The organism is Paenibacillus sp. FSL R10-2788 (genome assembly GCF_038003885.1).
In the GTDB taxonomy this organism is placed as follows: domain Bacteria; phylum Bacillota; class Bacilli; order Paenibacillales; family Paenibacillaceae; genus Paenibacillus_AQ; species Paenibacillus_AQ odorifer.
The window spans coordinates 1-57,671 of the sequence record NZ_JBBOQA010000001.1 but is presented as its reverse complement, the minus strand read 5'-3'; the positions used below and the strand labels follow the sequence as shown (position 1 = coordinate 57,671).

General features: G+C 45.7%; 47 protein-coding genes, 6 rRNA genes and 1 riboswitch (1 of these 54 running past the window's edge). Of the genes, 4 read left to right on the top strand and 49 right to left on the bottom strand.

Annotated features, from left to right (window positions below; all coding sequences use genetic code 11):
* The 4 genes from NSQ50_RS00265 to pth form a co-directional block, all read right to left on the bottom strand.
* Window positions 1-309, bottom strand: partial view of a peptidylprolyl isomerase gene (locus NSQ50_RS00265; protein WP_036678785.1) — the beginning only. 732 nt of this gene lie to the left of the window's left edge; the window shows 309 of its 1,041 coding nt (coding positions 1-309); it begins with the start codon at window positions 307-309; its stop codon lies off the left edge, out of view.
* A complete protein-coding gene (gene mfd, locus NSQ50_RS00260; RefSeq protein WP_038568019.1) occupies window positions 296-3,820 on the bottom strand; it encodes a transcription-repair coupling factor in 3,525 nt (1,174 codons plus the stop codon). The genes NSQ50_RS00265 and mfd overlap by 14 nt, the downstream gene beginning before the upstream one ends.
* 131 nt (window positions 3,821-3,951) lie before the next feature.
* Complete coding sequence (locus tag NSQ50_RS00255; protein ID WP_036678789.1) at window positions 3,952-4,182, bottom strand: anti-sigma-F factor Fin family protein; 231 nt, start codon at window positions 4,180-4,182, stop codon at window positions 3,952-3,954.
* A gap of 84 nt (window positions 4,183-4,266) precedes the next feature.
* Window positions 4,267-4,827: an aminoacyl-tRNA hydrolase gene (pth, locus tag NSQ50_RS00250; protein WP_036678864.1), complete on the bottom strand. Its 561-nt coding sequence runs from the start codon at window positions 4,825-4,827 to the stop codon at window positions 4,267-4,269.
* A gap of 125 nt (window positions 4,828-4,952) precedes the next feature.
* Between pth and NSQ50_RS00245 the strand changes: the two genes are divergently transcribed.
* Window positions 4,953-5,153 (top strand): hypothetical protein, encoded by a 201-nt coding sequence (locus tag NSQ50_RS00245; RefSeq protein WP_036678792.1) that lies wholly within the window; start codon window positions 4,953-4,955, stop codon window positions 5,151-5,153.
* Window positions 5,154-5,241: 88 nt separating this feature from the next.
* On the opposite strand, the gene NSQ50_RS00240 is transcribed toward NSQ50_RS00245, so the two are convergent.
* The 13 genes from NSQ50_RS00240 to NSQ50_RS00180 all read right to left on the bottom strand — a co-directional run bounded on the left by NSQ50_RS00240 (window position 5,242) and on the right by NSQ50_RS00180 (window position 17,884).
* Window positions 5,242-6,195 (bottom strand): ribose-phosphate diphosphokinase, encoded by a 954-nt coding sequence (locus NSQ50_RS00240; protein WP_036678796.1) that lies wholly within the window; start codon window positions 6,193-6,195, stop codon window positions 5,242-5,244.
* A gap of 87 nt (window positions 6,196-6,282) precedes the next feature.
* Complete coding sequence (gene glmU / locus NSQ50_RS00235) at window positions 6,283-7,683, bottom strand: bifunctional UDP-N-acetylglucosamine diphosphorylase/glucosamine-1-phosphate N-acetyltransferase GlmU (RefSeq protein ID WP_036678799.1); 1,401 nt, start codon at window positions 7,681-7,683, stop codon at window positions 6,283-6,285.
* Window positions 7,684-7,955: 272 nt separating this feature from the next.
* On the bottom strand, window positions 7,956-8,243 hold the full coding sequence (spoVG, locus tag NSQ50_RS00230; protein WP_020425826.1) for a septation regulator SpoVG: 288 nt from the start codon (window positions 8,241-8,243) through the stop codon (window positions 7,956-7,958).
* A 209-nt stretch (window positions 8,244-8,452) separates the two neighbouring features.
* Window positions 8,453-9,280, bottom strand: coding sequence for a pur operon repressor (purR, locus tag NSQ50_RS00225; protein WP_036678807.1), 828 nt, complete (start codon window positions 9,278-9,280; stop codon window positions 8,453-8,455).
* A gap of 75 nt (window positions 9,281-9,355) precedes the next feature.
* Entirely contained in the window at window positions 9,356-10,210 is an 855-nt protein-coding gene (ispE, locus tag NSQ50_RS00220) for a 4-(cytidine 5'-diphospho)-2-C-methyl-D-erythritol kinase (protein WP_036678809.1), read from the bottom strand.
* Between the two features lie 140 nt (window positions 10,211-10,350).
* Window positions 10,351-10,527 carry a small, acid-soluble spore protein, alpha/beta type gene (locus tag NSQ50_RS00215; protein ID WP_036678812.1) on the bottom strand — a complete coding sequence of 59 codons (177 nt, stop codon included), beginning with the start codon at window positions 10,525-10,527 and terminating at the stop codon, window positions 10,351-10,353.
* 143 nt (window positions 10,528-10,670) lie between these two features.
* Entirely contained in the window at window positions 10,671-10,946 is a 276-nt protein-coding gene (veg, locus tag NSQ50_RS00210; protein ID WP_019914493.1) for a biofilm formation stimulator Veg, read from the bottom strand.
* A 276-nt stretch (window positions 10,947-11,222) separates the two neighbouring features.
* On the bottom strand, window positions 11,223-12,125 hold the full coding sequence (gene yabG / locus NSQ50_RS00205) for a sporulation peptidase YabG (RefSeq protein ID WP_036678813.1): 903 nt from the start codon (window positions 12,123-12,125) through the stop codon (window positions 11,223-11,225).
* A gap of 164 nt (window positions 12,126-12,289) precedes the next feature.
* Complete coding sequence (rsmA, locus tag NSQ50_RS00200; RefSeq protein ID WP_036678815.1) at window positions 12,290-13,174, bottom strand: 16S rRNA (adenine(1518)-N(6)/adenine(1519)-N(6))-dimethyltransferase RsmA; 885 nt, start codon at window positions 13,172-13,174, stop codon at window positions 12,290-12,292.
* A complete protein-coding gene (gene rnmV, locus NSQ50_RS00195; protein WP_036678817.1) occupies window positions 13,171-13,722 on the bottom strand; it encodes a ribonuclease M5 in 552 nt (183 codons plus the stop codon). Before rnmV ends, rsmA begins: the two co-directional genes overlap by 4 nt.
* A gap of 176 nt (window positions 13,723-13,898) precedes the next feature.
* Complete coding sequence (locus NSQ50_RS00190) at window positions 13,899-15,065, bottom strand: 3D domain-containing protein (RefSeq protein WP_036678820.1); 1,167 nt, start codon at window positions 15,063-15,065, stop codon at window positions 13,899-13,901.
* 285 nt (window positions 15,066-15,350) lie between these two features.
* Window positions 15,351-15,580, bottom strand: a riboswitch (cyclic di-AMP (ydaO/yuaA leader).
* Window positions 15,581-15,778: 198 nt separating this feature from the next.
* Entirely contained in the window at window positions 15,779-16,549 is a 771-nt protein-coding gene (locus tag NSQ50_RS00185; RefSeq protein ID WP_036678823.1) for a TatD family hydrolase, read from the bottom strand.
* 51 nt (window positions 16,550-16,600) lie between these two features.
* Window positions 16,601-17,884: an HD domain-containing protein gene (locus tag NSQ50_RS00180; RefSeq protein ID WP_076225105.1), complete on the bottom strand. Its 1,284-nt coding sequence runs from the start codon at window positions 17,882-17,884 to the stop codon at window positions 16,601-16,603.
* 295 nt (window positions 17,885-18,179) lie between these two features.
* On the opposite strand from NSQ50_RS00180, the gene NSQ50_RS00175 reads away from it, so the two are divergent.
* The gene (locus tag NSQ50_RS00175) at window positions 18,180-18,434 is read left to right on the top strand and encodes an AbrB/MazE/SpoVT family DNA-binding domain-containing protein (RefSeq protein ID WP_036678829.1); all 255 of its coding nucleotides are present in this window, start codon (window positions 18,180-18,182) and stop codon (window positions 18,432-18,434) included.
* A 423-nt stretch (window positions 18,435-18,857) separates the two neighbouring features.
* Here NSQ50_RS00175 and rsmI read toward each other — a convergent pair whose 3' ends face one another.
* The 10 genes from rsmI to NSQ50_RS00125 form a co-directional block, all read right to left on the bottom strand.
* A complete protein-coding gene (gene rsmI / locus NSQ50_RS00170; RefSeq protein ID WP_076225106.1) occupies window positions 18,858-19,769 on the bottom strand; it encodes a 16S rRNA (cytidine(1402)-2'-O)-methyltransferase in 912 nt (303 codons plus the stop codon).
* Window positions 19,766-20,539, bottom strand: a complete 774-nt coding sequence (locus NSQ50_RS00165) for a tRNA1(Val) (adenine(37)-N6)-methyltransferase (RefSeq protein ID WP_076225107.1) — start codon at window positions 20,537-20,539, stop codon at window positions 19,766-19,768. The genes rsmI and NSQ50_RS00165 overlap by 4 nt, the downstream gene beginning before the upstream one ends.
* A 109-nt stretch (window positions 20,540-20,648) precedes the next feature.
* The gene (yabA, locus tag NSQ50_RS00160; RefSeq protein ID WP_036678835.1) at window positions 20,649-21,014 is read right to left on the bottom strand and encodes a DNA replication initiation control protein YabA; all 366 of its coding nucleotides are present in this window, start codon (window positions 21,012-21,014) and stop codon (window positions 20,649-20,651) included.
* 30 nt (window positions 21,015-21,044) lie between these two features.
* Window positions 21,045-21,845 (bottom strand): PSP1 domain-containing protein, encoded by an 801-nt coding sequence (locus NSQ50_RS00155; RefSeq protein ID WP_036678838.1) that lies wholly within the window; start codon window positions 21,843-21,845, stop codon window positions 21,045-21,047.
* Window positions 21,846-21,984: 139 nt separating this feature from the next.
* Window positions 21,985-22,959 (bottom strand): DNA polymerase III subunit delta', encoded by a 975-nt coding sequence (gene holB, locus NSQ50_RS00150; protein WP_036678839.1) that lies wholly within the window; start codon window positions 22,957-22,959, stop codon window positions 21,985-21,987.
* A gap of 17 nt (window positions 22,960-22,976) precedes the next feature.
* On the bottom strand, window positions 22,977-23,420 hold the full coding sequence (locus NSQ50_RS00145) for a YaaR family protein (RefSeq protein WP_036678842.1): 444 nt from the start codon (window positions 23,418-23,420) through the stop codon (window positions 22,977-22,979).
* 51 nt (window positions 23,421-23,471) lie between these two features.
* The gene (locus NSQ50_RS00140; protein ID WP_036678844.1) at window positions 23,472-23,801 is read right to left on the bottom strand and encodes a cyclic-di-AMP receptor; all 330 of its coding nucleotides are present in this window, start codon (window positions 23,799-23,801) and stop codon (window positions 23,472-23,474) included.
* Between the two features lie 126 nt (window positions 23,802-23,927).
* Entirely contained in the window at window positions 23,928-24,569 is a 642-nt protein-coding gene (gene tmk / locus NSQ50_RS00135; protein ID WP_076099910.1) for a dTMP kinase, read from the bottom strand.
* The gene (locus tag NSQ50_RS00130; protein ID WP_076225108.1) at window positions 24,570-26,108 is read right to left on the bottom strand and encodes an aminotransferase class I/II-fold pyridoxal phosphate-dependent enzyme; all 1,539 of its coding nucleotides are present in this window, start codon (window positions 26,106-26,108) and stop codon (window positions 24,570-24,572) included.
* 208 nt (window positions 26,109-26,316) lie between these two features.
* Window positions 26,317-26,502, bottom strand: a complete 186-nt coding sequence (locus tag NSQ50_RS00125; RefSeq protein ID WP_036678851.1) for a sigma factor G inhibitor Gin — start codon at window positions 26,500-26,502, stop codon at window positions 26,317-26,319.
* A 209-nt stretch (window positions 26,503-26,711) separates the two neighbouring features.
* Between NSQ50_RS00125 and NSQ50_RS00120 the strand changes: the two genes are divergently transcribed.
* Window positions 26,712-27,236, top strand: a complete 525-nt coding sequence (locus NSQ50_RS00120; RefSeq protein WP_076105826.1) for a hypothetical protein — start codon at window positions 26,712-26,714, stop codon at window positions 27,234-27,236.
* A gap of 60 nt (window positions 27,237-27,296) precedes the next feature.
* Here the strand turns inward: NSQ50_RS00120 and NSQ50_RS00115 are convergent, their stop codons facing one another.
* The 16 genes from NSQ50_RS00115 to gyrA all read right to left on the bottom strand — a co-directional run bounded on the left by NSQ50_RS00115 (window position 27,297) and on the right by gyrA (window position 50,030).
* The gene (locus NSQ50_RS00115) at window positions 27,297-27,710 is read right to left on the bottom strand and encodes a hypothetical protein (RefSeq protein ID WP_076225109.1); all 414 of its coding nucleotides are present in this window, start codon (window positions 27,708-27,710) and stop codon (window positions 27,297-27,299) included.
* Between the two features lie 259 nt (window positions 27,711-27,969).
* Window positions 27,970-28,086 (bottom strand): 5S ribosomal RNA (gene rrf, locus NSQ50_RS00110).
* Between the two features lie 128 nt (window positions 28,087-28,214).
* A 23S ribosomal RNA gene (locus tag NSQ50_RS00105) occupies window positions 28,215-31,140 on the bottom strand.
* Between the two features lie 262 nt (window positions 31,141-31,402).
* Window positions 31,403-32,960: ribosomal RNA gene (locus tag NSQ50_RS00100) — 16S ribosomal RNA — on the bottom strand.
* Together the 16S, 23S and 5S rRNA genes form the textbook arrangement of a ribosomal RNA operon.
* A 425-nt stretch (window positions 32,961-33,385) precedes the next feature.
* Window positions 33,386-34,534, bottom strand: coding sequence for an amidohydrolase family protein (locus tag NSQ50_RS00095; RefSeq protein ID WP_340949234.1), 1,149 nt, complete (start codon window positions 34,532-34,534; stop codon window positions 33,386-33,388).
* Between the two features lie 2 nt (window positions 34,535-34,536).
* Window positions 34,537-35,595, bottom strand: coding sequence for a pyridoxal-phosphate-dependent aminotransferase family protein (locus NSQ50_RS00090; protein WP_076225288.1), 1,059 nt, complete (start codon window positions 35,593-35,595; stop codon window positions 34,537-34,539).
* Between the two features lie 21 nt (window positions 35,596-35,616).
* Complete coding sequence (locus NSQ50_RS00085) at window positions 35,617-36,366, bottom strand: ABC transporter ATP-binding protein (protein ID WP_036682553.1); 750 nt, start codon at window positions 36,364-36,366, stop codon at window positions 35,617-35,619.
* Entirely contained in the window at window positions 36,357-37,121 is a 765-nt protein-coding gene (locus NSQ50_RS00080) for an ABC transporter ATP-binding protein (protein ID WP_036682551.1), read from the bottom strand. The genes NSQ50_RS00085 and NSQ50_RS00080 overlap by 10 nt, the downstream gene beginning before the upstream one ends.
* Window positions 37,121-37,987: an ABC transporter permease gene (locus NSQ50_RS00075; protein WP_094903843.1), complete on the bottom strand. Its 867-nt coding sequence runs from the start codon at window positions 37,985-37,987 to the stop codon at window positions 37,121-37,123. The genes NSQ50_RS00080 and NSQ50_RS00075 overlap by 1 nt, the downstream gene beginning before the upstream one ends.
* On the bottom strand, window positions 37,984-38,973 hold the full coding sequence (locus tag NSQ50_RS00070; RefSeq protein WP_063829812.1) for an ABC transporter permease: 990 nt from the start codon (window positions 38,971-38,973) through the stop codon (window positions 37,984-37,986). The genes NSQ50_RS00075 and NSQ50_RS00070 overlap by 4 nt, the downstream gene beginning before the upstream one ends.
* Entirely contained in the window at window positions 38,970-40,586 is a 1,617-nt protein-coding gene (locus NSQ50_RS00065; protein ID WP_036682548.1) for an ABC transporter substrate-binding protein, read from the bottom strand. Before NSQ50_RS00065 ends, NSQ50_RS00070 begins: the two co-directional genes overlap by 4 nt.
* A 155-nt stretch (window positions 40,587-40,741) precedes the next feature.
* Window positions 40,742-40,858 (bottom strand): 5S ribosomal RNA (rrf, locus tag NSQ50_RS00060).
* A gap of 128 nt (window positions 40,859-40,986) precedes the next feature.
* Window positions 40,987-43,912 (bottom strand): 23S ribosomal RNA (locus NSQ50_RS00055).
* A gap of 261 nt (window positions 43,913-44,173) precedes the next feature.
* Window positions 44,174-45,731, bottom strand: a 16S ribosomal RNA gene (locus NSQ50_RS00050).
* Between the two features lie 380 nt (window positions 45,732-46,111).
* On the bottom strand, window positions 46,112-47,209 hold the full coding sequence (locus NSQ50_RS00045) for an HD-GYP domain-containing protein (RefSeq protein ID WP_038567989.1): 1,098 nt from the start codon (window positions 47,207-47,209) through the stop codon (window positions 46,112-46,114).
* Window positions 47,210-47,465: 256 nt separating this feature from the next.
* The gene (gene gyrA / locus NSQ50_RS00040; RefSeq protein ID WP_036677722.1) at window positions 47,466-50,030 is read right to left on the bottom strand and encodes a DNA gyrase subunit A; all 2,565 of its coding nucleotides are present in this window, start codon (window positions 50,028-50,030) and stop codon (window positions 47,466-47,468) included.
* A gap of 356 nt (window positions 50,031-50,386) precedes the next feature.
* On the opposite strand from gyrA, the gene NSQ50_RS00035 reads away from it, so the two are divergent.
* Window positions 50,387-51,262, top strand: a complete 876-nt coding sequence (locus NSQ50_RS00035) for a YheC/YheD family protein (RefSeq protein ID WP_052096700.1) — start codon at window positions 50,387-50,389, stop codon at window positions 51,260-51,262.
* An 80-nt stretch (window positions 51,263-51,342) separates the two neighbouring features.
* On the opposite strand, the gene gyrB is transcribed toward NSQ50_RS00035, so the two are convergent.
* The 6 genes from gyrB to dnaA form a co-directional block, all read right to left on the bottom strand.
* Entirely contained in the window at window positions 51,343-53,253 is a 1,911-nt protein-coding gene (gene gyrB, locus NSQ50_RS00030) for a DNA topoisomerase (ATP-hydrolyzing) subunit B (protein ID WP_036677726.1), read from the bottom strand.
* Between the two features lie 47 nt (window positions 53,254-53,300).
* The gene (remB, locus tag NSQ50_RS00025; RefSeq protein ID WP_036677731.1) at window positions 53,301-53,549 is read right to left on the bottom strand and encodes an extracellular matrix regulator RemB; all 249 of its coding nucleotides are present in this window, start codon (window positions 53,547-53,549) and stop codon (window positions 53,301-53,303) included.
* 17 nt (window positions 53,550-53,566) lie between these two features.
* Complete coding sequence (gene recF, locus NSQ50_RS00020) at window positions 53,567-54,685, bottom strand: DNA replication/repair protein RecF (protein ID WP_036677733.1); 1,119 nt, start codon at window positions 54,683-54,685, stop codon at window positions 53,567-53,569.
* 23 nt (window positions 54,686-54,708) lie between these two features.
* On the bottom strand, window positions 54,709-54,936 hold the full coding sequence (gene yaaA / locus NSQ50_RS00015) for a S4 domain-containing protein YaaA (protein ID WP_036677736.1): 228 nt from the start codon (window positions 54,934-54,936) through the stop codon (window positions 54,709-54,711).
* Window positions 54,937-54,984: 48 nt separating this feature from the next.
* The gene (dnaN, locus tag NSQ50_RS00010) at window positions 54,985-56,127 is read right to left on the bottom strand and encodes a DNA polymerase III subunit beta (RefSeq protein WP_036677739.1); all 1,143 of its coding nucleotides are present in this window, start codon (window positions 56,125-56,127) and stop codon (window positions 54,985-54,987) included.
* 197 nt (window positions 56,128-56,324) lie between these two features.
* A complete protein-coding gene (gene dnaA / locus NSQ50_RS00005; RefSeq protein ID WP_036677741.1) occupies window positions 56,325-57,671 on the bottom strand; it encodes a chromosomal replication initiator protein DnaA in 1,347 nt (448 codons plus the stop codon).

Genomic DNA, 57,671 nt, shown 5'->3' with positions numbered 1-57,671 from the left:
TTCTTTCTCCGCTTGCTTTTTCGCTTCATCCGTTGCTTGGGAAGCCAAATATTCAAAGCCCACTTCTTGCTTCAGAATGGACTCCTTAAACGCATCAATCTCTAAATATTGCGCTTGTTGTGGAGATAGGAATTTCATGATTTTTTGATCCATTGCAAATTCCTTTTGTGTAATCGTTCCACCTTTATAAGTGGCTACAGCTTGATTATCATCAGCACTATTTCCACATGCTGCTAGCATAGAAAAGGAAACTGCCGCTGCCAATGAAACGAGCAGCACTTTCCATGATTTTGTTTTATTTAACGACATTGTGTAGTTCTCCCTTCGATTTAAAAGACTGTTTAGCTTCCTTAAGAAACTGTTCAAGCAAGTCAAGCAGCTGTTTATCACTTAAATCTTTCGATTTGACCCGGATACTGGCTTTCGCATCCCTATCAAATTGTACACGTCTTTCGAAGCTATTTCCAACTTTGGCGAGTTTCGCTGTGTCTAAAGCGCCGAGACTTCCCTCATAGAAATTCAAGGTAACATCATCTCCGCGTCTAATCATGGAATCAATGCCATACATTTTTCCATACACTTTCAAACGAGCAACCGATAGTAGATTCACCACGGCTTCAGGTAACTCACCGAACCGATCCAAGAGCTCATCTTCAAGCTCGGAAGCATCATCGAAGGAGGTTACTGCCGCAACTTTTTTATAAATTTCAATTTTTTGGATACTGTCGTAAATATACTCTGACGGCAGATACGCGTCAATCGACAAATCAATGACTGTATTGCCTTCTTTCAGGGATGTATCTTCCTCCCCAAGCACAGTAACCTTACGCTTACGAATTTCCTCCGCCAGCATTTGTGAGTACAGATCAAACCCCACGGATGCGATAAAGCCATGCTGCTCTGCACCCAGCAAGTTGCCTGCACCGCGAATAGACAGATCTCGCATCGCTATTTTGAAACCAGAGCCCAGCTCCGTAAATTCCTTAATAGACTGCAGACGTTTCTCTGCAACCTCTGTCAGAACCTTGTCCCGTTGATACGTGAAATAAGCGTAAGCGATCCGATTGGACCGGCCTACACGTCCACGCAGCTGATAGAGCTGAGACAAGCCCATTTTATCCGCATCATGCACAATAAGTGTATTAACGTTCGGAATATCTACGCCCGTCTCAATAATACTTGTGCTGACGAGCACATCGTATTCTCCGTCAAGGAAATCGAGAATGGTCTTCTCCAGCTCAGATTCCGACATTTGACCATGTCCGATGCCAACTCTAGCCTCAGGAACAAGCATAGAGATTTGAGCAGCCATTTCTTGAATGCCCTGCACACGATTATAGAGATAATAGACTTGACCACCGCGGGCTAATTCCCGCTCTACAGCTTCCCGCGTAAGGGTCTGGCTATGCTCCACTACATACGTCTGTACAGGGAATCTGTTCTCTGGCGGGGTCTCAATGACAGACAAATCCCGCACTCCGAGCATCGACATATGTAGCGTACGAGGAATTGGAGTTGCAGTCAGCGTAAGAACGTCTACATTCGTTTTCAGTTTTTTCAGCTTTTCTTTATGAGTTACGCCGAAACGCTGTTCTTCATCCACAATTAATAGCCCCAGATCCTTGAATACAAGGTCCTGAGATAACAGACGATGTGTACCGATAACTACGTCGACAGTTCCTGCCCTAACGCCTTTAATCGTCTCGTTCTGCTCTTTACGGCTGCGGAAACGACTTAAGACCTGAATATTAAGCGGGTAATTAGCGAAACGTTCGCGGAAGGTCTCATAATGCTGTTGAGCCAAAATCGTTGTCGGGACTAGCACCGCCACCTGTTTACCTTCAATCGCTGATTTAAAAGCCGCCCGAATAGCCACTTCAGTCTTACCATATCCAACATCACCGCAAAGCAATCGGTCCATTGGCCGGTTTTGTTCCATATCCTTCTTAATCTCTTCGATAGCCCGAAGCTGATCTCGGGTCTCTTCGTAAGGGAACATTTCTTCAAATTCATGCTGTTCCTGTGTATCCTTTTCAAAACCATATCCTGCGGCACTTTGGCGCTCAGCATATAGTTTTATCAAATCATCAGCAATATTCTGAACGGAGGAACGAACCTTATTGGTGACTCGTGTCCATTCATTGCCGCCTAGCTTATATACTTTCGGCTCTTTATCTTCGGAACCGACATATTTCTGAATCAGGTCAATCTGCTCAATCGGAACTGAGAGCTTATCGCCGCCAGCATACAGAATATGCATGTAATCACGGTGAATACCGCTGACCTCAAGCGTGCCGATTCCCATATATTTTCCGATACCATGGTTCTGGTGAACGACATAATCACCGATTTTCAGCTCTGTGTAACTCTTGATCCGTTCAGCATTATCTATTCCTTTGGAAATCTTCCGTGCCTTCCGCTGCTTCTGAGAGAACATTTCCCCCTCAGTTATAACTGCTAGATGAATAGAGGGCAGCTCAAAACCAGAACCCAGATTTCCTTGTACAATCATCGGCTCGTTAATGCCGTAATCATAAAGAACTCTGCGCACTCGTTCAATCCGTTCCTCACTGCTCGCAAGCATCATTACCTTAACACCGGACTTCTGCCAACGCTCCATCTCCGATTTCAGCACATTCATCTGGCCATGGAAATCCTGCATTCCACGACTGATAAATCCAAGAATGTTCTGAGGCTGAATATGCGGAACCTGACGTAAAAAGATTGACATAAACAGACTTTGGAACGGGCGCTGATACATAACAACATCCGTATCGACAGAGAGATCTAGATCCGGTAAAGATTTGCCGTTTTGCAGCAAATGCAGGTTCCATTCCGATTCATCCCGTTCAAGCTGTCTCGCCGTTTCGAGCAGTCTTGTCGGCTCATCTAGAATAAGAATGGTATCCTGGGCCATGTAATCAAATAAATGAGAGCGTTCAGGATATAAAAGACTGATATATTTATAGATCTCCGGGAAATAAGTACCTTCCCGCAGCATTTCCAGCTCACGGCCAATTTCTTCCCGCAACCTGAGCTTCGCCTGGCGATCCGCCATCTTCTCCAACTGTCGCTCCATCATAGCTGAGGCTTCAGCAGAAGCAGATTCCTGGCGCAATCTACTAGCTATAATCTCTTTAGCCGGTGTAATCTTCACACTACGTACCTTATCAATAGAACGCTGATCCACTGGATCAAAAGTTCTTATGGAATCAACCTCATCGTCAAATAACTCAACCCGATAAGCCAAAGGAGATGTCATTGGATAAAAATCAATTATTCCACCCCGTACGCTCAGTTCACCACGATTTTCAACCCGCTCTACTCTTTCATAGCCCATTTCAATCATGGACATCAAAAATTCATCCAGAGCAAGCGTTCCATCTTGGGAAACGGTGACTTGTGCCTCTGCCATAACCTCTGGGGCTGGCAGCAATCTACGCACTCCTGAGTAAGGAACTACAACAATACCACGGAAGCCCTGAGCACATTTGGTCAGCACATCTATACGCTGAGCCAGTGTCTCTGGGCTTGATACAGCCGCTTCTGCAGCCACTAGTTCATTGGCGGGATAGAGCAGAACCCGGTCAGGAGAAAGCGCTTCCTGCAAATCATCGGCCATCTTCTGGGCCGAAAACATATTATGAGTCACTACAAGTAAGGGACGAGTTGTCTCTTCATGTAATGCTGCAAGCATAATCTGTCTAGCAGAACCTGTAAGCCCCGAAATGAGCTGCTCTTTCATACCTGCAGCAACACCATGGGTGATAGACTGGAAATCGGGATCCTTGGAAAAAGCTTCTATAAGACCTTGTAACAACAGGCGCACCTCTCTTACTAAACAGGCTAACGGTGGCGTAGCCACCGTCACCTATTATGATTGGAATCGAAAAGAAGCCTCAGCTGTAACGCCAAGGCTTGCGGATGACGATAGAGACAGGCGCTTCCACCTTACTGAAGCGGACTTGTCAGCAGGCTAAGCTCCGGATTGTTCTCTAAAGCCTCCTTGCAATAGTCGCAAGTAACCTTTACCGTGATTTCACCTTCTGAATTATACGCTATTATATCTCTGCGCTCCGCAGGGGTCAAGGAATGAAGGCCCAACTGCATTTCTGTAACATCACTTCTATTAATACTGCCTAGAGATGTCTTACAGTGCCTACAAACATAGTTTATTGCCATCTATATGCCTCCTGAAGGTACTATATACCTTCAGTATGTCCGGGCAGCTTCATCTTTAGCCTTAAAAACAACAGGGTTTACAGATTAACCATTGAACTTAGCCATCGTCTGCTCGAATGAATGCTGTAAGCTGTATTCCAGTGCATCACAAGTATTAAGGATCATTTGCTTAAGCGGATCGCTTTCCTTCTTAGGAAAAGTAGAAAGTACATAATCGACAATAGCAAAACCTGGCTCAGGACGAGAAATACCCATTCGTACCCGATTGAAATTCTGTGTTCCTACATGCTGGATGATGGATTTAATTCCATTATGTCCACCAGCGCTTCCTTGATAACGCAAACGGATTTTTCCGATTTCTGTATCCAAATCATCATAAACGACGATCATATCTTCAAGTTGAACTTTGTAATAATCCATATAAGCGCGAACGGCCTCACCGGACAAGTTCATAAAGGTCATGGGCTTAATCAATACGGTTTTGACGCCACCAATGACCCCTTCACCGATGACGGATTTACATTTGCTCTGGTTGAAGGCAATTCCGTTCTGGGCGGCAAGCTCATCCAAAGCCATAAAGCCAACATTATGCCTTGTTTTCGCGTACTGTGTTCCGGGATTTCCCAATCCGACAATCCATTTCATTATCGAACCTTTCCTTTCCATTCGGGCTCTCCGGCAAGAGGAGTCCGTTTTTGGTACAATAGATCTAATCTACATATCTCTGTGCAACCAGAGCGAAATTATACTCCGAAGACAGGTGATAACCCATGCCGCACAAAGGCGAATTATTGACACATCAACGCCATTTTCAGTACCACATCCAATATGCTGTACCCGTGGAAATATATAAGGGCGACGTGCATATTGATATCGGTGTATTAACAGCGGTAGACGAAGCTTTCGTGGAGCTACAAGGGACACTCTATAACCGCAGTTTATTCACCTTTGTCTCCCGCCCCGGATATTGAATCCAGTAGTTCTACCTGTAGCACGCCGATAAGGGTTACATCTCCGAGAACGGAGGTGTAACCCTTTTGTACTATTCATTCGTTATATTTATTCAATCTCGAACAATTTACTAATCGACAACTCTTCATGAACGCGGATAATTGCCTCACCCATAAGTGGAGCCACGGACAACACCTTGAGCTTAGAGGTTGGATTCGCGCTGCGAATTGGAATGGTATCCGTCACGATAATTTCTTTGATTGGAGAATTCTCCAGACGCTCGTGTGCAGGACCAGACAATACTGGGTGTGTACAGCATGCGTATACTTCCTTCACGCCGCCTTCCATCAAAGCATTAGCACCAAGTACGATAGTTCCAGCGGTATCGATGATATCATCAATCAGGATGGCTGTTTTGCCTTCGATATTACCGATGATGTTCATAACTTCGCTGACGTTAGGTTCTGGACGACGCTTGTCTATAATAGCCAGCGGAGCGTTTAGGAAATCAGCAAGCTTTCTTGCACGTACTACACCGCCATGATCCGGCGATACGACAACTGGGTTCTCGATTTGTTTGGAACGGAAATACTGAGCCAGAATCGGTACACCAAGCAAATGATCCACTGGAATATCGAAGAATCCTTGAATCTGCATGGCATGAAGATCCATCGTAATTACACGGTGAGCGCCAGCCTTTTCAATTAGATTGGCTACCAGCTTAGCGGTAATGGGGTCACGGGAACGGGCTTTACGATCTTGACGGGCATATCCGTAGTAAGGGATAACCACGTTGATGCTTTTTGCAGAGGCACGTTTAAGCGCATCTACCATAACCAAAAGCTCCATCAGGTTATCATTTACAGGGCCACAAGTGGATTGAACAATATAAACATGACATCCCCGAACGCTTTCTGACAGCTTGACCTGAATTTCTCCATCGCTGAAACTTGTGGTGTGTGATTCACCCATCGGAATCCCGATGTAATCAGCAATTTGACTAGCTAGCTTAGGATTGGAGTTACAGGTGAAAATCTTTAACTTGGAATCACAATAAGTCATAAAATATAAACCCTCCGTGACGGAATTTAGCTTTCCAAAGGCGCCGGCGCGGAAATATAAGTCCGTCCGGCGCTTCTTAGCAACGCTTTACGATGGACTCGAGTGGTCTTTCTTCGCTTTAGCACGGGAACGGATCTTCTCTGCATATCCCGGTTTGTTCTCTTGTCTTACTCTAGCTACAGCCAGATCGTTCTCGGAAACGGAACGTGTAATTGTCGAACCTGCTACAACAAAAGCCCCTTTGCCCACAGTGACTGGAGCAATAAGATTAACATTACTGCCAATAAAGGCATCGTCTGCGATTGTTGTCTTGAATTTATTATACCCGTCGTAGTTAACGGTAATCGCACCGCACCCGACGTTTACATTCTTACCTACAGATGCGTCGCCGACATAACTAAGATGTGACACTTTTGAACCGTCACCAATAGTAGCATTCTTGATCTCGACGAAATCTCCAACCTTAACTTCTTCTCCAAGCACAGAGCCTGGACGCAAATAGGCAAAAGGCCCAACGGTTGTCCGTGCGCCGACTTGAGCTTGATTCAATACGGACTGCTTAATCGTCGCATCATCCATAATCTGACAGTCTTCGATTTCACTAGCCGGTCCGATCACACAATTGTCCCCGATTACAGTCTTCCCTTTCAGGATGGTTCCTGGATAAAGCGTTGTATCTGATCCGATAACTACATCTGCTCCGATATAAGTGGAGGCTGGATCAATGATGGTTACACCACCGAGCATGTGTTTACGATTAATACGTTGACGCATAAAGGCTTCCGCTTCAGACAAAGCTAAACGATCATTAACGCCGATAGACTCAGCTGCGTCATGGGTCTGATATCCTAGTACGGTATCCCCTTGTGAACGAAGAATCCCAATCACATCAGTCAAATAATACTCCTGCTGGTTATTACTGTTCGTTACCTTTTCGAGTGCAGCAAATAATTTAGCATTATCAAAACAATAAGTGCCTGTATTGATTTCCTGAACCGCATCTTCTTCAGTAGTGCAATCCTTCTGCTCTACAATCTTCAGAACGCCGCCATCTTCACCACGAATAATTCTTCCGTAGCCTGTAGGCTTTTCCATAACTGCTGTCAATACGGTTGCAGCCGCATTACGCTGTTCATGAAGCGCCATGAGTCCTTCCAGGGTCTCCGTGGTTACGAGTGGTGTGTCTCCACAAATAACTATAGTTGTTCCTTCTTCGCCAGCAAGTAAATCCTTTGCTTGTTTGACAGCATGGCCAGTGCCGAGCTGAGTTTCCTGCAGCACGTATTCCGCTCCATCACCTACATAGGCCTTAACTTTCTCTGCGCCATGCCCAACAACAACAACGGTGCGCTGGCATCCGGTCGCTTTTACTGTATCAAGCACGTGCCCTACCATCGGCTTACCGCAAACGGGGTGCAGCACCTTATATAATTTAGATTTCATTCGCTTGCCTTGACCTGCGGCAAGTACTACAGCCATTCTTTTCAAGAATGCCAACCTCCTACTCTTGAACTCACTACTGAATATATCTCATTCCGGGCAAAAAGAAAAGAGAACCATGAAGTCATGGTTCTCTTTTCTATAAACCCCAAGTTAGAAAAGCATTTATCGCTGCCTTTCGAAGATGTCGTCAAATCCTTCACCAGCAATAGCTTTTCTTGCAAGATCAGGCTGCTAATTCATGAAGTGTATGTCGGTGTGATCTTATCAAAAACGGCGGATCCTACGCCACCCAAAAGGTAGCAGTCTTCCGAGGAAGCCTAAGCTCCCTCTTCAATAACTTCTTCTTCTTCCGTAGCGGCGCGATCGTACTCGGCCAGAACCGCGGATTGAATCTTCTCGCGTGTTCCCGAAGAGATCGGGTGCGCGATATCGCGGAATTCGCCGTCCGGTGTACGCTTGCTGGGCATTGCAACAAACATCCCATTATTGCCATCGATGACGCGAATGTCATGAACAACAAACTCGTTATCGATGGTAATGGATGCGATTGCTTTCATTCTCCCCTCAGAGTTAACGCGGCGGAGTCTGACATCCGTAATTTGCATGTGTGTGTTCACCACCTTTTTCCATCAGAGACTTGGTGTATAATTCCACACAGCAAAGCGAATTCCTTCTTTTTCATTCCATAAAATACCTAAAAAAGAAATATATTTTTTGGGATATGTTGTTTTCGACATACATCGAGTAGTTTTCTTAATATTCCTTACGTTTTCGACAATTTCCACGCTTTTTGAAAATGTAAGAGAATGGCTAATCAAGAGGAAAAGTAGTTGCCCGGATGCGCCGAAATTCTCCGCTCTTTGGAGTCTACTTCACTTAGTTTTACCAAGGACACGTAATCGTGCAACAGACGCTCTTCCGTCTCTACAGCGCCTGATTCCACTAAAACGCCTACCCCAGCAACCTCGGCATTAAATTCACCGAGCAGATCGACCATACCACGTACAGTCCCTCCCGCCTTCATGAAGTCATCTACGATAAGTACTCGCGATTTCTCCTTGAGTGCCCGTCTGGAGAGAGACATTGTGTGTATGCTTTTATGAGATCCTGATACGTAATTAATACTTACTGCTGATCCCTCTGTAACCTGATGGTCACGTCGCACAAGCACTACCGGCAAGCCTAGCTGTGCTGCTGTTGCATAGGCTAGTGGAATGCCTTTCGTTTCAACGGTCATCACCACATCGATTTCCGATCCGTAAAAGGCCGTTGCGATGATCTTACCCGCCTGTTCCATCAAAGACGGCAACCCAAGTAGATCCGACATATACAAATAACCGCCAGGCAATATCCGGTCAGTCTGCTCTAGCTGCACACATAAGCGCTGCACAAAGGTTAGCGCCATATCTTTAGGCATAACTGGGATATAACGAACTCCACCCGCTGCACCAGCTAAAGTCTGCAGCTCTCCGATGCCTTCACCTTCAAATACTTCTTTTATGATTGCCAAATCTTCACTGATGGAGGACTTAGCCGCTCCATAGCGATCGGCAAATATAGACAGCGGCAGTAGTTCATGCGGCCGCTCAAGTAAAAACTGAGTCATGTCTACCAAACGTTGGCTTCTTTTTAATTTCTTCACGGAATGCTCCTCGCCAAAACCGAATATTTTAGAAAAATATATCACTTTTGTACGGGTTTATACAAGAGAAGCAGACTAATTCAGTGATCTCACAGCGTAGACTTCCTTGCAGAACCCTCGCAGTCCGTTGTAAATCCTTGCTACTTTAGACTGCTTGGACACTAAACCGAATACGGTAGGTCCGCTGCCTGACATCAACACCCCATCTGCTCCGAGCTTTATCATCGCTTCCTTGAGCTGCTGAACCTCTGGATGCAGCCTTAGGGTAACATCTTCAAGCACGTTGCCTAGATGGTTGCATACGCCCCCAAAGTCTCCTGCTTCAATCGCTTGCTGCATCTTTCGAGCAGAAGGATGCACAGCTATATTATTGCTCCGAACGCGTCCATACACTTCTGCAGTCGATACATTGATCGGTGGTTTCGCCAACACAACCCAACATTGTGGCGGGTTGTTGATTGGCGTAAGCTTTTCGCCTCGTCCTGTAGCTAAGGCTGTGCCGCCTGTGACGCAGAAAGGCACATCTGAACCCAGCTCAGCGCCAAGCTCCTGTAGCTCCTGCGCAGGAATACCGAGACGCCACAGACGGTTTAGACCGCGTAGCGTAGCTGCGGCATCACTGCTGCCGCCAGCTAGGCCAGCCGCAACCGGAATTCTTTTATCCAGATGGATATGTACCCCACTCTTCACGTTATAACGGTCTTTAATAAGCCTTGCCGCCTGGAAAGCTAAATTTTTCTCGTCCAGGGGAATATAACCAGCCTGACTTGATATTATAATAGTATCCCTTGGCAGCTCAGACAGCTCTAAGCGGTCTGCTAAATCTACCATGGTCATAATCATTTCCACCTCATGAAAACCGTCAGCACGTTTGTGCAGCACATCCAGCATCAAATTAATTTTAGCTGGTGCCTTTTCATACATTTTCAAGGCGTTCACCCACCTTCAGCTTTTCCCGTAAAAACAACTTAACATATTATATGAGAAACTTCTAATGAAGTCCAATAATAAAAGGGTGTCGCCTTTTAGACGCACCCTTTTTCAGTAATATTCACTTTATAGCCTAAAATTTAAGATTTCCGCGCGGCCTGTTCAGCAAGCTGTATCGCTTTTTTCACCATGTTGCCAGCGTCTTGAGTTGTAATTCCACCCCAGCCCTCACGTTCTACGGTTTCATAAAAACCCAGCTCCTTGGCTAACTCTGTCTTCAGTTCCTCCGACATCATGCCTCGTTTTCTGCGGCTCATTACGGAATTCCTCCCTTATGAAAATAAATGATTAACCCGTTGCCCAATTAGTATGCTTGCTTAGAACACGGATCATGCACCAAATATTTGTCCCAAAAAACGCAAACAAAAAACAGCCTCCAAAGGAGACTGTTCGTGAAACATTAAGCTTTAATATACATAATCCGCATCTGCCCATCGTCTTCACAAACTGTGATTTCCACAGATTCAGTAAGTATATCGGCATAGCTATAGGAGACTCGCTTAAAAGTTTGCTGCTCCTGATCCAGTTTGACAATAAATACAGAAGGGTACGTTTCTTCCAGGACACCTGTGCGTTCAACGGTTTTACGACGACCTCCGTTTGCACGCAATGTGATCTTATGACCGACGTGAGCTTCAAGACTGCGTTTGATTTCCAACAGCGCGTTATTAGCCATTACCTGACGACCACCTCTTTTCTTGTCCATTATACAACTTTTTCAGGACAATGTCAAAGCAAATAAATAATTAATTATAGTTGATGCATATTTCGTTGTCAACGGAATTTTTTTGCGAGAAATCAGCGCCGGACTAATATCCTTGTTATCTGTAATATAGGCATCACAAAGAAAAAAAGAAAGGGTTAAGCTCAGCGCTCACCCTTTCTTTCGGATATTCTATTCAGCCCATTCAAATTACCTATATTCCTGAAACCATAGACCTATCTCTGCCGCTTAAATGGCTGATGGTGTCACTTTTAGCGCCGACAGATTCTGCAGCCGCGGCATTCCGATACGGAAGCTGCCACGGGTCTCAACACCACCAATACCCTGATTACCGCTGATGGTATTATTCAGAACATCACTAAGATTTACAGTATCCCTGATGGAAGTAAAGGATGATTTTGCTGCTACATAAACGGGATCCAGAGCATGGATCAAAATTCGACCAGGTGAACTGGCAAAATTAGCCCCAGCTCCAAGTAATGCCTCGAAATGAGATTGGCAAGCACCGGCAACAATAGTCAACGCATCAAAATTCCGCTCATACTCCCTAGCTACCCTAATAGCAGCTATAAAGTTTTGCGAATTTTTGTAGCTATTCAGACTATATAGATCGTAAGTATGCTGTTGCTTCAGTACCCCATCATGACCAGTGATCACTACAATGTCTGGGCGTACACGGGGCAACAGCCGGTATAACGTATCAGCCATTGCAGATTCATGAACATGATGCCCTTCAGCGGGAATCCGCAGCTGCTCGTATAAGCTAAGGCTCTTATTCAAATATGCCGGATCGCCATCCAGATGCAGTACTTTACCCGGCACTTCAAAATAAGGAGCTTCCTTGGACGGTGGAGCCCATGTCCCCTCTGTTAGGGTTCCCCCGCTCCGCTGACTTTGCTCCTGACGGTCCTTCCGCAGCTGTGTCAGTGATTCCTTCGCTTTGATTTGTGCTTGCTGTCCCCGTTCCGTTATTCGGGTAGGAGGCACTTGAACCAGGTCATCCAGGGGAGAATCCGCCAACAGGCGGAAATCTGTGCCTTTAATGACGGCTCTATCCTGCACGATATTATCTACACGAAATGTTAAATCACCGCCATAAGATTTGCGAACGACCAAGTCTCCTAAATTCATTACAACCACCACCTCTACCCCATCGTATGGGCAAAGGCCTCAGTTGGTTCATAACTCGCCATATTTTTAAATATAAGAATGTATAATGCTCCACCAGAATAACATCCTTATATTTCTACGAGAAACGGTTGTCGTCCTTTAAGACAACAACCGTTTCTTATTGCTTATTCAATTCCAGCGGCTAGCAAAACACCGCTTAAGCGGGCGTATTCTTCAAGACTGAGTGTTTCTCCGCGACGGGTCGGTTCAATACCCGCTTCTGCGAGTAAAGCCTCCAGCTGCTCACGTCCTTGTTCAGGGAAGTAACGAGCCTTCAGATTGTTAGCAATCGTCTTGCGGCGCTGTGTGAAAGAAGCGTGAACCACTTCAAAGAAATGCTTCTCACTCTCCACCTTTACCGGAGGATGCTCTCTAACCTTCAGACGGATAACAGCAGACTCCACATTAGGTTGAGGGATGAATACCGTACGCGGCACGATACAGACGAGCTCAGGCTCGCTGTAGTACTGCACGGCAATGCTAAGACTTCCGTATTCCTTTCCACCTGGAGATGCAGCCATACGCTCCGCAACCTCCTTCTGAATCATTACAACGATGTTATCAAGGGGAAGCTTCTCTTCAAGCAGCTTCATCAGAATCGGAGTAGTCACATAATAAGGCAGGTTAGCAACCACACTGACCTTGTTCACAGTGGTGAAATCTTCCTTGAACATTTCCTGCAAGTTCACATTGAGGACATCATCGTTACGAACCTTAACATGGGGATAAGGGGAAAGTACGTCTTTTAATATTGGAATCAGTCTACGGTCTATCTCTACGGCAGTTACAGCACCGGCTGTTAGTGCCAGACGCTCCGTCAGCGCTCCAATTCCCGGCCCGATCTCCAGCGCCCCAGAATCGCTATCTAGTCCAGCAGCGTCTACAATCTTGTCCAAAATATTTTGATCAATCAAAAAATTCTGTCCCAGGCTTTTCTTGAACTTGAATCCATAACGTTGAATAATCTCTTTGGTCCGTTTTGGAGTCGAAATTTCCTCTCTACCACTCATGAAGTAATGCCTCCCTGATCAATTTGGGCGAGAGCCCCGGCAAATTCCTCCCGCGTAATCCCAAACATCGCCAGCCGCTTGTACAGCTGTTTGCCGTTACAATATCCGATTCCAAGCAAATTACCAAGCGCCATACGTCTTTCAGCAGCCCGAGGGTGTACAAGCATTCCAGCGGCCATAAGGTCATCAATACCAATCAAAGCAGGTGCTCCTTCAAAAGAGGTATGTACATTACGCAGCGCATGACGAATCGCCTCTGGCGATGCATTCTCTACACCGATATCCCCTTTTCGAGTTGCGTCCTTCTCCGGAATAAAAGCATGCTTGCAGCCCGGCACCTTCGCTGAAACGATTTTACGAATTCGCTCCCCGGCATGGTCCGGGTCCGTAAGAATAATAACCCCTCTGCGTTCCATAGCTAGCGCAATCTTCGCAATTACAGTCCGGTTTACAGCAGAGCCGCCTGTCTCAATCGTATCTGCTTCCACAGCACGCTTAATGGCTACGGTATCGCTTTTGCCTTCAACGACGATTAATTCCTTAATCATATTTCTTGACTCCTTCCAAAAAAAGCAAAAAGAAGAGGATTCGCTCCTCTTCTTTTGGTTAAAGAATGTATAAGTGATGAGCGGTTGCTCTGCGATCAACGAAATGATCATCCAGCGTTCCTTAACGGTTATCATCACTATAGCTTATCAAAGGATTTTTTGCAAAAGCTTCAGTTCTAGTTAAGCTCTGGTTTCACAGGTCCAATCACATATACGGTACGTGATTTACGGCCGAAATTACGAGCATGGCTCAGGGAATCATAATAGACATCCACTTTATTGCCTTTAATGGCACCGCCCGTATCCTCTGCACGGCGGAATCCAAGCCCATCGATATAAACCCACCAGCCAATAGGAATTACATTCGGATCTACTGCAATTGTACGACCTTCCGTTACGCGTGTTCCGGAGGCAGTTTTAGTACCTATTCCTGGCTCTTCTGACGAATAAGCTGTCATGGAGACGTTCTTAATCATCTTCTTGTACTCAAAGTCTACGCCAGCCTTGCTTGTGACGTTCTTAGTCTTAGCGCTAACTTTAGTCGTTTTGGAGGTAGTGCTTGATTTGGAAGTTGTTGTAGCTTTAGCAACTACAGTAGGCTTAGGAAGTGCTTTAGTACCAACGGCAATGATCTTATCTTTTGTTACCGTTTGTACTTCCTTGCCGATCATGCGCATAGAGGCCAGTTCTCCGTCTTGATAGATCTTTTCAATATGCTGAACCATGACGCCTGGTTTGCCTGCCTGTGCCACTCTAACTGTTCCCACAGTAAGGGAGGGATCTGCTGTCTTAATAACACGGAAAGGTAAGTTAGTTGTTCGCTGTACCGTTTGCTTGTTGATACGAACGATCTTAATCTCCATGTCAGCAGAGATGGTGGTGTCTAACGAAGGAAAAATCTTATCATAGCCTTCTAGGTTGATACCCAGTTTGTCAATCGCCTGACCGATAGTGTCTTCGGTCGTATATAACGTTTTTGTTGCTCCGTCCGCAGTAAGGCTAAATTTCTGCGCACGATTGATAACGACACGGTCACCGTCTTTTATTTCATCACTCAGACCTAAAGATAATTCATCATGCGGCTGCAGCGAAATTTGCTCTTTCTCCAACACATCACCAAGAAGTGCTTCTCGCGTTTCAAGTGTCTGTGTTTGCCCGTCTATTACTAAAACAAATTGTTTGTTACTTTGACCGTGTACGTACAGCAGAATTAACAGCGCGATTGCGATTGAAATCACACCTGCAAGTAAAAGTACGCGAGTATTTACTTGCTCCCACCGTAATGCGAAAGACCTGCTGGATGACTGCGAATCATGGGATACCTCTGGTTGGAATAAGCCCATTCTCTCCATCCTCCTTACATAGCCTCGTCGTCAATTTGTATATCATGAGGACTGAATTTCTTTGACGAAACTATTTGAGATTGTCACAGGATACGCACGTATTAACTTAGCGTCTCCTGCTCATGGATCGCCTGCTCGGCACAGCTACTCCCACACCTGTTATATAACAGTATGCGGGCAACATTCAGTTTATTCAAAAATAAAGAAGCCTAAAAAGAGTTCTCTTGAGGACTCTTTCGTGGCTTCTCCGATGTCAGAATACGCGGGAATGTTTGTGCACGAGGTTGCCTCTCTTACTTGCGCTTACGGGGTTAGCTGTCGGGTTCGGACGAAAGAGAGACGCCCTATTTCAGGTCACCCGCTCACGGCGGTTGCCCTTAAATTCACCCCAAAGACCACGTGAAGAAATCAAATATTGTTCTGCGGCAATTCCTAGTCGTATTCAAGATACAGGCATGCGGCAGTTCAATATTGGTTCCCCCGTTCTCCATACGGAGACTCAGCGAGACGATCCATGAATCAATGGCTGTCACAATAACAACAGCTCACATCACTGAAAAGATGATATCCTGTTTTGATGCATGTTGTAAAGGACGATTCAACCACGTTTAAGCAAATATATGGTTAAAATATTGTAATAATCAGCCGTTTTTATATTAAAAAAGTTTAATATATCGGCTATTCTCTATTTTTCACCCGTTTTACTCCTGTTTTCAGACAATCCCAAATCGTTCCAGTGCGTTCGCATACGTAATTTTAGCCAATTCTTCCCATGTTAACCCTTTAATTTCAGCCGCAGCCTCTGCTACTAACTTCACATGAGCACTCTCATTTCGCTTGCCACGGAAGGGGTGTGGAGTCAAATATGGAGCGTCTGTTTCGATCAATAATCGGTCCAATGGCGTCTGTGCAAGCACCTCTTTAGGCACTCTGGCATTTTTGAACGTTATCGGTCCTCCAAATGACAAATGAAATCCAAGGTCTAGACACATTTTTGCTGTTTCCCAGCTGCCTGAGAACGAATGCATCACGCCACCAATTTCATTTGCTTTTTCCTCCCGTAAAATCCGTACAACATCTTCATGAGCATCACGGTCATGTATACAGATTGGCATTTTTAGTTCACGGGCTAGTCCGATTTGTTTGCGGAAGACCTCCTGCTGCACATCCTTGGGAGAGGTATCCCAATAATAATCCAATCCAATCTCTCCGATGGCCACCACTTTTTCATGGCTGCAAAGAGAGGCGATCCAATCGAGGTCTCCCTCTTTCATATCAATCGCATCCTGTGGATGCCAGCCCACCGCTGCATAAATATAATCATAAGATTCAGCCAGCTTCATCGTTGAAGGGATCGTTTCCCGATTAAATCCAATATTGATCATCTTGCTAACTCCGGCCTCTACTGCACGAGCAATAACTTCCTCGCGATCCTCGTCGAATTGAGGCGCATCTAGATGTGTATGTGTGTCGAACAGATACATTTTAAAGCTCACTCCTTGTTGTTTTTATCAATAGTTCCATAAATATTTGTATTATTTTGCAAAAATCTCTGCTACAGAAGAGGGCAAGCGTGTAAGGGCTTTTTTCAGCTTATCCTGTGGGAAATATAGATGATATCTGCCACGATGAATTCCGCTTATTGAGCGCACAATATCCGATACCTCTGAAATTTCCCGCAATTGCTCATTCCGATCAAGCAGTAAAATTTGATTATTGTCGAAGGCTGCTCCTGGATGGAACACATCATAAGGCAAATCTGTCGGATAATCAATCTCTAGGTCATATTCTGGGTTAAGTCCCACTCCCGCAAAACTGCTGCAGATTTCCGTAATCATATCTGTATCCAAATTCTCAATCTCTACATATTTATACAGTTTACGATGAATAAAACGGGTACACAAGTCGCTTAATAACTCATCTTCTTCAAGTGTCCATTGCATAAAAGCAGTCTGTACCAGTGCCTCATCAAGCATTAAATATTGCTTCACTGTTACTTCTCCTCGAAAGAGATCTTCCAGCGGAGCGATCATAAAGCGAAATTTGTACCCCTCTTGAAACAATTCTTTAGCTCTACGGAAGATTTGACGCAAAATAATTTCAGAGCTGCGCGTCACCGGATGAAAATATACCTGCCAGTACATTTGATAACGTGACATTAAATAATCTTCAATGGCATGCATACCTGATTCTTTTACTACAATCCGCCCATTATAAGGACGAAGCATTCTCAAAATCCGATCAATGTCGATGGTTCCATAGTTTACACCTGTATAGTACGCATCACGCAGCAAATAATCCATACGATCAGCATCCAGCGGACTGGAAACCAAATTGACAACAATTTCATGCTCATAAGTCTTAGAGATAACTGAAGCTACTTTACGAGGAAAATCCTCCTCCACATCACGCAATATTTCGGTAATCTCCGTGTCCTCCAAAATAATCCGGCAGGTCCAATCCTCATGGTTCATTTCAAAAGCTTCTTCTATAGAATGTGAAAATGGGCCATGCCCTAAATCATGCAGCAAAGCCGCACACAAAGTAAGCAAACTTTCTTCAGGAATCCAATCCTTATATCCGCTGCGCTCAAATTGCGAAATGATTCTTCGTGTAATTTCATATACTCCTAAAGAATGAGAAAAACGACTATGCTCTGCACCATGAAAAGTGAGATATGAGGTACCTAACTGGCGAATCCGGCGTAAACGCTGAAATTCTTTTGTATTAATTAGTCGCCAAATAATCGTATCCTGTACATGAATATAATTATGAACGGGATCCTTGAAAACCTTTTCTTCCGTGAGCGGCTGCTTCATGAGATCAACTCCTTCTAATAATTTAATATGATTTTAACTAATATCAGTATATAATAAGTAATTATGTCGTACTTTGTCGAAAAGTATCATTTTTGGTCTTGGTAAATCGACAAAATGCTTTCAGGGCAATTCTTAATTTTTATAGGGACATTCAAAGTTCTTATGGAAATTTTCTTATTCAGCCTATGAAAAAAGGTTGACTGATTTGGGAATCGTTGGTATTATAAGTATCATAAAACAGTGAACAATGTCGAATAATGACGTTTTTGGAACATTGAGAGGAGTAACGATTGTTATGATGAAATCAACAGGAATTGTAAGAAAAGTAGACGAACTTGGACGGGTTGTTATTCCTATTGAATTACGCCGTACACTTGGCATTGGCGAAAAGGACGCACTGGAAATTTACGTTGATGGCGAACGGATTATGCTTAAAAAGTATGAGCCTGCCTGCATTTTCTGTGGCAACGCTGAGAACGTAACTTACTTTAAAGGAAAAATAGTTTGTCATGAATGCATTTCTTCCATCCCTACCCCTGTGACAAACTAAATTAAATAGTATATAATAGAACTAATCAAATTGTTAATTCTAACCTTTTCATATCTCCTTGACCTCCCGTGACCGCGGGAGGTATTTTTTATGTCTGGGTTTGCCCTCCTGGTTATCCCCTCCCTAAGGGCAATGTGCTTCAAGAGGGAACTAGTAATACTTAGTTGTATTTCTTACAGTTATTTTAAATGCTTTTTACCATTAAACGAATTAATTGTATTTTGTACACTTATATTTCCTATATCTCCGAGAAATCAATCCTTTCCACCTTTATAACTGTATGAAGTACAACTAAACGAACAAATACATAAAAAAATTCAAAAATAACTGTACAAAGTACATTTAACCCACAGATAAATCACTCAAGCTCGGGCAGGCCGTTTCCGACAATCCTTATTTATTCTAAGAATTCGTCTACAACACTTACTCTTCTGCTCTATCAAGCAACGCATTATAAATATCCCGTTTGGCTACACCCCGGTCTGATGCCGCTTTTTTCATAGCCTCTTTCCGTGGTACATCCTGTGCTTCGTAATGAGCTACATGATCTTCAATGCTTAACTGACGCCACCACGCCGATTCTGCGATTTCTGCATCTTCCTTGCTCTCCCCTTCTACGACAATAACATATTCGCCTAGCGGAGGATGTTCAGTAAGCCAAAGTGTACATTCCTCAATTGAACCGCGTAGAAACTCCTCATATCTTTTCGTTAATTCACGTGCCAACACAATCTGGCGATTGCCGAATGCTTCTTGAAGATGAGCAAGTGTCTTAACTACGCGATGGGGAGATTCGTAGAACAACAAAGTTCCTTGAGCCGAACGAAGTGGACTTAATACTGCTCGGATGTCCTTACGCTCTCGGGGAAGAAAGCCGATAAAAGTGAACGTATTCGTAGATAGACCAGAAGCGATCAAAGCTGACAACGCTGCGTTAGCTCCAGGGATAGGAATCACCGGAATTCCATGACTTATAGCAAGGGCTACAAGATCCGCTCCAGGGTCAGAAATCGCTGGTAAACCGGCATCGCTGACGAGTGCCAAATTTTTTCCTTCTATTATATAGCGTACAAGCTCAGGTCCACTGGCGGCCTTATTATGCTCATGATAACTAAACAACATCGAAGGTGAAATCTCAAAGTGGCTGAGTAATTTCCGGGTCTGTCTCGTATCTTCCGCGGCAATAATATCACATTCCTGTAAAGTGCGGACTGCACGATAGGTCATATCCTCCAGATTACCGATAGGTGTAGCCACCAGAAAAAGCGACCCTGTTGTCTCCTGAGTACTGGTATTGGTCTTGTTTTGAAAACTGCTTTGGCATGATATCGTCATGATTTACCCTCTTTAGCACCATAGTAGATGTCCATAATCTCTGGACAGTATTGATTGTCCTCATTATATACGATGAGCGGTGGTTGTAAACGAACCTCAGGCTTTCCATCACGTGCAGCTTCGATTAATACCATATTAGCCTCTAGATGGGCACGTGGATGTACAAACCGAATAATCTTTGGCTCGAGTCTATATTGTCTCATAAGACTGATAATATCAACCAACCGTTGTGGTTTATGAACCATACTTACCTTTCCGCCCGTCCGAACCAATCGCACACAAGCCTGAATAACCTCCTCCAGAGTACAGCCTATCTCATGACGAGCCATAGCCTGATGGTTGTTCAGCTTCAGATCACTGCCATTAAGCGGCATATAAGGAGGGTTCACCGTTATTGCATCATACACACCATGTCCTGCGGTAGTATATAACTCGCGTAAATCACCTTCATGAATTACAACCTGATCCTGAAGGCCATTGAGAGCCACACTACGACGAGCCATATCAGCTAAACGAGGTTGTATTTCAATACCTTCTATAGAGGCTTTTGTCCGGGTAGTCATTAAAATCGGTATTACACCATTTCCCGTACAAAGATCTAGAACTCTTCCACGTGGCGGAACACTGGCGAAACGAGCAAGCAATACAGCATCCATAGAAAAGCTAAATACTTCATCACTTTGAATAATGCGCAGGTCATGCGTTAGTAAATCATCCACCCGCTCCGTCGGTAACAAGGGGACAGATATATCATTAAAAGAATTCTTCATGTAATAATCTCCTAAAGGTTTTGTTGAAAAAAACTTGCTTCAGATGCATATGCCTATTGGCCAAAATTCAAAAAAAACCGTAGGATTAATCTCCTACGGCTGGATATCCTCATTTATTAAGAAAAGAAAGACAGAACAGACAGTCACCTTCCGTGCGTAAATGTCCAAAATAAACATTACAGATGTGAAAGCCTTCGTGGTAAAGTCGAGCCAAGTTGTCATAACCTTCCCCGACAACCTCTTCTGTTCCCTCTCCGGTAGCTAAAAGAGCTTCCGCCTCCGCAGAATCTACGGTAGGATCCAAAGGTGCATCCCGCTTTAAAATTTTGCGAAGCTGTTCATTCTCCAGAGTTAACCTCTGGTTAGCTTCCATCAGTTCTTTTACCGTCTGTTTCCATTCTCCAAGATTGGCGCGCATCGTTTCCATCTGCGCTTCCATATCCTGCATGTGTGCAAATATATTTTTCTTCTCCAAGTTTCCACCCCGAAAGTAACCTTATATGGTTTACTTGACGACAACATCATCCATTGGAAGTTCCTTAACTTTGCCCACTTCAAACAACTGTACATGAACCGTACGGTTTCCGGCATTGATTCCTACTACTTTGCCATCCCCCAATGAGGTCACGACAATCTTGCCGACCGCTGGCATTTCTTCCTTTACACTCTCATAATTGTCATGCTCAAATTTCAAACAACACATCAGACGTCCACAAAGTCCGGAAATCTTGGTCGGATTAAGTGAAAGGTTCTGATCCTTGGCCATTTTTATGGATACGGGTTCAAAATCCCCTAACCAAGAGGAGCAGCAAAGCACTCGTCCACAAGGTCCAAGTCCACCTAGCATCTTTGCTTCATCACGTACCCCAATTTGCCGAAGCTCAATGCGGGTCCGAAAAATACTTGCCAGATCCTTAACCAATTCTCTAAAATCAACGCGTCCTTCGGCCGTAAAGTAAAATATAATCTTATTACGGTCAAAAGTAAACTCTACATCTACGAGCTTCATTTTGAGACCGTGGTCGCGTATTTTATTTAAACAGGTGGTAAAAGCCTCCTTAGCGGCGCTTTTGTTCTCCTCAACTACGCGTGCGTCGGTTTCTCCGGCAATACGCATCACTTTTTTGAGGGGTAGTACAACATCGGACTCCTCCACCTCTTTTTTGCCTACGACAACCTTACCGTATTCCACCCCACGTGCTGTCTCAACAATAACACATTGATCTCGTTCAATCGGAAAATCAAGTGGATCAAAATAATATATTTTACCCGCTTTTTTAAAACGGACACCTACTACGCTGTACAAAAATTAACCCCCTTGTTTGCCGGTAAAAGGAACCTATGGGCATGTCCGCTCCCTGATGATCCATGCTTGTCCTTCCTCGTCTGTTAAAACGATACTTCCAGGTAAAGCGACATCCGGAGGATATATCATTGCTAATCCTTTAACTTTCCAGTCGGATTAAGAACTGCTCCAGACACAACTGGGCATTGGCATTGGAACGCAGCTTCTTAGTACTTTCTGCTGCATATCCCATATAAGCCACCCATTGTTCCGCACTGCGCCCACGGGCATGCCTGGAAATAAAGTCTAACTGATCTATAAAAACGATACTTTCATGCTTGCGGTACAGGAAGTAGAGCATATCTTTAAACCATAGATGGAACATGCTGAAAAGGATATCCAAATGTTCAGCGAGCCCAGTCTTGAACAGCTTCTGCCCGGCAGTTGCTACCGTGGAGCTGCCCTTGCTTAAGGACTCCTTAGCTAATTGTAACACTAGATTTCTCATTTCTGCAAACCAATTCTGTTCCAAAAGTTCCCTGCAACCATCAAGTCCCGAACTGAGTGATACTGCACATCGAGCTAAGGGGATCGGCACACCCTCACTTGCTAGCGCTTGAAGCATAATATCCGGATTTAACGGACTAAATGGAATCCGCTGAGTCCGTGACTGAATCGTCGGCAATAAAGAACGACTATTATCAGATATTAGGATTCCTACTGCCGGAGCTGGCGGTTCTTCCAGAAACTTCAACAAACTATTGGCAGCTTGTACCGTCATTTTGTCTGCCCCATCTATAATATAAATCTTTGGATTCACACCCTCAGATCGATAGGAAAAGACACGCTGCAGCTCACGGATCTGATCTATTTTTATGCTTGCACCGTCGGGCTGCAGCAATGACAAATCAGGATGGTTTCCATGCTCAACCTTTCGGCACTCTAGACATTCGCCACAGGCGTCATCCTTGCTTTCAGTGCAAAAAATTGCTTGGGCAAACATCAGCGCCGTCTTCATTTGTCCACTGCCTGCTGGTCCTGTAAATAAATAAGCATGGCTCACAGCGTCCTTGCGCAAGGCATTTTGGAGTAGCCGTTTAGCATGCTCCTGGCCTACTATATCATGAAAAGGCATAATTTCCTCCCAAAACTTTAAAAAGAAAGGTTGATTAACAACCCGCGAATTTCTCCAACACGTCCCAACAGATCTATTCGGCCCTGCTCACTATTCAGCAGATCGTCTGCCATAGATAGCAAAGCCGCATCAATTTCCTCAAGCAGCTTGTAACGCTTGCCCCGCCCACGTCTATCCCATCCACGTGTCTCTTTCAGTATAACGCCTCTACGAGCGGTTTCTTCCAGAAACCTTTTGATCATCATCCGGTAAATGGTGAGTTCACGAATGGTCATAGACTTAGATAAACGGTCGCCTTGTGACTGTATTTCTTTGATCTGGCGGTTTAGTTCATCTTTGGTTTTCTGTTCACCTTGCTGCTGAAAAACGTCAGAGAACGATTTCTGCTGAACAGGCTTATTAGCCCCTTCTGCATTTGGAAGCTCACTCTTTAAGGGCCTATATCCCGGATTGATCTTCAAAGGTTATCTACCGCCCCTTTTTTGTAAATGACTTGCTCATTTATATTATACTTAATAATGTTCGAAACGATCTACAGGAAGCACGAATACAGTAGCGCCACCGACCTGTACTTCAACAGGGAGCGGTAAATAGGAATCCGTCGTGCCACTCATCGGAGTTACTGGAGTGACTAGTTGTTCACGCACTTTACAGCTGTTACGGATAACGTTTAGTACAGCTTCGATCTGACTGTCTTCTACCCCAATCATAAATGTCGTATTTCCCGCCCGCAGAAATCCACCTGTACTTGCGAGTTTGGTAGCACGGAAATTGGCTTTTACTAGCTCACTGGATAACCGGTTACTGTCTTTATCCTGGATAATTGCAATGATCAACTTCATCTTCGCATTCCCTCCCAAAAAAGTTTTATGGAGTATTACTACTTAATGTGTTCTTAGTAGTAACCTCACTTCATAAGCAAACGCTTAGTTATATGCTACTTCTCTTATTATATTAGACAAAACACCCTAAAAACCCTTTAATACTCTCTCTTCAAGAGTTCTCACGATATCTTGTTCTACCAGATGAATAGGGCGGTTTGCATCAAGAACTACTATTCTCTCCGGATTCGCCTTAATTAATAAATGATATCCTTCACGAACCTTCTGATGAAAGGCAAGACTCTCCATATCCAGACGATTGACTTCGCGATCTTGATTGGCCGCAATCCGTGATAATCCAATCTCAGGTTCTACATCCAGATAAAAGGTTAGATCGGGCATGCGATTTCCAATAGCAAAGCGGTTAATACTCCACACCTCTTCCATACCTAATCCTCTTGCATGTCCTTGATAAACGAGACTACTGTCTACAAAGCGGTCACAGAGGACTGTAAGCCCTTCTCTAAGAGCCGGCTCTACTACTTCAGCGAGATGTTGGCTTCTTGATGCAGCGTACAGCAATGCCTCTGTACGTGCATCCATTGCAGTATGGGCAGGATCCAGAATAATAGAGCGAATTTTTTCGGCGATTTCTATGCCTCCAGGTTCACGTGTAATTCGATAGGGCATGGACCGATTCTGCAAATATGCTGCTACTCTGCCCAGTACCGTTGTTTTTCCGGAGCCTTCGCCCCCTTCTAATGTTATGAAGAAACCTTCTTTGCCCACTTATACTTCTCCGCCCTTCTGAATGTTGTATACCTTAATACGCTGCAAGACCGGATCAGCACAAGCCTGGAACTTCGCGCCTCCATAAGCTAAACCAGTCAGTCTTTGCTGTATCTGATCTGTGATGACCTCACCCGGATATAATAATGGAATGCCTGGTGGATAGGGAATTACCATTTCTGCAGCTACTCTCCCCACGCTGTGTTCAAGATTAATACTTTCTACCTCATTGACTGATACCGGCTTCAAAGAGAAGGGAACAGGTGCTGAGATTTGTAAAACATTCAAATTGTTCCACGTGGAAATATTTCGAGATTCTGAAATGGCAGCGGTGTGCGGTGATTCGGATGTATCCTCCGACTCTATTTCCCGCAGCGCCTGCAATAACCTTGCTGCATCTTCAGCCTTCGAACCGAGGCTGAACAGCAGCACTACGTGCCGGTCGTCACTCATCTCCGGCACACAGCCCTTAGCTTCGAGCCTGCGCTGCAGCTCGAAACCGCCTAGGACCCCGGTGGCGTCATAAATGACGACTTTGAAGGGGTCCTGCATCTCGTACGCCGCCTTATGCAGCGGCGTACCGTCGTGCAGCTGCTCTACCGGCTGCACCAATCCATAGCGCGGCAGCTCGGCAAGGCCGCGCCGCAGGACATCCACGGCGGCCAGCCCCGCCGTGAAAGCATCGCTGCCCCGGCTGTGCAGCAGCCGCCGGGCAAGATCAAGCGACGCCATCATAGGATATGATGGGCTGGAGCTCTGCACCATGGCGAGCCGCTGCGAGAGCAGGGCGCGGTCGAGCCGCTGCCCTTGAACATGCAGCATAGCGCCCATGGTCATTGCTGTGAGCATCTTGTGCGTGGACTGCACTACGCCATCCGCGCCACAAGCAAGCGCCCCGGCAGGCAGTGCCGGGTGCTGCCCGTAATGCGCCCCATGCGCTTCATCGACAAGCAGCGGTACTCCGCTGTCGTGGCAGATACGCGCGAGGGGCGCGAGGTCACTGCCCATGCCGTAGTAATTGGGCATGGTGACAAATACAGCGGCGGCTTCAGGATAGGCTGCAAGTGCAGCCTCAACAGCTTCTGCCGCCGGCGCTACTGCCAAGCCGCTGAGTGGATCAATCAGCGGCTCGACGAAAACAGCCCGCACTCCAGCTAACATAAGACCATGAATCACTGATTTATGCACATTTCGTTGAAGGATCAGAATCATTCCAGGCTCGGGGCAAGCCGTTAGAATCAGCGCTAGGTTGCCCGCCGTACTTCCGCCAACTAGAAAAAAGCTCTCCTCTGCTCCAAAGCAATCAGCAGCCAACTCCTGTGCTTCCTTAATGACTCCCTCAGGATGATGAAGATCATCCGTGCCGGTAATCTCCGTAACATCGTACTTCATAACCTCATCTAGATACCCAGCGCCTTCTACGCCGTCATATGCTGCTCCATTTTTATGTCCCGGCACATGATAAGATATATTACCCACAATTCTATATTGCTCCAGCATTTCGTATACAGGCGCCCTACATCGTTGTAATTTATTCATATTAAATTCCTTCCCATAGGGTTCCTTCTATTTTAACGTAAATATTCAAAAACTCCTATGTTTCCTCATAAAAGCATCTGACTGAACAGCAAAACGGCTCCCCCCGCTTAAACAACGAGGAAGCCGTATATGAATATCTCTAATGCAGCCCTTATATCTTTCATCCAGACCGCTCTCTTATCCGCATCAATTAACAGAGTTACTCTACTTAAGCGTTCTTTTGCAATCCGATCTTTTTCATCTGGCCAATAAAAAAACGGTACTTAGCATCTTCTGCCTCGGTACGGATCATTTCTGCCTCACAATCCTCACAAATAAAATGCGAGACAATCACAATACCTTCTTCTTTTTCCTGTCCACAAATGATACAAGCTTGCCCGGTTTGCTGTTCCATAACCATCCCACCTTGACTCTTTTAAGAACAGTATGATACACCTTCTATCATTTTAAACCTTTTCATAGTTTTTTCATATCCTTCGTTTCGTGTATTATATATATTCCGCTGCCCCCATATCGGTGAATATTCGCCCATAGTTTAATAAAATGCTTTCATTCGCCGATATTAAGAACATATGAATCTGTGAGGAGGTTAGTCTATTTTATATGGAATCCAACACCAAAGGCGCTGCTACATTCTATCAATATAAATTAATCAAAAAAATTAATCTAACGGCACCTCTGCTGCGTGTTTATATTTTGCTCCCTCTTTTGGTCCTTGTGCTCGAGACAGTCTTTCTTTCTTGGTGGAGTATTCTCTACTTAATTATAGCTGCTCCGGTTATGTTCTGGGTTCAATATGTTATTTCACGCTCAGTACTTCTAATCTCCGGGCATCCTATTTCAAAAAGATGGTCCATCTCATTTAAAATCCCGTGGCTTGGCTTCATGCCAGATCAACACATTAGTTACCGCATTTTCCGTAAAGTACAGTTACATAATTTTTATATTGGTCTTTGTATTGCAGCTCTCTTTATTTTTTGGTCACCACCGGCATTTACAGTATCCCTGATTATTTGCCACTTGTGGCTTTTACTACCCCGTCTCTATACACTGTTCAAAATAAATCAACGCAACAAGGAAGGCATGCTGAAGTTTAATCCAACCGATGCCTCCTATTACTCTCAATAGAGTACGGTTAACCTGTATTCGCATATAAATAAATCGCCATCCATAAAGGACGGCGATTATTTATTTTGTCTTAAGACCTTTAATTAAGGCCTTCTTTTCTTTAGGAATCATAACTATAAAATAATCATCATGTACTGTTAAATGAACCGTTACTCCATCCTTCTGAAAAACACCAGATGAATCGGCATTCCCCTCTTCCTGTTCAACCCATCCCCAGGCCTTAATAGTATCCATATACTCCTCTGGGATACCATTCTTCTCCTTTAATCCAGGTAAAGAATAACGTACATAATCCATAGCAACGTTTGTCGTAGTCTGGTCTGGTGAGTACGCCTCTTGGGGTACAGGGAAATTCTTCTCGTTTAGCGCACCCTCAAAAGCATCCCAGCTGGGCGCTTTCGTACCGCAGCCTGCCAGTATTAAAGCTACTATACACGAAAAAATTAATATCTTAATAATTCTTGTTTGTTTCATGCCTTAAATCCTCCTTACCTCCACAATGCATCTAAAGACACAAGAAAATTCAAAGTTAGAATTTATGAGTAGTTCCTTCGTATTAGAGATGTTGCTTATTATTTGCACTTATCTATTATACTTGTATCGACCTCTGCGTCGGTAACAAAAATGTCACTCAATTACAGCCCCTTCAGATGTTGTACTCCCCTTCAAATATCACTCTTGTCCAAAAAAAAACAAAAAAGCCACTGCTGATAAATCAACAATGGCTTAATGTGCTTGGCAACGTCCTACTCTCCCAGGACCCTTCGGTCCAAGTACCATCGGCGCTGGAGGGCTTAACGGTCGTGTTCGGGATGGGTACGCGTGGAACCCCTCCGCTATCGCCACCAAACATGCGTCTGTGAAACAGACGCTGCCGCGTGAAATTCGGTTCATCACCAGAAGTGACAATGAATTTCTAAGCGTATTTCAGGCTTGATGCCTGAAAACTGAATCCGAAACGAATCTGCATTCTACGTATAGGATAAGCCCTCGACCGATTAGTATTGGTCAGCTCCATGCATTACTGCACTTCCACCTCCAACCTATCTACCTCGTCGTCTTCAAGGGGTCTTACTAATTGGGAAATCTCATCTTGAGGGGGCTTCACGCTTAGATGCTTTCAGCGCTTATCCCGTCCGTACGTAGCTACCCAGCCATGCTCCTGGCGGAACAACTGGTGCACCAGCGGTACGTCCATCCCGGTCCTCTCGTACTAAGGACAGCTCCTCTCAAATTTCCTGCGCCCACGACAGATAGGGACCGAACTGTCTCACGACGTTCTGAACCCAGCTCGCGTACCGCTTTAATGGGCGAACAGCCCAACCCTTGGGACCTACTTCAGCCCCAGGATGCGATGAGCCGACATCGAGGTGCCAAACCTCCCCGTCGATGTGGACTCTTGGGGGAGATAAGCCTGTTATCCCCAGGGTAGCTTTTATCCGTTGAGCGATGGCCCTTCCATGCGGTACCACCGGATCACTAAGTCCGACTTTCGTCCCTGCTCGACTTGTAGGTCTCGCAGTCAAGCTCCCTTATGCCTTTGCACTCTGCGAATGATTTCCAACCATTCTGAGGGAACCTTGGAACGCCTCCGTTACTCTTTAGGAGGCGACCGCCCCAGTCAAACTGCCCGCCTGACACGGTCCCCGTACCCGATAAGGGCACTAGGTTAGAACCTAGATACGATCAGGGTGGTATCCCAACGGCGCCTCCACCGAAGCTTGCGCTCCGATTTCTACGGCTCCCACCTATCCTGTACAGATCGTACCCAAATTCAATATCAAGCTGCAGTAAAGCTCCATGGGGTCTTTCCGTCTTGTCGCGGGTAACCTGCATCTTCACAGGTATTAAAATTTCACCGGATCTCTCGTTGAGACAGCGCCCAAGTCGTTACGCCATTCGTGCGGGTCAGAATTTACCTGACAAGGAATTTCGCTACCTTAGGACCGTTATAGTTACGGCCGCCGTTTACTGGGGCTTCGGTTCATAGCTTCGGGTTACCCCTAACCACTCCCCTTAACCTTCCAGCACCGGGCAGGCGTCAGCCCGTATACTTCGCCTTGCGGCTTCGCACAGACCTGTGTTTTTGCTAAACAGTCGCTTGGGCCTTTTCACTGCGGCCCCCTCGTGCTATTCACACTACCGGGGCACCCCTTCTCCCGAAGTTACGGGGTCATTTTGCCGAGTTCCTTAACGAGAGTTCTTCCGCGCGCCTTAGAATTCTCTTCTCGCCTACCTGTGTCGGTTTGCGGTACGGGCACCTTCTCCTGGCTAGAGGCTTTTCTTGGCAGTGTGAGATCATGACCTTCGCTACTATAATTTTCGCTCCCCATCACAGCCCAGCCTTATCGATGTGCGGATTTGCCTACACATCAGCCTCACTGCTTAGACGGACATCCATCAGTCCGCGTCACTACCCTCCTGCGTCACCCCATCGCTCATAGCGGATTACGGTGGTACAGTAATTTCAAACTGTTGTCCTTCGACTACGCCTTTCGGCCTCGCCTTAGGTCCCGACTTACCCTGAGCGGACGAGCCTTCCTCAGGAAACCTTGGGCTTTCGGCGGATCAGATTCTCACTGATCTTTTCGTTACTCATACCGGCATTCTCACTTGTGTAGTGTCCAGCGCTCTTTTCAGTACACCTTCAACCCCTACACAACGCTCCCCTACCCCAGATACATACGTATCTAGCCATAGCTTCGGTGGTGTGTTTAGCCCCGTTACATTTTCGGCGCAGAGTCACTCGACCAGTGAGCTATTACGCACTCTTTCAATGGTGGCTGCTTCTAAGCCAACATCCTGGTTGTCTGTGCAACTCCACATCCTTTCCCACTTAACACACACTTGGGGACCTTAGCTGATGGTCTGGGCTGTTTCCCTTTTGACAATGGATCTTAGCACTCACTGTCTGACTCCCGGCAATAAGTATATGGCATTCGGAGTTTGACTGAGCTTGGTAATCCTTGCGGACCCCGCACCCAATCAGTGCTCTACCTCCACTACTCTTATACCGAGGCTAGCCCTAAAGCTATTTCGGGGAGAACCAGCTATCTCCGAGTTCGATTGGAATTTCTCCGCTACCCCCACCTCATCCCCGCACTTTTCAACGTACGTGGGTTCGGGCCTCCAGTGCGTGTTACCGCACCTTCACCCTGGACAGGGGTAGATCACACGGTTTCGGGTCTACGTCCACATACTCATTCGCCCTATTCAGACTCGCTTTCGCTGCGGCTCCACCTTCTCGGCTTAACCTTGCATGTTAAACGTAACTCGCCGGTTCATTCTACAAAAGGCACGCCATCACCCATAGATCGGGCTCTGACTTTTTGTAAGCACACGGTTTCAGGTTCTATTTCACTCCCCTTCCGGGGTGCTTTTCACCTTTCCCTCACGGTACTGTTTCACTATCGGTCGCCAGGTAGTATTTAGCCTTAGCAGATGGTCCTGCTGGATTCATACGGGGTTTCACGTGCCCCGCACTACTCGGGATCCGTCTCGGAGAGAACACAGTTTAGGTTACAGGGCTTTTACCTCTATCGCGGGCCTTTCCAGACCTCTTCACCTACCATATTCCTTTGTAACTCCATGTGAGACGTCCCACAACCCCTAAGAGCAAGCTCTTAGGTTTAGGCTGTTCCGCGTTCGCTCGCCGCTACTGACGGAATCACTATTGTTTTCTCTTCCTCAGGGTACTTAGATGTTTCAGTTCCCCTGGTCTGCCTCTACATTTCCTATGTATTCAGAAATGAGTAACTGCGAATTACCACAGCTGGGTTTCCCCATTCGGACACCCCCGGATCAAAGCTTGCTTACAGCTCCCCGAGGCAGTTTCGTTGTTCGCCACGTCCTTCGTCGGCTCCTGGCGCCTAGGCATCCTCCGTGTGCTCTTATTAGCTTAACCTTGATTCTTCCGTAGGAAAATATCATACGATGATATTCTCTTTGGAATCATCTCACTAATAACATTTACTTGTTTGCACAAGTTGCTAAAAGATGTTCTAAAACGCAAATTCGTTTCGGTATCCAGTTTTCAAGGATCAAGTCTTACTTGAGAGCTTAAACTCTCAAAACTGAGCAACGAGTGAGTAACAGGCCTAAACCTGAGTTTTGGAAGCTGAGCTTCCGATTTGAATGTCCTCATTGCAGAGAACGATTCTCCATAGAAAGGAGGTGATCCAGCCGCACCTTCCGATACGGCTACCTTGTTACGACTTCACCCCAATCATCTACCCCACCTTCGGCGGCTGGCTCCCTTGCGGGTTACCCCACCGACTTCGGGTGTTGTAAACTCTCGTGGTGTGACGGGCGGTGTGTACAAGACCCGGGAACGTATTCACCGCGGCATGCTGATCCGCGATTACTAGCAATTCCGACTTCATGCAGGCGAGTTGCAGCCTGCAATCCGAACTGAGACCGGCTTTGATGGGATTGGCTCCACCTCGCGGCTTCGCTTCCCGTTGTACCGGCCATTGTAGTACGTGTGTAGCCCAGGTCATAAGGGGCATGATGATTTGACGTCATCCCCACCTTCCTCCGGTTTGTCACCGGCAGTCACTCTAGAGTGCCCAGCTTAACCTGCTGGCAACTAAAGTTAAGGGTTGCGCTCGTTGCGGGACTTAACCCAACATCTCACGACACGAGCTGACGACAACCATGCACCACCTGTCTCCTCTGTCCCGAAGGCCGCTGCTATCTCTAGCAGATTCAGAGGGATGTCAAGACCTGGTAAGGTTCTTCGCGTTGCTTCGAATTAAACCACATACTCCACTGCTTGTGCGGGTCCCCGTCAATTCCTTTGAGTTTCAGTCTTGCGACCGTACTCCCCAGGCGGAGTGCTTACTGTGTTAACTTCGGCACCAAGGGTATCGAAACCCCTAACACCTAGCACTCATCGTTTACGGCGTGGACTACCAGGGTATCTAATCCTGTTTGCTCCCCACGCTTTCGCGCCTCAGCGTCAGTTACAGCCCAGAAAGTCGCCTTCGCCACTGGTGTTCCTCCACATATCTACGCATTTCACCGCTACACGTGGAATTCCACTTTCCTCTTCTGTACTCAAGCCACCCAGTTTCCAGTGCGACCTCAGGTTGAGCCCAAGGTTTAAACACCAGACTTAAATAGCCGCCTGCGCGCGCTTTACGCCCAATAATTCCGGACAACGCTTGCCCCCTACGTATTACCGCGGCTGCTGGCACGTAGTTAGCCGGGGCTTTCTTCTCAGGTACCGTCACTCCGATAGCAGTTACTCTACCGGACGTTCTTCCCTGGCAACAGAGCTTTACGATCCGAAAACCTTCATCACTCACGCGGCGTTGCTCCGTCAGGCTTTCGCCCATTGCGGAAGATTCCCTACTGCTGCCTCCCGTAGGAGTCTGGGCCGTGTCTCAGTCCCAGTGTGGCCGTTCACCCTCTCAGGTCGGCTACGCATCGTCGCCTTGGTGGGCCGTTACCCCACCAACTAGCTAATGCGCCGCAGGCCCATCCCTCAGTGACAGATTGCTCCGTCTTTCATTCTTCTCTCAGGAGAAAAAAGAAATTATCCGGTATTAGCTACCGTTTCCGGTAGTTATCCCAGTCTGAAGGGCAGGTTGCCTACGTGTTACTCACCCGTCCGCCGCTAAGTCATTTTGAAAGCAAGCTTTCAAAATGACTCCGCTCGACTTGCATGTATTAGGCACGCCGCCAGCGTTCGTCCTGAGCCAGGATCAAACTCTCCAATTAGTATTGAAAAGAGCGATATGCTCATTTTGAAACATCTGACGAGAAAATTAATTCTCTAATTTTGGATTTCACTTGCGTGATTTCCTACTCACTCGTTGTTCAGTTTTCAAAGATCAAGTTCTCGTTGGCGCCGTTTAATGTCTCAGCAGCAACTCTTATACTATATCATGTTCGGCTATTTAATGTCAAGCTCTTTTTTTAACTTCTTTTTCGAGCTCGGCATGTGTATTTCTTGGCCGGACTTAGAATATATCATGTATAGAGATTCATTGCAAGAGTTTTTTTATATAAAATCAAAAGCATAAAGCATCATCTATGTATTATCGTATTATAATAACTACCTCCACTTATCATCTAATTATCTAGAAAGTAAAAAACAACTGCAGAAGATAACAGTTGTTTTTTTAGAAGAAGCTTAGACGATTCTAGATTAATTCCGCTTCCTTCGCTTCAGTAATTACGGCAACGATATTGTTTCGAAGGGCATCTGCATCGTGCGCTTCGTATGGATCCACTTTGAAAACAACAGCATCTGCAATAAAGCCTTCTGCAATTTGCCCCAGCTCGTTACCGCTCCCCAGAATATCAGCAGCACTTTTAGTCGCAGCCTGCCACGCTTCTCTCCGAGTTAAGCCATAATCAATCAATGTATCCAGTTCTTGAAGGTTATAGCCATGTAGTGCAGGTGTGGCATAATCTGTACCGAATCCAATACGAACGCCTTCTCTTTTTGCATAATGAATGGCCTTGGAATGACATTCGGCAGCGCGGGCAGCTCGGTCGCAAATGATCGGGTTTAACGCTAGAACGCCTTTTGGGTCTGCAGCAATACGATAAATTGATGTGGTGGGCACAAACGCTACCCCCGAGTTAGCAAGTCTTCCTGCCTGATCCTCAGTTAAAAACATCCCATGCTCTATTGATTCCACGCCGGCCTGGATGGACCAGTCTATCGTCACTCCACCCCAGGTATGAACCAGTACCTTCTTATCATGGACATGTGCATTACGAACAATGAACGCGAACTCTTCGGAAAAGATCGGGTCAACGACTTTCTCGGTAGGTGCTCCAAGCCCGCCTGTGGCCATGATTTTTATCCAACCCGCTCCTGTAGCAAAGATTTCCGCCATGCGTTGTTCTAAATGCTTGAGACCACGGGCATCTGCTGCTCCAATCATATCGCTACTGGTCTGCACTCTTAATGGATGCTGATATTGCTGAACAAGATGCTGCACAGTGCTCGGCAGAATCCCACCTGCATCACGGGCAGTCGTTACACCCGTCCTAAGAGTAGCTTCAAAAGCTTGTGCCTGCATAATTTCGATTTGGTTGGCATCGCGCTTCAATTGATCAGAGTGGTCAAAATCTGTCCAAGCTAAATGCGTATGAAGATCAATAATACCCGGACTTAGCCACAGATCTGTTCCTGCAAGATTTGACTCCACTTGATGCGGCTCCGCTTCAGTAATGGATGAAAAACGACCATCCTTTATCACGACATCAAAACGTCTGCCTTCGATACCTGCTATAAAAATATCATTGAACGTTTGCAGCTCTGGATGCTTAAGGATCATCTTCATTCCCCCCATGCCAGCCGAACAGCTGCTAATGCCTGAACAGGGTCTTGTTTCAACAGTTCGGCAAGCGTGGATATAGCCTTCTCCACACTTTGCCGCTCAGCATTCGTTCCAAAATGGTTGATCCGTAGAAGATGGCCAAATAATTCTCCGTGTCCGGGAGCCACAATGCCTATAGGCTGCTCAATCCGCAACTCTTGCTTTCCAGAAATCCGCACCGTTGTAGTCAGCGTAGAATAATGTCTGCTGTCCTTTTGCCAAGGCTCAAGCCCCAAGGATTTAATACCAGCTACAGCAGCTGCTGCGGCTCGCTCATGGCGTTTGATTACTTGATCCAATCCTTCTTCTTCAATTCGTGTCAAAGCTTGAATCAAGGCTCTAGCCTCCAGCGTAGGAATGTTTGGGGCAACCCGCAGTGGCGCGGCGTCTCCCAGTGATGGTTTCAGATCCAGCAAGGATAAAATAGAATTGCGTGGAGCATTTTCATTCGACTCAAGAAATTCCCAGCCACGTGGAGAAATACTTACGGCACTAACACCGTTGGGTCCAGCTAAGGCTTTTTGCGCACCTATAACTGCAAAATCAACGGACCATTCATCCACCAGCAGGGCCTCTCCCCCAACCGCAGATACGGAGTCCGACACAGTAATAAGATTGAACTCTTTTGCAATTTCAAATATTTCTTTAGCAGGATTAGAGCCTCCAGTAACCACTTCAGCTTGAACAAAAGAAAGGGCACAGGGTTTAAACTCCTTAATCGCGGAAGCAACTTGGTCGCTAGTGACCACTTCATCAAAAGGAACCTTCACTTCAACAACCGTTGCTCCACCCCGCTCAAGCCATTTTCCAAATAAACTTCCATAGGGACCTGTTACTATATTTACAATGGTTCGACCAGGTGCAGCTATTCCGGCGGCTACCGCCTCGATTCCAAGGATTGCCTCAGCCGGGATGATAACTGGAGGGTGCTCAGTAAACAAAACTTTGGAAATTAAATGTGTTAGCTTATTGTACTCAGCCAGTGAAAGTGGCACGTATCCTTTATGTTCTCGGTTCATAAGAAAACCTCCTGATGTACTTTATTTTGGCATTTTCGGAACCGCTGACAACAGCTCATAACTGTATTCATGTTTAGGACGGATGAAGAATTGGTCCCGCGGACTCTGCTCCACGAGCTTTCCTTGCCGCATAACTGCTACCGTATCACTAATTGCATTGATTACACCTAGATCATGAGAAATAAAAAGCATGGTGAGATTAAGCTCAGCCTTCAGCGTATTAAACAGTTCGAGCACACTAAGCTGCACAGATACATCCAACGCACTTGTAGGTTCATCCGCGATCAGGATGCTTGGCTCAACACTTAATGCACGAGCGATCGCTATCCGTTGACGCTGGCCGCCGGAAAATTCATGTGGGAATTTGTCTAAGGCCTTCTGTTCTAAATGAACTTGATTCAAAAGCTCTTTGCATCTTTGTTCAACACCTGTACGCCCCACTATTTTATGAAACAATAAGGGCTCGGAAAGAATTTGCCTAATCGAATGTTTAGGATTTAGCGAAGCATCTGGATTTTGGAATATCATCTGGATTGTTTTGTGCTGCTCACGGCTTCTTTTCTTTTTTAATTCTTGGATACCTAACAGAATCTGCCCCTCATTTGGGGCAATCAGTCCAGCAATTACTCGCGCCAGCGTAGATTTCCCTGATCCCGATTCTCCAACAAGCCCAAGGGTGGTGTGTTGCTCAAGATTCAGATTGATACGATCCAGTGCAGTAAAGCCGCCATAATGAACAGTTAAATCTTTTATTTGCAAGGCTAATTCCATGAGTCTCTACTCCCTTCAAGCTCTGGTAAAGGAAGCACCGAATCAATCAGCATCTGTGTGTAAGGGTCTTTTGGATTTTGCAAAATATCAAGGGTATTGCCCTGCTCAACAATCTGTCCCTGTTTCATTACACATAGCCGTGAACACAAGTTTGCTGCAATCGCTAGGTTATGCGTAACAAATACCATGGCAAAACTGAGCTCATGCTGGAGGCTCGTGATCGTCTCAATAATTTGCCGTTGAACCGTGACGTCCAGCGCCGTTGTCGGTTCATCACAGAGAAGTATGCCTGGCTTGCACGCCAGTGCCAGAGCGATGACTACCCGTTGACACTGACCGCCTGACAGCTGACTCGGATACCGGTCCTTTTTCTTCAATGAATCGGGGAGACCAAGCCTTTCGAGCAGTTCCAGTGCAATTACCCGCGAGGTCTTACGGCTTACTCTCTGTCTGTAATACACAACTTCAGCCAGTTGTTTGACAACCGTACAGAGCGGATCAAGCGCTCCTCTTGGATCTTGAAAGACCATCGCACTGCTTACGTCACTTTTAATGGTGCCACCAGTCTGTTCAACACCATTTGGAAGCAAGCCTAAAATTGCACGCAGCGTAAGCGATTTTCCTGATCCCGATTCACCTACTAATCCCAGACTCTCCCCTTTACCCAGCGAAAAACTAACATTATTGACCAATCTGTCATTTGACTTAGCTGCCAGCGATAGCGCCTCTATTTCTAAAATGGGTTGTATAGACATTATTTTTTCCTCCATATGTCTGCCAAACCATCACCTAGGAGCGACAAAGCTATCCCCGTATACACCACTGCAAATCCCGGCACGGCCGAGAGCCACCAAGCTGTAGTGATGAAGGGCTGCCCATCTGAAATCATTGTCCCCCAGTCAGGAGTTGGCGGTGTAATGCCGATACCAAGATACCCGAGCGTAACAATGGCAACAAGCAATCCAATCATATCTGTCATAAGGACGACCACGGCTTGCGGTAGTACATTAGGCAGGAGATGACGTAAAATAATTTTCACTCCAGGTAGCCCTAAGGTTTGAGCGGATGCCACCCATTCCTGATTGCGAAAAGAAGCACTAAGACCTCTGACGACACGGGCAAAGACAATCCATCCTACAAAGATAAAAGTAATATAAATGCCCCGTTCTCCTGCTCCACTAGCAAAAGCAACGATAATAACGATCAGATAAAAAGGAAAGGCGATGAATGTATCTGACAACAGCGTAATAACTGTATCGATCCATTTGCCGTAATATCCTGCCAGCATTCCTAGAAATACACCTGTGCAAAAGGGAATGATTTCTGCCAAGACCATGATTTTCAAATCAGTCCTCGCTGCATAAATCAGTCTGGTAAACAGATCACGCCCTAATTGATCAGTTCCCAACCAATGTTCGCCTGACGGAGGCTGTAAAAAGGCACTCAAATTTTGCTCAGAAGGGTCATAAGGACTTATATAAGGTATAAACACAGTCAAGAGAATAAGAGCTGCAAACATAATAATTCCCACTAGAAGTGAAGGGGTATTCCATATTCGCTTTAAGCCGCTTGTTATCTTACCGTCTTCATACAATCGCGAGTCTAGTCTTATAGTTTTCATTGTTTTCCTTTCGTTCTGGGATCAAGCCACCAGGAAATGATTTCAATCAAGAGACTGATGATCACAACAGATAGCGCACAGTAAAGTGCTATTCCTTGAATAACCGGAAAGTCCCGTTTCGAAATTGAAGTGAACAATAAGCTGCCAATTCCCTTAATTCCAAATACCTGCTCAACGACCAAGGTGCCTCCGATTAAATAAGAAATATTCACACCCAGCAGCATTAGCGTAGGAAGAGCAGAGTTGCGCAGCACATGTTTAAATAAAATAACCCTGTTTGGTATGCCCGCAGCCTTAAGGGTGACTACAAAATCCGATTCTAACACTTCAAGCATCTGCGCTCTTAATGAACGAACAAGCGTAGGAACCTGTGAAAAAGCAACAGTGATTGCTGGAAGTGCAAGACTATGCAAGGTTCCGACCCACCCTTCACTTACTCCCCCAACAGGGAACCAGCCAAGCCGGACACTAAAGAGCAAAATTAAAAGTAAGCCAACCCAGAAGATTGGCATACCTAGAGTAATTGTAGGAAAAATACGTATCAAATGGTCCAGCAGTTTATCCTTATGCGTAGCGGCTACCGTAGCGAGCAGAAGAGATACAAAAATCGCCAACACACAAGCCATCACGATGAGCAGCAAAGTAACAGGGGCCCGTTGTGTAATCAACTCTCTTGTTGATGTCCCCATAATAATGGAGTTTCCAGTATCTCCTCGAGTAAACAGCGTCTTCACAAATCGGATGAATTGCTCCCATAAAGGGAGGTCCAGCCCAAGAGTATGATGCATACTCTTGAGCGCCTCAGGGGTGCTGTATTCTCCCAAAATCATTTTTGCTGGATCTCCCGGCACGATTCGAATGATGAAAAAGACTGCTATCATTACACAGAAGATCACTGCCAATGCTTTTATAAGAGATATCACAAGCCAGTTATAAGAACCCTTGCTTCCTTTCGGTTGATTTAACGCCTGCTTAAGATTCATCATTGGCTGATGCGGACATCTTCGAAACGGGCACTGCCGTTCGGTAGAACAACGAGACCGTCAACTGAAGAACGAATACCTTTTAAAACATCTGGATAGTAAAGCGGAATATACGGAACTTCATCAGCAAGGGTCTGCAGCAGCTTAGTATAGATTTGTGCACGTTCATCGCCATCCGCAGTTTTTTGTCCCTCATATAGAAGCTTCGTAACTTCATTATTTGTATAATGCGTCCAATATGATTTGCTGAAGCCTTCCGGATCAGTTTGGAAAGCAATAATTGAGTTCGCTTCAGGGGAATCCGCCTGACCGCTGTTCAGCATTGCCGCAAAATCATATGCGAAGAAACGTTCACGGAAAGTGGCAAGTTCAATCGATTCAATCTCAATCTTAATCCCGATCGTTTGACCCGCTGCCTGAATAATTTGTGCCTCTTGAGCTCTTGTGCTATTACCGGATGCTACAAGTAATTTGGTAGTGAAGCCATTAGGGAAGGCAGATTTTGCAAGCTCCTCCTTGGCTGCTTCGATATTAAAGTTCAGTGCTTTGATTGTATCATTTGCGTTATAAGGAATCGTTGTTGGCAGCAATGAGTTTGCTGTTTGTGCATAACCAAAGGTTAGCGCCTTGGTCAAGCCCTCACGATCAAGCGCCAGCGCCAGAGCGCGACGGACATGCACATCAGAAAAATGTTCATCCAACGTATTAAAGAACAATTGCTCTGTCACCCAACTACCGTTAGTAACTACTTTAGTGTCAGCCCCATCTTTAATCTCATTGGCATTTTGCAGAGCCAAAGATTCAATAGCATTAACTTCTCCAGCCTTCAGCTGGTTAATCGCTTGGCTGTCATCTTCAATCAGCTTATAAACAAGCTTATCAATATAGGGTTTACCTTCTTGCCAGTAGAATGTATTCTTAGTGAAGGTCAGATCACCTGCAGTGTCCCATGTTTCAACAACAAAAGGTCCCGTACCGATTGGTTTCTTGAAGAATTCTTCTTCGGATACTCCACCGAAATTGTTAGGAAGGATACCATTTGAGAAATTAGATAGCTCCGAGATAAATGGTGTATAAGGCTCTTTAAGTGTAATAACAAGCGTTTTGTTATCTTGCGCTTTGATTGTGTCCACCTTTGCAGATATTGCCAGCGGGCCGCCTACCTTCAAGTGCCGCTCAAGAGAGAAAACAGCATCTTCTGCAGTCACATCCGTACCATTTGAAAACTTCAAACCATCACGAAGCTCGAATGTATACGTCAGACCATCTTCACTGATATTATGTGACTTAGCAAGCCAATCTACAATTTCACCTTCGCTGTCAAAAGCGACTAATGATTCAAAGACTTTGTCGATTGCAAAAGCATTGTTGGACGTAATCTGATTATGCAAATCCAGCGAAGTTACAGAAGCAGGTCGTCCATAGACGAAAGTCCCTCCCGTTGCAGGTTCTGCAGTTTGAGGACTTTGAGTTGCCGGACTCGCACTTTCCTGTGCCTCTTTATTTGAATCAGCCTTATTATTAGACCCCGAGCACCCTGCAATTAACATCAATAGCAAAACTGCTATTGCCCCCAACAGAATCGGTTTCTTAATAGATACACTAAAGTATGACATAATTCGCTCCCCCTATAATTCTTATATGTTTAGTATGAATTGTATTATGGGTTAAACACTGTAGTCTGTCAAACATAATTTAATTTGCAACAATCCTTAAGTAAATATACATAACAAAAAAGACCACTGTCGATTACTCAACAGTGGTCTTGCGTGCTTGGCAACGTCCTACTCTCCCAGGACCCTTCGGTCCAAGTACCATCGGCGCTGGAGGGCTTAACGGTCGTGTTCGGGATGGGTACGCGTGGAACCCCTCCGCTATCGCCACCAAACATGCGTCTGTGAAACAGACGCTGCCGCGTGAAATTCGGTTCATCACCAGAAGTGACAATGAATTTCTAAGCGTATTTCAGGCTTGATGCCTGAAAACTGAATCCGAAACGAATCTGCATTCTACGTATAGGATAAGCCCTCGACCGATTAGTATTGGTCAGCTCCATGCATTACTGCACTTCCACCTCCAACCTATCTACCTCGTCGTCTTCAAGGGGTCTTACTAATTGGGAAATCTCATCTTGAGGGGGCTTCACGCTTAGATGCTTTCAGCGCTTATCCCGTCCGTACGTAGCTACCCAGCCATGCTCCTGGCGGAACAACTGGTGCACCAGCGGTACGTCCATCCCGGTCCTCTCGTACTAAGGACAGCTCCTCTCAAATTTCCTGCGCCCACGACAGATAGGGACCGAACTGTCTCACGACGTTCTGAACCCAGCTCGCGTACCGCTTTAATGGGCGAACAGCCCAACCCTTGGGACCTACTTCAGCCCCAGGATGCGATGAGCCGACATCGAGGTGCCAAACCTCCCCGTCGATGTGGACTCTTGGGGGAGATAAGCCTGTTATCCCCAGGGTAGCTTTTATCCGTTGAGCGATGGCCCTTCCATGCGGTACCACCGGATCACTAAGTCCGACTTTCGTCCCTGCTCGACTTGTAGGTCTCGCAGTCAAGCTCCCTTATGCCTTTGCACTCTGCGAATGATTTCCAACCATTCTGAGGGAACCTTGGAACGCCTCCGTTACTCTTTAGGAGGCGACCGCCCCAGTCAAACTGCCCGCCTGACACGGTCCCCGTACCCGATAAGGGCACTAGGTTAGAACCTAGATACGATCAGGGTGGTATCCCAACGGCGCCTCCACCGAAGCTTGCGCTCCGATTTCTACGGCTCCCACCTATCCTGTACAGATCGTACCCAAATTCAATATCAAGCTGCAGTAAAGCTCCATGGGGTCTTTCCGTCTTGTCGCGGGTAACCTGCATCTTCACAGGTATTAAAATTTCACCGGATCTCTCGTTGAGACAGCGCCCAAGTCGTTACGCCATTCGTGCGGGTCAGAATTTACCTGACAAGGAATTTCGCTACCTTAGGACCGTTATAGTTACGGCCGCCGTTTACTGGGGCTTCGGTTCATAGCTTCGGGTTACCCCTAACCACTCCCCTTAACCTTCCAGCACCGGGCAGGCGTCAGCCCGTATACTTCGCCTTGCGGCTTCGCACAGACCTGTGTTTTTGCTAAACAGTCGCTTGGGCCTTTTCACTGCGGCCCCCTCGTGCTATTCACACTACCGGGGCACCCCTTCTCCCGAAGTTACGGGGTCATTTTGCCGAGTTCCTTAACGAGAGTTCTTCCGCGCGCCTTAGAATTCTCTTCTCGCCTACCTGTGTCGGTTTGCGGTACGGGCACCTTCTCCTGGCTAGAGGCTTTTCTTGGCAGTGTGAGATCATGACCTTCGCTACTATAATTTTCGCTCCCCATCACAGCCCAGCCTTATCGATGTGCGGATTTGCCTACACATCAGCCTCACTGCTTAGACGGACATCCATCAGTCCGCGTCACTACCCTCCTGCGTCACCCCATCGCTCATAGCGGATTACGGTGGTACAGTAATTTCAAACTGTTGTCCTTCGACTACGCCTTTCGGCCTCGCCTTAGGTCCCGACTTACCCTGAGCGGACGAGCCTTCCTCAGGAAACCTTGGGCTTTCGGCGGATCAGATTCTCACTGATCTTTTCGTTACTCATACCGGCATTCTCACTTGTGTAGTGTCCAGCGCTCTTTTCAGTACACCTTCAACCCCTACACAACGCTCCCCTACCCCAGATACATACGTATCTAGCCATAGCTTCGGTGGTGTGTTTAGCCCCGTTACATTTTCGGCGCAGAGTCACTCGACCAGTGAGCTATTACGCACTCTTTCAATGGTGGCTGCTTCTAAGCCAACATCCTGGTTGTCTGTGCAACTCCACATCCTTTCCCACTTAACACACACTTGGGGACCTTAGCTGATGGTCTGGGCTGTTTCCCTTTTGACAATGGATCTTAGCACTCACTGTCTGACTCCCGGCAATAAGTATATGGCATTCGGAGTTTGACTGAGCTTGGTAATCCTTGCGGACCCCGCACCCAATCAGTGCTCTACCTCCACTACTCTTATACCGAGGCTAGCCCTAAAGCTATTTCGGGGAGAACCAGCTATCTCCGAGTTCGATTGGAATTTCTCCGCTACCCCCACCTCATCCCCGCACTTTTCAACGTACGTGGGTTCGGGCCTCCAGTGCGTGTTACCGCACCTTCACCCTGGACAGGGGTAGATCACACGGTTTCGGGTCTACGTCCACATACTCATTCGCCCTATTCAGACTCGCTTTCGCTGCGGCTCCACCTTCTCGGCTTAACCTTGCATGTTAAACGTAACTCGCCGGTTCATTCTACAAAAGGCACGCCATCACCCATAGATCGGGCTCTGACTTTTTGTAAGCACACGGTTTCAGGTTCTATTTCACTCCCCTTCCGGGGTGCTTTTCACCTTTCCCTCACGGTACTGTTTCACTATCGGTCGCCAGGTAGTATTTAGCCTTAGCAGATGGTCCTGCTGGATTCATACGGGGTTTCACGTGCCCCGCACTACTCGGGATCCGTCTCGGAGAGAACACAGTTTAGGTTACAGGGCTTTTACCTCTATCGCGGGCCTTTCCAGACCTCTTCACCTACCATATTCCTTTGTAACTCCATGTGAGACGTCCCACAACCCCTAAGAGCAAGCTCTTAGGTTTAGGCTGTTCCGCGTTCGCTCGCCGCTACTGACGGAATCACTATTGTTTTCTCTTCCTCAGGGTACTTAGATGTTTCAGTTCCCCTGGTCTGCCTCTACATTTCCTATGTATTCAGAAATGAGTAACTGCGAATTACCACAGCTGGGTTTCCCCATTCGGACACCCCCGGATCAAAGCTTGCTTACAGCTCCCCGAGGCAGTTTCGTTGTTCGCCACGTCCTTCGTCGGCTCCTGGCGCCTAGGCATCCTCCGTGTGCTCTTATTAGCTTAACCTTGATTCTTCCGTAGGAAAATATCATACGATGATATTCTCTTTGGAATCATCTCACTAATAACATTTACTTGTTTGCACAAGTTGCTAAAAGATGTTCTAAAACGCAAATTCGTTTCGGTATCCAGTTTTCAAGGATCAAGTCTTACTTGAGAGCTTAACTCTCAAAACTGAGCAACGAGTGAGTAACAGGCCTAAACCTGAGTTTTGGAAGCTGAGCTTCCGATTTGAATGTCCTCATTGCAGAGAACGATTCTCCATAGAAAGGAGGTGATCCAGCCGCACCTTCCGATACGGCTACCTTGTTACGACTTCACCCCAATCATCTACCCCACCTTCGGCGGCTGGCTCCCTTGCGGGTTACCCCACCGACTTCGGGTGTTGTAAACTCTCGTGGTGTGACGGGCGGTGTGTACAAGACCCGGGAACGTATTCACCGCGGCATGCTGATCCGCGATTACTAGCAATTCCGACTTCATGCAGGCGAGTTGCAGCCTGCAATCCGAACTGAGACCGGCTTTGATGGGATTGGCTCCACCTCGCGGCTTCGCTTCCCGTTGTACCGGCCATTGTAGTACGTGTGTAGCCCAGGTCATAAGGGGCATGATGATTTGACGTCATCCCCACCTTCCTCCGGTTTGTCACCGGCAGTCACTCTAGAGTGCCCAGCTTAACCTGCTGGCAACTAAAGTTAAGGGTTGCGCTCGTTGCGGGACTTAACCCAACATCTCACGACACGAGCTGACGACAACCATGCACCACCTGTCTCCTCTGTCCCGAAGGCCGCTGCTATCTCTAGCAGATTCAGAGGGATGTCAAGACCTGGTAAGGTTCTTCGCGTTGCTTCGAATTAAACCACATACTCCACTGCTTGTGCGGGTCCCCGTCAATTCCTTTGAGTTTCAGTCTTGCGACCGTACTCCCCAGGCGGAGTGCTTACTGTGTTAACTTCGGCACCAAGGGTATCGAAACCCCTAACACCTAGCACTCATCGTTTACGGCGTGGACTACCAGGGTATCTAATCCTGTTTGCTCCCCACGCTTTCGCGCCTCAGCGTCAGTTACAGCCCAGAAAGTCGCCTTCGCCACTGGTGTTCCTCCACATATCTACGCATTTCACCGCTACACGTGGAATTCCACTTTCCTCTTCTGTACTCAAGCCACCCAGTTTCCAGTGCGACCTCAGGTTGAGCCCAAGGTTTAAACACCAGACTTAAATAGCCGCCTGCGCGCGCTTTACGCCCAATAATTCCGGACAACGCTTGCCCCCTACGTATTACCGCGGCTGCTGGCACGTAGTTAGCCGGGGCTTTCTTCTCAGGTACCGTCACTCCGATAGCAGTTACTCTACCGGACGTTCTTCCCTGGCAACAGAGCTTTACGATCCGAAAACCTTCATCACTCACGCGGCGTTGCTCCGTCAGGCTTTCGCCCATTGCGGAAGATTCCCTACTGCTGCCTCCCGTAGGAGTCTGGGCCGTGTCTCAGTCCCAGTGTGGCCGTTCACCCTCTCAGGTCGGCTACGCATCGTCGCCTTGGTGGGCCGTTACCCCACCAACTAGCTAATGCGCCGCAGGCCCATCCCTCAGTGACAGATTGCTCCGTCTTTCATTCTTCTCTCAGGAGAAAAAAGAAATTATCCGGTATTAGCTACCGTTTCCGGTAGTTATCCCAGTCTGAAGGGCAGGTTGCCTACGTGTTACTCACCCGTCCGCCGCTAAGTTATTTTGAAAGCAAGCTTTCAAAATAACTCCGCTCGACTTGCATGTATTAGGCACGCCGCCAGCGTTCGTCCTGAGCCAGGATCAAACTCTCCAATTAGTATTGAAAAGAGCGATATGCTCATTTTGAAACATCTGACGAGAAAATTAATTCTCTAATTTTGGATTTCACTTGCGTGATTTCCTACTCACTCGTTGTTCAGTTTTCAAAGATCAAGTTCTCGTTGACGCCGTTTAATGTCTCAGCAGCAACTCTTATACTATATCATGTTCGGCTATTTAATGTCAAGCTCTTTTTTTAACCTCATTTTCGAGCTCGGCATGTGTATTTCTTGGCCGGACTTAGAATATATCATGTATAGAGATTCATTGCAAGAGTTTTTTTGAAATATAATAGATAAATGAGAGACTGTGCTGCCATAAGCCTCAATACTGCGATATATAATGGCTAGCACAGCCTTATTCCCTTGTAACTACACCCTAAGCAATGATCTCTTGAATATACAATTCACGTTCCAACATCAAGTTAACTATCGTATCTTCAATTTTAACCATCGGACGTGTAGGGTTTGCGCGATCAGTGAAGATAATCTCCCCATGACGGCCATCACTTAATTTGATTCTAGTGCCATTAAAGAGATCAGTGCTCTTCTGTATAAACGTCTGCACAATCACTGGGTCAAGCTTACCGAAGCTTTCTGTCAGAATCTGCTCTAGTACCAAATAAGGAGACTGTGCTCTTCTGTAGGCTCTTTCTAAGGTCATAGCATGGAATATATCTGCTACTGCGACTACTTTAGCGTAGAAATGAATCTGACTGCCATCCAGCTTCAATGGATAACCAGAGCCATCAACCTTCTCATGATGCTGCAAGGCGGCAAGTCTTACCCCTTCATTAATCGCTGTAACATTGCGTAATAATTGATAACCATATGTAGTGTGTCGGCGAACCTCTTCTATTTCACTATTGTTAAGCGACTCCGGTTTCTGTAAAAGTGAGCTGTCTACTTTTGCATTGCCGATATCATGTAATAATCCTGCAAAAGCAATCTGCATCCAATCCTTTTGTGGGTACCCACACCACTGAGCGATTTTATAGGAGGTCAACGCGGACAACACAGCATTATGATAGTTGTAATCCTCATATTTTAAAGTGCGCGGTGTAAACTTCAAGACATGATAATCCTTCAAATAACCTATTAGTGTCTCTAACTGACTGCGCAGCTCAAAAATAGGAAGTGAAGCTGCCGTTACCGATCGATAGCTGTTCTTAATAAGAGTGAGCAGTTTATCGTATTCATCATGTAGAGGAGAATTAGTCTTGGCCAACATCGATTCGTTGATAATGGCTCCAGCTTTAGGGGAAGCTTGCTTAGCTGTTGTTTTGGCTCCATCCGAACTCGCCTCACCTTGGTCACCTTCGATTTCCACTTGCCCAATCAAAAAAGCCTGTAAAATATCTAGATCACGAGGGAGCAATATTTTTCCCTTAGTGAATAAAGTCCCCCCTAAAGGTGTAATTACATCCTTTATTATCTTTGAGCCTGCTTTAACTTCTCCAACCAATATATTTGGCATATACTCAGCCCCTTAATTTCTATAAGCCGTACACCCAGCATTACCTCACATTGATAAGACAGATAATTTCTGAGAAATTAGTACTTTATAGGATTCTATTGGCTAATTATAGTACGGAAAAATGGAAGACACTAGTGCAGTGAAAACTATTCTTTCAAAATATTTATTTTATTTTATGAAGCATCGGTCATTCAAAAAGCAGCAAAAAGAGCAAGAACTTCTGGAATAGAAGCCCTTGCTCTTTTTTGAATTCAACCTATTCTAAGTCAGTGTCTTCGTCCTCAGTCAGGATCTCAGGCTGATCAATATCGCCAGATTCCTCGACTGTATCTTGCCCATCCAGGCCTTCTTGCCCTTCCAAGCCTTCCAGACCTTCCACTTCCTCAGATTCATCCTCTTCGTTCTTGTCAGCTCTACACAGGGTAGCTACTGCGTCATCCTCACGGATGTTAATCAGCTTAACCCCTTGAGCATAACGGCCCATAGTAGAGATTCCATCCATGCTGGTACGAATCAGGGTACCGCTAGTCGTAATGATCATTAAGTCTTCATCCTTCTTAACGACCTTAAGACCCACTACAGGACCATTCTTATCTGTGAGATTAATGGTCTTGATCCCTTTACCACCACGAGTCTGGGAACGATAATCACCGGCTGGTGTCCGTTTACCATAACCCTTGGTAGTAACAATCAGAACCTCAAGCTCTTTATCGACACAGTCCATACCAATAACATGGTCATTACCGTCAAGCGTAATACCCTTAACGCCAGTCGCGCTACGTCCCATAGAACGCACATCATTCTCTGAGAACGTAATCGACATTCCGCGAGCTGTACCGATAATGAGATTTTGCTGTCCATCAGTCAGCTTAACCTCGATCAGGGAATCTTCTTCACGAAGATTAATAGCAATAAGACCGCCTTTACGGATGTTATTATAATCCCCAAGAGGCGTCTTCTTCACGATACCCTCGCGGGTAGCAAAGAACAAATATTTGTCGCTATCGCCATCTTCCACTTGGATTACCGCACTAATCTTCTCACCTTGTTCGATTTGAATCAGGTTGATGATTGGTGTCCCCCGGGCTGTACGACCCAATTCTGGGATCTCATAAGCTTTAATCCGGTATACTTTACCCTTATCGGTAAAGAACATCAGATAGTTATGAGAGTTACTCACGAAGAGATGCTCCACAAAATCCTGGTCCTTGGTGTCCATCCCCATGACTCCGCGACCTCCGCGCTTCTGACTGCGGTAGGTGCTGACAGGTAGACGTTTGATATATCCTGTATGTGTAATAGTGATAACAACCTCTTCACGTGGAATAAGGTCTTCATCCAGGATACTTTCTTCACCAACCGTAATCTCTGTCCGGCGTTCATCAGAATATCTATCACGGATATCCTGCAGCTCGTTGCTGATGATTTCCAGTACAAGATGCTCGTTAGCCAGAATTTCACGGTACTCTGCAATTTTAACGATCAATTCGTTATATTCATTCTCGATCTTTTCCCGTTCCAGACCGGTCAGACGTTGCATCCGCATATCGAGGATAGCCTGGGCCTGCTCTAAACTGAGGCTAAAGGTGCTCATTAATCCTTCGCGGGCTATATCAGTTGTCCGCGAAGCACGGATTAACGCAATCACTTCATCCAGATGATCAAGCGCAATGCGCAGACCTTCTAAGATATGAGCGCGTGCTTCAGCTTTTTTAAGATCAAATATAGTACGACGACGAATAACTTCAATCTGGTGCTGCAAATAATGATAAAGTACATCACGCAGATTAAGAATTTTCGGCTCGTTATTTACGATGGCAAGCATGTTGATCCCAAATGTGGATTGCATAGAAGTATGTTTATATAGATTGTTTAATACTACATTTGGATTAACATCGCGTCTCATCTCAACAACTACACGCATACCATTACGGTCAGACTCATCTCGAAGATCCGTTATACCTTCGATCCGTTTCTCACGTACTAATTCTGCGATTTTTTCAACCAATCTTGCTTTGTTAACCTGGTATGGAAGCTCATGCACAATGATGCGAGCCTTGCCGTTGTTCTCTTCGATCGTTGCCTTCGCACGCATGGTTACTGAACCACGACCCGTACGATAAGCCTGACGAATGCCCTCACGACCCAAAATATATCCAGCCGTAGGGAAATCCGGACCTTGGATAAACTCCATCAATTCCATTGGCGTGATATCAGGATTCTTAATCATCGCCTGCACACCATCGATAACTTCACCAAGGTTATGCGGTGGAATATTAGTAGCCATACCTACAGCAATACCAGATACCCCATTTACGAGCAGATTCGGATAACGGGCTGGCAATACAACCGGCTCATTCTCTTCACCATCATAGTTGGGTGCGAAGTCAACTGTCTCTTTGTTCAAATCACGAAGCATTTCGCCTGCAATCTTGGAAAGACGGGCTTCTGTGTACCGCATCGCCGCGGCCATATCACCATCAATCGAACCAAAGTTCCCGTGACCGTCTACAAGCATATAGCGCATCGAGAAATCCTGAGCCATCCGTACCATTGTTTCATAGACAGCTGAGTCACCGTGAGGGTGGTACTTACCGATAACCTCACCAACGATTCTTGCAGATTTCTTATGAGGCTTATCCGCAGACATTCCAAGCTCCGACATCGCAAACAAAATGCGTCGGTGAACCGGCTTGAGTCCGTCCCGCACATCTGGCAAAGCCCGGCTAACAATGATGCTCATTGCGTAATCCATAAAGGATTCACGCATTTCCACGCCAATGTCCCGATCTTTGACTTGTGGGTTATTTTGTTCAGCCATGAGTTGCTGGACCTCCTTCAGTTAAAAAACCGCTACCCTTAATTATATTACTTTCACAAAAGTAGCACAATTAAACATGATAGCCTTTTATCTTCTAATATTGATTTCTTTTTGCGCTTATCAGGGTATTTGCCCTTTCCGCAAATATCTTTACTACATAGACTGTAAAGACAAGAAACACGGTTTTATTATCCTAATATCGTTCGATAAGGCATAACCCCATATCCTTATATTATACCATTGTTTAGGTAGCTTGTCCTGATTTTCAGCTGTCAAAGATTATGCTGCCACTGCATTTTTTACAACAAGGAACCCAAAGGACCTATTCCTGCACAAAACTCATAAGGAGGAAGATAATGAAGATTCAACGCGTCCCAAGCAAATGGGCTAAAACGAAAGTCATCCTTCAAAATCACTCTCTATTGCAATATGTGCCTGATACCCGTAAATTCGATGTCAATGCTCTTAAGGAAATGCTTGCGTTATATACAATGGTCTATATTAAGCCTGATCGGGGAAGTTATGGTATCGGTGTAATGAGAGCTGAGCAGCGTACTGTAACTCTTAGCACTAGCAAACAGAAAGCTGAACACGGTACCGACCTCGATAACGTTAATAAAGAAGAGCCCGAAGAACAGATCTTGTATATTTTAAGATATGGGAAGACTGCGGAAGTGTTTTTCTCACCAGAAGAGCTGTATGAGAACTTACAGAAACGAATTCAGAATCGAACCTATTTGATTCAAAAAGGGATTGACCTTCTGCGTCATCAAGACCGCCCTTTTGATCTTCGGGTTCTTACCCAAAAGACTCCATCAGGAGTATGGGAAACAACAGGAATGCTTGGAAGAGTAGCTGCCCCTCAAAAAATCGTCACCAATTATCACAGTGGAGGCAGTATCCTTTCCGTAAGTACTCTACTAAAAAACTATATGCCGCCCTCCCAAGTCCTAGTTACGATCAATCACTTAAAAGCTTTGGGTATACAAATTGCGACACAGCTTCAATCTGCCTATCCAGGAATCAAAGAGATTGGTCTGGATATTGCCATGGATCAACATCTGGATATGTGGCTGCTGGAAGTCAACACTCTTCCGTCCATTGCTGTATTCAAATTATTTCCTGATAAATCAATCTATCGTAAAATACATCGCTATGCCGTAGCCTATGGACGTGTAAAAGCAAGAAAATCCCCTTATTCGACCCGCAATAAACAATCTACAAGAGCCTAAAAAGAAGCTTGAAATCAAAGAACCTCCAGCGTTCTCATTCCGTTAGGAATAGAAGCCGGAGGTTGTATTAAATATTTTTCTTACACATCAAGGTATCTAACGTTCTTGGCATGCTCATGGATAAAGTCACGTCTTGGTTCAACATTGTCACCCATAAGTGTATCAAAAATACTATCTGCCAGCATCGCATCTTCAATCGTAACCTGGAGCATCATACGGGTCTCTGGGTCCATCGTTGTGTCCCAAAGTTGGGTTGCATTCATCTCTCCCAAACCTTTGTAACGTTGGACGTTAACCTTCGCATTTTCTCCAAAAGAAGCGATAATATCATCACGTTCCTTCTCGCTGCCTGCGTAGCGGATAACCTTATTGCGCTCAATCTTAAAGAGAGGAGGCTGTGCAATATAGATATAACCCGCGTCTACTAGCTTCCGCATGTAACGATAGAAGAACGTTAGTAATAGCGTTCTAATATGGGCTCCATCGACGTCGGCATCGGTCATAATAACGACTTTATGGTAGCGAGCCTTCGATAAGTCAAAGTCATCGCTGATCCCTGTGCCCAAAGCCGTAATGATGGCGCGAATCTCGGCGTTAGATAAAATACGGTCAAGCCGAGCTTTTTCAACGTTTAGGATCTTACCACGCAACGGTAGAATCGCTTGGAAATGGCGATCCCGGCCTTGCTTAGCCGATCCACCCGCTGAGTCACCTTCGACGATGTATAGTTCGCTGATCGAGGCATCCTTGGATGAACAGTCGGCGAGTTTACCAGGCAGAGCACTGACTTCAAGCGCACTCTTCCGACGGGTTAACTCACGTGCCTTACGGGCAGCTTCTCGTGCGCGTGAAGCGGAAAGTGATTTCTCAAGAACGCGACGTGATACTGCTGGATTTTCTTCCAGGAACTCTTGTAATTTCTCTCCGAACAGTGATTCTACGATACCCCGCACTTCACTATTTCCGAGCTTAGTTTTCGTTTGACCTTCGAATTGTGGATCTGGAATTTTGACAGAAATAATGGCTGTCAATCCTTCACGCACGTCATCACCAGTCAGATTCGAATTGCTATCCTTCAGTACTCCCGCTTTACGAGCATAATCGTTGATGATACGGGTCAGCGCACTTTTAAAGCCGGATTCATGCGTTCCGCCCTCATGCGTATTAATATTATTCGCAAAAGAGTAGATGTTCTCAGTATACGAATCGTTATATTGGAGAGCCACTTCAACTTGGATCATATCGCGTGAGCCTTCCACGTAGATCGGATCCTCATGTAGTGCTTCTTTTTTCTCATTCAAATATTTCACATATTCAACGATACCACCCTCGTATTTGAACACGTTGGTGACATCCGTCCGCTCATCATGAAGCGAAAGCTCGATTCCTTTGTTAAGAAAAGCTAGCTCCCGAATACGAGTAAGCAGTGTCGAATATTCAAAAACTGTGGTTTCCGTAAATATTTCAGGATCCGGATGAAAGGTTGTAGTCGTTCCTGTCTCATCTGAATCGCCAACAATTTTGATATCATACTGCGGTGCACCGCGTCTATATTCCTGTTGGTAGATATGACCGTCACGTTTGACCTTAACAAGGACCTTTTCAGACAAGGCATTTACTACAGAGATACCCACACCATGCAAACCACCGGAAACTTTATATCCGCCACCGCCGAATTTACCGCCTGCATGCAGCACGGTCATTACGACTTCAAGCGTCGACTTCTTAAGCTTTACATTCTCACCTACAGGTATGCCACGTCCATTATCGATAACAGTGATCGCGTTATCCTCATGTATAATCACTTGAATCCGGTCACAATAACCTGCGAGTGCCTCATCGATACTATTATCGACGACCTCCCATACCAAGTGATGGAGACCTTTAGAACTAGTCGAACCAATATACATGCCCGGACGTTTCCGAACCGCTTCCAGCCCTTCCAGTACCTGAATCTGGCTCTCATCATATGTCGGTTGATTCATTGACATGCCTTCACCTACTTCTTTCTGATTATCTCTTTGTTACCAAATGCAAGTTATATTTCGAGCAAAATTTTGGCTCTTTTTTTAAGAGTGGAGGAGGAAATTGGGGAGTAATACACGATATTTTTAGTTACGACAATAGATTTTGCTTCCTCTTCGCCAATCCGCTCAAGCTTCTTATCCTGCTCAGAGTGAATAACGAATTGCTTAGATACCTTGGAAGATTTCTCAATCGAAATATCAAATATAGCAATTAACTCCGAAGACCTAATGATCTTCTCCCCGCCCAAATGAATATACATGATCGTCCTCCGCTCTTTTATAACTCAACTTTTCCATCATGAACATGAAATAGGCTGGCGCCCTTTAATTTATCGGCATTTAGACCCTCAATTCCGGTAGCGGTAATGAATGTCTGTACCTTGCTTTGAAAGGTTTCAATAAGCTGGGTCTGGCGGTAAGGATCAAGCTCGGATAAAACATCATCAAGAAGCAGCACAGGATATTCTCCGATTTCCTCATGGATCAGCTCGATTTCCGCCAGCTTAAGCGATAAAGCCGTGGTACGCTGCTGTCCTTGAGAACCGTAGACCTGAGCTTCCCTTCCGTTGATAAAAAAGGACAGGTCATCCCGATGGGGACCCGTCAGCGTCATGCCGCGCCTGATTTCTTGTTCTCTCGTTTGTGATAACTTTAACATAAAATTGTCTAATAAGACAGCTTCATCTTCCTCATCCCGATCGCCGAAAGAGGGGACATAGAGCAATTTCAGTTCTTCTCCGCCGTTCGTAATCCCCCGGTGAATGCTTTCAGCCCATATTTGCAGCTTCTTTATGAATTGTTTCCTTTTTTTGACGATTTTAACACCATGCTCTACAAGCTGAGCATCCCAGATTTCCAGAAGCTCTTTCCCTGCAGCCTCTTTTCCCCATAATTGCTTTAAGAGATTGCCTCTTTGCAAGAGAATTTTTTGATACTGCTGTAGGTGAAATAGATAACTAGGCTGGACTTGGCCGATCTCCATATCAAGAAAACGCCGTCTGATACCAGGGGTCCCTTTTACAATCTCTAAATCTTCCGGTGCAAACATGACCACATTAAGAGATCCAACAAACTCACTAAGGCGCCGCTGCTCCAAGCCATTGATCTTGGCTTTTTTACCTTTGGCAGATAGGGTGAGCTCCAGCTTGAGATCGCCATACTTTCGTTCTACCTCGGCAACGATCTGAGCTGCATCTCCGGGGGCATCGAAGGAGATAAGTTCGCGGTCCTTAGAGGTACGGTGGCTTTTGGTCATCGCCAGGACGAACAATGCCTCCATGAGGTTTGTTTTGCCTTGGGCGTTCTGACCCAGAATCAGATTCACATCGCCCAGGCTCTCCAGACGCAGCAGCCCGTAATTCCGATAATGCTGCAGACCGATATTTTTAACAAACACGAAATGGTTCCTCCCCTAGCGTACTACTCTTTTACTCCTCCGCCTTCAACCTCAAAGGTCCCGTTATCCTGCACTTCAATTTTGTCACCCGGATAAAGTTTTCTGCCGCGCCGTTCCTCTACTTCTCCGTTGACCAATACGTGACCTTCCTGCAATAAAGCTTTGGCCATTCCACCTGTGGATACACAATCTGCGAGTTTCAGAAATTGGTCCAGCTTAATGTATCCACTGTGGATAAGTATTTTTTTCATGGTTTTTATCCTTTCAGCCACTTATCCACATGTTCATGAATGTTGGCATTAATTTGTTGTACGGTAAGGCAAAATGATATACAAGCTATTGGTTTGGTCAAGTGGTTTCAAAATGATCGGACTCATCATCCCTGTAAATGCAATAACGAGCTGCTCACTCTCTATGACCTTTAATACATCAAGCATATATTTCGAGTTGAAAGATATTTTGAGAGGTTCACCTTTGAAATCAATGACTTCAAGTTCCTCGCGAACTTTACCCAGCTCTGATGAGCTTGAAGAAATTTCAATACCGCCTTGATCAAGCGTCTGCATACGAACAATATTTGTTTTCTCTTCCCGGGACAGCAAATAAGCACGATCAATCGATTCGCTTAATTTTTTTGTATCTAAAGTTAGTTCTGTTTTGTAGGTTGTTGGAATAATTCTAGAAGTATCAGGATAAATCCCATCAAGGATCCGTGAATAAAACAGTACTTTGTCGATTTTGAAGAGAACTTGATTATCCGCAACGACAATATCAACCAGCATATTTTGGTCAGGGATAATTTTGCTGAGCTCATTAAGGGTTTTACCGGCAATAACAATATTTCCGAAATTGACATTTTCCGTGCCTTCAAGTTTAGCAGCTCTTGTTGCCAAGCGGTGACGGTCAGTCGCTGTAAACTTAAACTCATTGTCGCTCAGATTCCATAGTATACCCGTTAATATCGGAGTTGTCTCTTGGGTAGAAATAGAAAAGGCTGTTTGTTTAATCATATTTTTCAGCAAATCACCTGGTAGAGAGATCGTGTCATTCTCTTCAATGCTCGGCAACACTGGGAATTCTTCAGGGTCTAAACCTACCATCTGAATCTCAGTGGATCCGGAAGAAATGTACGTTTGGAATCCTTCTTTTACTTCCATGTGGATTTCTTTGGAGGGCAGCTTCTTAATAATCTCGACGAAAAATTTAGCGGGAAGAACAACACTTCCTGGCTGATCTATCTTCACGATGGTGTGGCTGTCATTCTCTGCTGGAATAAACGATTGAATAGAAATATCGGTATCACTTGCAGTTAATGTGACGCCTTGATGGCTAACTTCCAGTTTAATACCGGTCAAAATAGGGATTGTTGTTCTGCTGGATATAGCTTTGGATACGTGTTGAATGGATTCGTTGAGCTCATTTTTAAGAATGCTTATTTTCATGATTTCACTCCTAGCTGAAAAATTGGGAATTTCGATGGATTTGAGTCTGTTAATTACGCGTCTTTACATGATGAATTATTATAGTTATTTAATAGTATTAGTAGTAGGGGCGACGAATATGTGGATAACCCCACCAAACAGCATAAAATTAAGCCTACCCACATGTGTATAGATTGTGTATAGGCTCTTTGTTCCTCTTAGGAAGGATTTTTAATTTTCTCCGCAAGATTATTTACCACTTTGTACAACTCCTGATCGACCTTTAATGCCTGTGTAATTTTATCGTGCGCATGAATGACGGTCGTATGGTCACGTCCTCCGAAAGCCTCACCAATCTTAGGCAGTGAATAATCCGTTAGTTCACGGGATAGATACATTGCGATTTGACGTGGAAACGCTACGGCCTTGGTTCTTTTGCGTGCTTTGAAGTCTTCAAGGCGCAAATTGTAGTATTCTCCGACTTTTTGCTGAATATCAGCGATGGTGATCATCTTGGGACGACTGGAAGGAATAATATCCTTGAGCGCTTCAGCTGCCAAATGAGTGGTTACATCCTGGTTGGTAAGCGAAGAATAAGCAACTACCCGGATTAATGCACCCTCAAGCTCACGAATATTGGTGTCAATCTGGTTGGCAATATACATCATGGCCTCATTAGGGATATCAAGGTTCTCTGCCTTAGCCTTTTTGCGTAAAATCGCAATCCGGGTCTCCAGATCTGGTGGTTGAATATCCGTAATCAAGCCCCATTCGAACCGGGAACGCAGCCGTTCTTCCAGTGTGGGAATTTCCTTTGGTGGTCGGTCGCTGGAGATGATAATTTGCTTGCGTTCTTCGTGGAGCGCATTGAAAGTATGGAAAAACTCCTCCTGTGTAGACTCTTTTCCAGCGAGGAATTGAATGTCGTCGATAAGCAAAATGTCAACATTACGATACTTGTTACGGAAGCTTTCACCGCGGTTATCACGGATCGAATTGATAAATTCATTCGTGAATTTCTCAGACGAGATGTAAATTACCTTGTTATTTGGGTTATGTTCCAGGACATAGTGCCCAATTGCGTGCATCAAATGGGTTTTGCCCAGACCTACTCCACCGTATAAAAACAAGGGATTGTATGCTTTGGCTGGTGCTTCGGCCACTGCCAGTGAGGCTGCATGCGCAAAGCGGTTCCCAGAGCCGATTACAAAGGTGTCAAAAGTGTACTTTGGATTAAGCAGATGCGTTTGTGCTTCTTCTCTTGATACTACGGGAGTCGGAGCGGATTGCTGAACCACAAGCTCAGGCGGCTTGCTTTCTTCAATCACGAATTTTACATCCACTTGTTTCCCTGTGACTTCGTAGACGGTTGCTCCTACCAGTTTGGTGTAACGACTTTCCAGCCATTCTACAGCAAACGTTGTAGGTGCCGAGATAATGAGAACCTGGGAGTTGAAGGTTATCGCTTTAGTAGCCTTAAACCAGGTATCAAAGCTCGGCTTGCTTAATTTGGTTTGAATAATCGATAAAATTTGCTGCCATAATTCGGAAGTATGGCTGTCCAC

What these genes read in the sequence shown, in the direction of transcription:
- holB (WP_036678839.1), bottom strand. Translation starts at nt 22,959, where the DNA reads ATGCCTTTTCATGATATAGTAGGCCAGGAGCATGCTAAACGGCTACTC.
- NSQ50_RS00240 (WP_036678796.1), bottom strand. Translation starts at nt 6,195, where the DNA reads ATGACTTATTGTGATTCCAAGTTAAAGATTTTCACCTGTAACTCCAAT.
- rsmA (WP_036678815.1), bottom strand. Translation starts at nt 13,174, where the DNA reads ATGAGTGGTAGAGAGGAAATTTCGACTCCAAAACGGACCAAAGAGATT.
- NSQ50_RS00085 (WP_036682553.1), bottom strand. Translation starts at nt 36,366, where the DNA reads ATGGAATTAGCCTTGCAAATAAAAGATTTAACTGTTCATTATGGCGGC.
- NSQ50_RS00180 (WP_076225105.1), bottom strand. Translation starts at nt 17,884, where the DNA reads ATGAAGCAGCCGCTCACGGAAGAAAAGGTTTTCAAGGATCCCGTTCAT.
- spoVG (WP_020425826.1), bottom strand. Translation starts at nt 8,243, where the DNA reads ATGCAAATTACGGATGTCAGACTCCGCCGCGTTAACTCTGAGGGGAGA.
- NSQ50_RS00125 (WP_036678851.1), bottom strand. Translation starts at nt 26,502, where the DNA reads ATGGAACAGCAAACCGGGCAAGCTTGTATCATTTGTGGACAGGAAAAA.
- gyrB (WP_036677726.1), bottom strand. Translation starts at nt 53,253, where the DNA reads ATGTCAATGAATCAACCGACATATGATGAGAGCCAGATTCAGGTACTG.
- NSQ50_RS00165 (WP_076225107.1), bottom strand. Translation starts at nt 20,539, where the DNA reads ATGAAGAATTCTTTTAATGATATATCTGTCCCCTTGTTACCGACGGAG.
- remB (WP_036677731.1), bottom strand. Translation starts at nt 53,549, where the DNA reads ATGTATATTCATTTGGGCGGGGAGAAGATCATTAGGTCTTCGGAGTTA.
- NSQ50_RS00115 (WP_076225109.1), bottom strand. Translation starts at nt 27,710, where the DNA reads ATGAAACAAACAAGAATTATTAAGATATTAATTTTTTCGTGTATAGTA.
- NSQ50_RS00090 (WP_076225288.1), bottom strand. Translation starts at nt 35,595, where the DNA reads ATGAACCGAGAACATAAAGGATACGTGCCACTTTCACTGGCTGAGTAC.
- NSQ50_RS00070 (WP_063829812.1), bottom strand. Translation starts at nt 38,973, where the DNA reads ATGATGAATCTTAAGCAGGCGTTAAATCAACCGAAAGGAAGCAAGGGT.
- NSQ50_RS00120 (WP_076105826.1), top strand. Translation starts at nt 26,712, where the DNA reads ATGGAATCCAACACCAAAGGCGCTGCTACATTCTATCAATATAAATTA.
- NSQ50_RS00045 (WP_038567989.1), bottom strand. Translation starts at nt 47,209, where the DNA reads ATGCCAAATATATTGGTTGGAGAAGTTAAAGCAGGCTCAAAGATAATA.
- yabG (WP_036678813.1), bottom strand. Translation starts at nt 12,125, where the DNA reads ATGAATTTAGGAGACTTGGTCGTTCGCAAATCTTATGGCGGTGATTTA.
- NSQ50_RS00185 (WP_036678823.1), bottom strand. Translation starts at nt 16,549, where the DNA reads ATGTATCTGTTCGACACACATACACATCTAGATGCGCCTCAATTCGAC.
- NSQ50_RS00215 (WP_036678812.1), bottom strand. Translation starts at nt 10,527, where the DNA reads ATGAGCCGCAGAAAACGAGGCATGATGTCGGAGGAACTGAAGACAGAG.
- NSQ50_RS00080 (WP_036682551.1), bottom strand. Translation starts at nt 37,121, where the DNA reads ATGTCTATACAACCCATTTTAGAAATAGAGGCGCTATCGCTGGCAGCT.
- NSQ50_RS00035 (WP_052096700.1), top strand. Translation starts at nt 50,387, where the DNA reads ATGAAGATTCAACGCGTCCCAAGCAAATGGGCTAAAACGAAAGTCATC.
- NSQ50_RS00095 (WP_340949234.1), bottom strand. Translation starts at nt 34,534, where the DNA reads ATGATCCTTAAGCATCCAGAGCTGCAAACGTTCAATGATATTTTTATA.
- NSQ50_RS00130 (WP_076225108.1), bottom strand. Translation starts at nt 26,108, where the DNA reads ATGAATAAATTACAACGATGTAGGGCGCCTGTATACGAAATGCTGGAG.
- pth (WP_036678864.1), bottom strand. Translation starts at nt 4,827, where the DNA reads ATGAAATGGATTGTCGGATTGGGAAATCCCGGAACACAGTACGCGAAA.
- yaaA (WP_036677736.1), bottom strand. Translation starts at nt 54,936, where the DNA reads ATGAAAAAAATACTTATCCACAGTGGATACATTAAGCTGGACCAATTT.
- NSQ50_RS00190 (WP_036678820.1), bottom strand. Translation starts at nt 15,065, where the DNA reads ATGGGCTTATTCCAACCAGAGGTATCCCATGATTCGCAGTCATCCAGC.
- NSQ50_RS00175 (WP_036678829.1), top strand. Translation starts at nt 18,180, where the DNA reads ATGATGAAATCAACAGGAATTGTAAGAAAAGTAGACGAACTTGGACGG.
- rnmV (WP_036678817.1), bottom strand. Translation starts at nt 13,722, where the DNA reads ATGATTAAGGAATTAATCGTCGTTGAAGGCAAAAGCGATACCGTAGCC.
- NSQ50_RS00075 (WP_094903843.1), bottom strand. Translation starts at nt 37,987, where the DNA reads ATGAAAACTATAAGACTAGACTCGCGATTGTATGAAGACGGTAAGATA.
- rsmI (WP_076225106.1), bottom strand. Translation starts at nt 19,769, where the DNA reads ATGACGATATCATGCCAAAGCAGTTTTCAAAACAAGACCAATACCAGT.
- NSQ50_RS00065 (WP_036682548.1), bottom strand. Translation starts at nt 40,586, where the DNA reads ATGTCATACTTTAGTGTATCTATTAAGAAACCGATTCTGTTGGGGGCA.
- gyrA (WP_036677722.1), bottom strand. Translation starts at nt 50,030, where the DNA reads ATGGCTGAACAAAATAACCCACAAGTCAAAGATCGGGACATTGGCGTG.
- veg (WP_019914493.1), bottom strand. Translation starts at nt 10,946, where the DNA reads ATGGCTAATAACGCGCTGTTGGAAATCAAACGCAGTCTTGAAGCTCAC.
- dnaN (WP_036677739.1), bottom strand. Translation starts at nt 56,127, where the DNA reads ATGAAAATAAGCATTCTTAAAAATGAGCTCAACGAATCCATTCAACAC.
- NSQ50_RS00255 (WP_036678789.1), bottom strand. Translation starts at nt 4,182, where the DNA reads ATGGCAATAAACTATGTTTGTAGGCACTGTAAGACATCTCTAGGCAGT.
- NSQ50_RS00245 (WP_036678792.1), top strand. Translation starts at nt 4,953, where the DNA reads ATGCCGCACAAAGGCGAATTATTGACACATCAACGCCATTTTCAGTAC.
- NSQ50_RS00140 (WP_036678844.1), bottom strand. Translation starts at nt 23,801, where the DNA reads ATGAAGTTGATCATTGCAATTATCCAGGATAAAGACAGTAACCGGTTA.